Raw genomic sequence first — 40549 nt, forward strand, 5'->3', positions numbered from 1 at the left:
ATGAAAAGAACACGAGGTTTTCTGTACTGCCTCATGCTGATCGCATTTGTCCTGGTCATCCCAGCGTATGCTGCCGAGGATAAGCATTACATCCAGGCCGATGACTATTTCATTACCGATGAGGAGTTTACCTCGCAGGAGTGGATTTATGTCCATCTTGCAAAGATGAAGACGCCCGCCACGGCCGAAACCAAGAACGAAGCCGAGTTCATGAAGGTAAAGGACGGTAACGATGTATGGACTAAAAACTTCTGGCAGACGCGAATCGCGACCGCGGACGACTTGAAGCTCGGAACAGTCGTGATCATCCTCGACCTTCAGGGCGACAAGGGCACTTACAGCGCTCCCCGGACAAAGGATGACGCGCGCCAGGGAACGTGGTTCATGGCCAAGATCACCGACGTCTCGGACCTCTACAAGAAGTATGTCACCGTTTCGGGCGGGTACAAGGTAAACCTCGACGGTATGAGGGTGCGTGTGAGCGCCGAAGCGCCCAAGGTGAAGGCAAGTATGGACGCACCGAAGCCGAAGGTTAAGAAGTAGAAACCACGAAAACACCGTAAAAAGACCCGCGTTTGAAGGCGCGGGTCTTCTATCTGGTACCCTAATATCCCCCCCGCGCCTGGTTTGAGAAATGTAAGAAACGCGGCACTGCATGGTAATAACTTGACGAAAAAGGGCCCTTTTTGTATCTTATTCCGGCAGGGGACGAAATGGTTTCGACTGCAATGGCGCGTCTGCAACTGCATACCGAGTGTGCCGTCAACTCGTTAATAATGGCGGGACTAAACGTAAAAGCAAACAACGACTACGCACTCGCAGCTTAAGCTGCGACGTCCCTGACAAGTTTGATCCTCTGGGGCTGTCAAGGGGCGTAAAATACAGCGGATAGCGACCGGCCCAGTTCCCGGAACCGGCGCGAAACACTAGGGAAACAGGTCCCAAGGACGGTGCCCTTTCCTGGCTGAGGGACTTAAATTTAAAAGAAAGGGACAAGTATGTAGAGGTTGTAGTGGCGTGTTGTAGGACGCGGGTTCGAATCCCGCCGTCTCCAATGGTTATTTTGTTACAAATTTCAGCCCGACCAGCGTTTCAACCAGTCGTTCACTGATTTTGTCCAGCAGCCTGTTCTTGATGGTTTCGGAATTCATTTCGTCGATCTCGAATTTATCGGCCTGACGGTCCGTGTAGGCTACCTGGAGATTTTTGTCGAGCACGCACACGGTGGAATCGAAGTCGATGAATTGCATTTCCATCGAAGAAATGCTGTAGATTTCATAAAAAACCATGCCATCGAGCTTTTTCTCCTCCATTATTTTCTTAAGTTCGGCCTCGTTTCCGCGAACATACATATTGATCACGCCGGACGATTTGAATTTCTGAAATTCCCCGTTTCCGGAAATCTGGTAAAATCTCTCCGCCTCGGAGGTGTAGGTGGAAACGGCGTCACTCGCCTGTGTAAGCAATATCAGACCCCTCACCGTAGTAAGGGCGCCGAGCCACTGGGATGCGCTTCTTATATAATCCTCTTTTTCGATTTTGCTGTTTTTGGAAATCCTCAGGATGAGGCCCGCGTTTGTGATCGATTTGAGGAGGTCTCCCTTCCGCGTGATTGATTCCGTGGTATACGTGGAACAGGAGAGAATGAACAGTGCGACAATGAGTGTAACCGGCAGTAAGCGTTTCATGGAGGCCTCCGGACTATTTCTTATAGAGCGCTTTGCCCAGCTGGAAGGCCTGCAGGTTCATATCGACGAACTTTTCTTTCACCTGCGCACGAATGGCGGTCTCCCACTGCTGCGGCGTGAATTCGAGAAAATTGGACAGCACGCCCAGCATGACGATATTGAGCGCTTTCTTGCTTCCGGCCGTCTTAAGAGCGCCGGCGGTGTCGATGATGACCGTATCGCCGGCGTTCGTGGATAACCAGGTTTCGAGATCTTCGGGATATTTTTCGAGGCCCGCCTTGACCGGCGCCGGATCGACCCGGTCGTTGTTGACGATGAGCACGCCGCCCTTTTTCAGGTATTCAAGTTTACGCATCGATTCAAGCATTTCAAAGGAAACGACGTAATCGGCCGTACCTTTCTCGATGAGCGGCGAGTAAACCTTGGAGCCGTAGCGCACATTGCAGTCGACGCTTCCCCCCCTTTGGGCCATACCGTGTACCTCGGATTCCTTGACATCGTACCCGGCGTTCATCGCGACTTCCATGAGTATTTTGCTGGCGAGAATAACGCCCTGGCCGCCAACCCCTGCGAAGATTACGTTCTGCATAATTCCCTCACTTGGTAAGAATACACTTTCTGGTGGAGATGATCACCGACGGCTCGGGGGCGGCGACTTCTTCGCGCACGGCAGCCTCGAACTCGGCCGTGTTCTTGGGATCGATCTTGCGCACGCGCTTCACCCCCACGGCGCGGCAGAGCAGTTCGAGGTCAAGCTCATGCGTCACCTCCCCCATGAGGGTTCTTCCCGTCGCGGGGTTGTCCTGGTGGCCGGTCATCGCGGTCACGCGATTGTCGAGGATAAGCACGGTCCCGGTGCCCCTGTTGTATACGAGATCGATGAGCGGGGTAATGCCCGAATGGATGAAGGTTGAATCGCCGATCACCGCAACGGAATTGCGTGCCATCTTGTCTCCCTGGGCCTTTTCGAAGCCCAGGTGCATGCCGATAGATGCGCCCATGCACCCCTGGCTGTGCATCGCCGAGTAGGGCGGCAGCGCCGCGAGTGTGTAACAGCCGATATCGCCGTTTACCACGAGGTCGAGCTTTTTCAAGACCTCGAACACGAATCCGTGGGGACACCCGGCGCACAGTGCGGGTGGTCTTCCCGGAATCTTGGAGGAGTAGACCGGAATATCGTTCAGGGGGCGTTTTTTGTTGAGCGCCATGTCGACGATCTCGGGGGTGAGCTCTCCCAGGATGGGAATGATCTCCTTGCCGATGGGCTTGTATCCCAGCGCACGAACATGGTCTTCAATGAAGGGATCAAGCTCCTCCACCACGTAAAGCTCTTCGACCTGGTTTGCGAACTCGCGGATCTTCGCGTCCGGGAACGGCCAGGTGAAACCGAGCTTAAGAACGGAGTCATCGGAACAGACTTCCTTGACGTACTGGTAGGCGACGCCGTTGGTGATGATGCCGCGCTTTTTGTTTTTCCATTCGATGGTGTTCAGGTCCGATTCCTCGGCATATTTCGTCAAGAGGGGCATCTGTTCTTCAATGAACCTGTGACGGGGACGCGCGTGAGCGGGAAGCATTACGTATTTCTGAAAATTGCGTACGAACGGCTTGAGGGTGTCCGATTTTCTTTCGCCCAGTTCAACGATGCCCTGGGAATGAGCGATGCGTGTCGTGATGCGCACGATCACCGGCCGGTCGAATTGTTCGGAAATATCGAAGGCGCGTCGCGTGAATTCCTTGGCTTCGGCGGGGCTGGTGGGCTCAATCATGGGAACCTTTGCGGCGCGGGCGTAGTGCCTGTTGTCCTGCTCGTTCTGCGAGCTCCAGGCGCCCGGATCGTCGGCATTGATGATCACGAGCGCGCCGTTCACCCCGGTATAGGAAAAGGTGAACAGCGGGTCGGCGGCGACGTTCAAGCCCACATGCTTCATTGCCGCCATCGCGCGCGCCCCGGCGACCGAGGCGCCGGCGACGACCTCGAGCGCGACCTTTTCATTGGGGGACCACTGCGCCTTGATTTCCGGAAAATCGCGCGCAATGGCCTCGAGAATTTCGGTGCTTGGGGTACCGGGATATGCCGCGGCAACGGTGCATCCCGCCTCGTACGCGCCCCGCGCGACCGCTTCATTCCCAAGAAGTACCTTTTTCATCTTATTCTCCAATAATATCGATCTTCTTCACGATCTGGTAACCCTCGTCGGCGAGCGCCTTTTTCGCCGCCTCGATGTCATCAAATCTAAAAATCATGACCGCCTTGTCATTTCTTTTTTCCGTGAAAGCGTACATATATTCGATGTTGAGCTTGTGCGTGCCAAAAATATCGAGCGCCCGCGCGAGCGCCCCCGGTACGTCCTCGATTTCGATCGCGAGCACCTCGGTGGTGCTGCATGTGAAGCTTTGCGCGCGCAGCGCCTTTACCGCCTCGTCGGGCTTATTGACCACGAGGCGGACTATGCCGAAGTCGGAGACCTCGGCTATGGTGAGCGTCATGATATTGATCTTGTTGTCGGACAGCACCTTGAGGGCGCTTTGCAGGCGCCCGGGCTTGTTCTCAAGAAAGAGCGACAGCTGGGTTACGTTCATGGCCTTCTCCTCGGTTATTTGAGATTGCGTCTGTCTACGACGCGCTGCGCCTTGCCCTCGCTGCGGGCGATGGACCTGGGCTCGACAAGCGTGATCTTCGCCGATACGCCGAGCACGCCCTGCATGCGCTGCCTGATTTTAGTGGACAGGTTGTTCAGGACCTTCACCTCGTCCGAGAATATTTTTTCGTTTACCTCGACCATTATCTCGATGTCGTCCAGTGCCCCCTTGCGGTCGACGATGATCTGGTAATGCGGCTCGGTGCCTTCGATTTCCATGAGCAGCGCCTCGATCTGCGAGGGGAACACGTTGACACCCCTGATTATGAGCATGTCGTCGGAGCGGCCGGAGACCTTGTCCATCTTCACGAGCGTGCGCCCGCACGAACATGAATCATAATATATCTTCGTAATATCGCGGGAGCGGTACCGGATGACCGGGCATGCCTCCTTGGTGAGCGACGTGTATACGATTTCCCCGGCCGATCCTTCCGGTAGTATCTCTCCCGTCTGGGGGTCGATAATCTCGACGAAGAAATGGTCCTCGAACACGTGAAGACCGTTCTTTGCGCTGCACTCGCAGGAGACCCCCGGGCCTATGACCTCGGACAACCCGTAGATATCGAACGCGTCGATACCGATACGCGTTTCGATTTCCTTGCGCATCTGCTCGGTCCAGGGCTCCGCACCGAATATTCCCGCGCGAAGCTTGGTCGACTTCCATTTATAATCGGGCCTGTTCTTTTCCACGTAATCCGCCACGTTGATCGCGTATGACGGGGTGCACGCGAGCATCGTGGTGCCGAAGTCCTTTATGAGCATGAGCTGCCGCTCGGTATTTCCCCCGGAAATGGGAACGACCGTCGCGCCGATTTTTTCCGCGCCATAGTGGACCCCGAGGCCGCCGGTAAAAAGCCCGTACCCGTAGGCAACCTGGACCATATCCTTTTCGCTGCCGCCGGCACAGGCGATGGTTCGGGCCATCACCTCCGCCCAGACCTCGATGTCATTTTTCGTGTAGCCCACGACGGTCGCGTTTCCCGTGGTCCCCGAGGACGAGTGTATGCGGATCACCTTGTCCATGGGAACCGCGAAAAGCCCGAAGGGGTAATTGTTCCTCATTTCCTGCTTCATGAGGAAAGGGACCCGCTTCATGTCGTCAAGCGAGTTGAACTGATCGGGGTGGAAGCCGGCCTTGTCGAACGCCTGGCGGTAGTGGGCGACGTTCTTGTAGGCGTGTCCCAGTGACCATTTGAGCCGTTCGACCTGGAGTTCCCGAAGCTTTTTGATAGGCATGGATTCGAATTCTTTATTGAACATCGCGATCTTCTCCAACAATAAAATTGCGGTGCGATCTTCCGGGATCAGGCAAGTGGATTATCACCATATGAAGGAAATGTTTTTTGTCAATCCAAAGACCCTCGCGTATACAATTTTTGAGATGCAGGGGAGGCGGACGGAGAGGATGGGCCGGGGCGGCCTTGGCATTCCAGGAAGCGTTGAAAAACGGATTCGTCCTGCGAATGGTAACTATTATTGCGAAAAAGTATGGCATATTACATTTTGACTTATTCTATTCAGTTGGCGAGGTTCTCCATGGACAAGTTCTTCTCTCCTCGATCTATCGTCGTGGTCGGCGCGTCTAACGGTCCCTTCAACCTGGGATCGACAATATCGAAATTTCTCGAGTACCTCCACTATACCGGCGAAAGCTACGTGGTCAATTCAAAGGGCGAGGACGTCCAGGGGGCCAGGGGATTTGGCTCGGTCCTGGACCTGCCGTACGCGGTGGACCTGGCGGTCATTCTTACCCCTGCGCGGGCGGTCCCGGGGATCGTGCGGGATTGCGGGATCAAGGGGATACGGAACGTGGTGATCGAGACCGCCGAGTTTTCAGAAACCGGCGAGGAAGGCCGGCGGCTCCAGGCCGATATCAGCCGTTTCGCGGATGAATACGGCATCCGCTTCCTGGGGCCCAACTGCCTGGGCACGCTGAACGCTCACGAAAGGTTTTGCTGTTTTTTCGGGTTCGTTCCGGGCATGTACGACGAGGTGTTCGACCGGCCGGGTTCGCTTTCATACGTAATCCAGAGCGGCGGGGTGGGGGTGCTCATCATGGATTCCCTCCGCAGGGACGTGAATAACGTCAACAAGATGGTGAGCATAGGGAACAAGGAAGACCTGGACGAGTCCGATATGATCGAGTACTTCAACGGCGATTCGACCGAGGTGATCGGCCTGTACCTGGAGAATATCAAGAACGGCAGGAAACTCATAGAGATCGCGAAGAAGGTGGAGAAGCCGATTCTCTTATACAAGGTGGGACGAACGGCCGAGGGCTCGCGCGCCGCGATGTCGCACACCGCGGGCATGGCGAACAATGACGTCATCCTGGATCACGCGTGCCGCCAGGCGGGAATCGTGCGGCTGAAGGCGATTAGCGAACTGCACGCCCTTCCCAAGATTTTCACCCATATGCCGCTTATACGCGGGAACAGGGTGGCGGTGTTTACCAATTCGGGCGCGTTCGGTGGCATCACGGCAGATATCGTCGTGGAATCGGGTATGCAGATGGCGACGCTCTCGGAGGCAACGCGCGAAAGAATCGGGAAAACCGGCAAACTTTTCAACGCGAGCAATCCCATCGACCTGGGGCCCACGCTCTCGAAGCAGGTATTCATCGATATCTTCGAGATCATTCTGTCATCGGACGAGGTTGATGCGCTTCTGGCGGTGCCGAACGTATGGCAGCAGGTGGTTATCGACGCGATCGCGGAGCTGGGCGGGATATGCAGGAAGTTCGATAAACCGGCGGCCATCTATATCCCCAACGCGGTGGAGCGTATCATCGCCGTGAGGAACGACTACCAGATTCCCGTATTTGAATCGCCGGAGGAAGCGGTGCGGGCGCTCAGGGTTTCATACGAGCATTTCCTGGGATTGAGAAAAAAGGAGCGCACGCCGCAGTTGGTCTGATAATTGTTCTTGCTCATTTCGTATAAGTCCTGGTAATATCGGTACATAAAGGCCTTTTGTACCTGATATGCCACGGGACGTGATGAAAATCAGCATTAGCGCCGCGACCTACCGGTCTGTTGTCGTAATCACCTGTTCCAGCTTTCTCGCGGCCGTCCTGTGGGGCGCTGTCTTCCGCGAGAATATGAGCGGGTATTCCATCGCCGCCGCCCTGGGATTCTGGGCCCTCCTGGCGTCCTCCTTCCTCATTCATAACTCATACCAGAATGGAAAAATCAATTCACTCAGGAATTTCGCGGAAAAACAGGAATTCGAAATCCGCTGGAAGAACCTGATGCTGGATAACACGGATGAGATGTTTATCGTGCTCAATATGTACGGCCAGATCGTGACCTTCAACCAGACGTTCGAAAATCTCATGGGCTTGCCCAGGTCCGACCTCCAGGGCAAGCCGCTTCGCGCGGTGTTCATGAACGAGGTCTACGAGGAAAACAGCAACCTGAGTTACGTGCTGCTCGACCGCCTGCGGGACGTTTTCCTGGGGAAAGAGACCCTGTTCACCTATTCGATCCGGTTCAAAGGAACCGACCGGGTCGTATCGATAAACCTGTCGATGCGGCCGGTTTGCAATAAGGGGGAGCTACAGAACATTCTGGTATCGGGACGCGCCGTACACAGCGACCGCATCGTCATGAAAAATCTGGTCGGGGAGGCCGGCCGCTACTGCATGGATAACAATATTTCCGACCTGTACCAGCTTTCCCACCGCCTGACCCGAAACCTGGAACGATGGCTCCCGCGCGCGCAGATATACCTCCTCCAGATGGCCCTCCAGGAAGTCCTGACAAACGCGGTCGAACACGGAAATCTGGAAGTCGACTACGACATGAAAACCGAGCTGCAGCAACGAAAGGGAAATTACTGGGACATTCTTATTAAGGAATGCAACAAGGATTACCTGGCGGCCCGCAAGGTGCATATTTCCTACAGCCTGGACGAGGAAAAAGTGGTGTACGTGGTGAAGGACGAGGGATGCGGTTTCGAATGGCGGAAGTACCTTGAACAGGAAGAGGAAGCCGGCGAGGGCGCGTTCGTCAGAACCTTTCATGGAATCGGGCTGCAGCTCGTGAAGAACGTATTCGAGCTCTCGTTCGGCCAGAACGGGAGCGAGATCACCATGGTGAAATATTTCCAGGAACACAGGCATTCGGCGTGAAAGAATACAGGAATCCGGTTCCCACTGTTGATATAATTATCGAGCTGGAGGACGATGCGGCGCACGGGCCGGGGGCGGATACACGGATAGTTCTGATTTACAGGAAAAACCCGCCCCACGGGTGGGCGCTCCCGGGAGGATTCGTGGATTACGGGGAGTCCCTGGAAGCGGCGGCGATACGCGAGGCCCTGGAGGAAACCTCGCTGCAGGTAACCCTCCGGAGACAGTTTCACACCTATTCCGACCCGCAGAGGGACCCGCGCCTGCACACCATCAGCACGGTGTTCATCGCCCGGGCCACGGGAATCCCGGTCGGTGCGGACGATGCGAGCCGCGCGGAGGCATTCGGTCTGTCGGCGCTGCCGGCGGACATGGCCTTCGATCACGCGTCGATCCTGGAGGATTACAGGAATTCCCGGTACTGACACGCATCCTCACCATTGACGGAGGAACCATGGAGCCTTCCAATCTTTTGCTCAAGCTCACCAAGCTGGCGCTGGATGCGATAATCAAGTTTTCCAAGGCGGACATCCGCGTCCACGATGCCGAGAGAATTCCAGAGCAGCCGTGCATTTTCGTGATAAACCATTTCACCCGCCTTGAAACCTTCGTGATGCCCTACATGCTGCATAAGCTTACCGGCAAGAACACGCTCTCGATGGCGCACCACAGCTTTTTTTCCGGCGCATTCGGAACCTATATGACCAAACTGGGCGCCATCTCCACCAAGGACCCGGAACGCGACCGGAAAATCATAGGCGCGCTGCTGCGGGGCGATTACTCGGTCATGGTCTTTCCCGAGGGCCAGATGGTAAAGGACAAGAAGCTCGTCGAGAAGGGAAAATACATGATTTACAACACGGGCATCCGGCGCCCGCCCCATACGGGTTCCGGTATTCTCGCGCTCAGGGCGGAATTTTACCGGGCGAAAATGGCCCATCTTTTGAAAAACGGCAATCAGCGGGAGCTGCAGGAGTATATCGGACACTTTGAACTCGGTTCCGCGGGGGAGGTGGAGCGAATCACGGGATTGGAGACGTGCATCGTCCCCGTCAATATTACCTATTTTCCCATACGCGCGAGGAACAACGCGATCAACCGCCTTGCGAACTATTTCGTGCACACGCTCCCGGAGAGGATCGAGGAGGAATTGGAAGTCGAGGGCACCATGATTACCGAGGGCGTCGATATCGACATCAATTTTGGCGCGCCCATTTACATGAAGGAATACCTCTCCTCGGGGGCTACCCGGCGGGCGATCGGGAACGAAAAGCTCTATCTCTCCGCGATCGAAATCAAGGGCGACCTCCACTTCAGCAGGGAGGCACTGGACCTGATGTACCGATATATGTACGCAATCTACGGTATGACCACGGTGAACCACGATCATATCTTCGCCTACATCCTTGAGCGATATCGGCGCCGGAAGATCCGCGTGGACGATTTCAAGAACAGGGCGTACCTTGCGATCGATCGCATACAGTCCGTCACGATGCAATCACACCACACCACCCTGAAAATGAGGCAGAACTACCTTCTCACTGACGACCTGCACGCGCGCTTCGTGAGCTTCATGGACGCCGCAAAGTCCGACGGCCTGATCTCTGAGGAACAGGGCTTTATCTATAAAAACCGGGATCGGTTTTCGAAGCTCTACGAATTCCACGATATCCGCAAGGATAACATCGTCGAGGTGCTGCGCAATGAGATAGAGCCCCTCGATCAAGTCGTCCGCAACCTGAACGCGGTAATGCGCGCCCCGGCGTGCATCCTCAGGAGGAGGATACGGAAGATGTACCGCGCGCTCGATCTGGAATATTTCGAACAGGATTACCAGAAATACTTCATTGAAGGGGAAAGCAAACCGCGGAATATAGGAAGGCCCTTCTTCCTGAAGCGTTTTTTTTCCAGTAAGGGCGTCCTCCTGGTACACGGGTACATGGCGGCGCCCGAGGAGATGCGCGCGCTGGGTGAATTTCTGTATCGCAGGGGTTTCACGGTGTACGGGGTGCGCATGCGCGGTCATGGCACCGCGCCGGAGGATCTGCAGGAGCGTACATGGGAGGAATGGTACGAATCGGTCAATCGGGGATATGTCGTGCTCAAGAACACCGTAAAAAGGATGGCCGTCGTCGGTTTTTCCACCGGTGCGGGGCTTGCCCTCCTCCAGGCCGTGAATAAGAGTGACCGATTCGCGGGGATGGTTTCGATCAATGCCCCCCTGAGGATCAATAATATCGGATCGCGGATGGCGTCCACGATCGTCCACTGGAACAATTTCATGGACAGGCTCAGCGTGAAGAAGGGGAAACTGGAATTCGTCGCCAATACGCCTGAAAACCAGCATATCAACTATTTCAGGAATCCGGTGCGCGGGGTGGCCCAGCTTGAAAAATTTATGCGGGTGGTCGACCAGAACCTGCCGGAGCTTTGCGTCCCCGCGCTCATCATCCAGGGATCGAACGACCCGGTCGTCAATCCCGTAAGCGGACCGGAAATATTCGACCGGATCGGGTGCAGGAACAAGGAACTATGCAGGCTATTCGCGGATCGTCACGGCATCGTGAACGGCGAGGGATCGCACCGGGTATTCATGAGGGTACTTCGGTTTCTGGACGACGTGATGTAAACGATCAGAATTTCGACGTAACGCCCAGGCCCGTATCGATGAAGCGTGTGGGCGCCTTGACATCCAGCGAAAAATTATTCTCCTGGACGCGGAACGATCCCTCAACGTCGGCATAAAAGACCGTCATGGTCAGGCAGGTTTTTTCATCAAGGGCATAATGGGCGCCAAAGGTAGCGTAAAGTATATCGACCTTGCTCTGGGATCGGGAACTGTTTGAATTTTCGCTCCCGGTCCTCGATGACATTTCCGATGTCGAATAACCCACTCCAAGCGTGAACGCGAGCTGCTGCATGACATTGAGCTCGACACCACCTTTGACATCGATTTTCGACTGCATTTTTGTATAAGTCTTTTTAAGCTGTATTTCGACGATGTCGGTATCGCTGGTGCTTTCCTGGTCATCAAGGGCCTTCGAGGGATACGCATTTTCGAGGGTATAGACGCTTTCGAACGCGCAGGCGAACAGCGGGGTGAAGCGCTTGTAGCCCCCCACCGCGATGCTGGCCGGGTCGCTGTAGCGCATGCGCTTTTTCGAGGTGACGGATTTGGAATATTTCAATAGTCCCGCCTGTCCCATACCGCTGATCGTATCGTCCAGGTCTTCGAACGTTAGGTCCATCGTTTCATAATAAAGCTCTGCATTTCCCGTCCGGATAAGTATCCCCGCCTGGCTGTCAGGGGTGGAAAAGAGGTATCCGAATCCCGCACCGACCGAAATTGCTGTGGCCGATTTCTCTTTCGTCAGTGTTTGTGTATGCGTTATGGGAGGGCCGTTGAAAAAGAATTTTTCCACGGTATCCGTTGTTTTAATATTGTATGCGGTTCCAACTTGAAAACCGATAGAGCTCGAGTCGCCAACTGGAAAGGCAAGCGAAAAGACAAGAGAGGGATTAAGTTCGACCTCATCCTCGGTGGATCGAAGTTCCCCGGACGGGGTGAAAATTTTTTGTTCCACTTTCGATGCATTATACAGATCGCCGCCCGCCTCCCCAATGGCGAAACCCATGATCGTGGAACCGGAGGAATAGGAATAGGCAGTGATCGCGCCAAAGGTCAAGGTTTCGGGGTCCGAGCGTTCAATCGATTGCGTATTTTCGCCAAGGGAAAAATCGGAGTAGAAATAGGGTCGATATTTTGCATAAGCCCCGAACGAGTGGGGAGATTTCTGGGTGACCAGGAGCGCGGGATTGCGCGCGGCGTCGAACGCGCCGTCCGAGACCACCGTGGTAATTCCTCCCATCGAGGTGCCCTTTATCTGCGCCGGAAGCGCGCCGGCAAAGGCCAGGAAAATAAATGTTGCGAGGAGGGGAGCGATAATCGTTCGCATGCCGGTCACTCGTAGAGGAAAGAAATATCGGAACCATCCTTTATCTGTAAAAGGGCGATCGGGATGATCCGGGATTCGTAGAGATTGATGGAGTCCATCACGCGGACCGAGAACTCCACCTCCTTTGGGTTGAATTTCGGGTGTTTGAATACCGTTTTCAACGCAAGCTCCTTTTTGTTTTCGAGCTCCTCCTCGGGAAGAACGGGCCAGAAATGATAATAACCTTTCGTTGATTTTTTAGTGGTGAACGGGTTTTTCCACCCGTCGTCGATCATGGCGACGGGCTTGTTGTCGTAGATGAGCGTGATCTCGACTTCCGGAATAATCGAAAAAGTGGTTTCCTCGAGCACCTCGCCCATCAGATGGGGGAGAAACCGGTTTTTCCTGATAATCTCGTCATAATTGGAATGGGCGATGGTGCTCCGCCTGTTTTTTATATTTTCAATCGCCTCGTGGATGAGGAAAAGGATGTCGGTGCGCTGCTGGAAATGGAACCGGCTGTCCATTTTTCCGTGTATGATGCCGCGCTCGCTCGTGATATAGCGCGGGGGCACGCGGTTCAGGGCATAGGCGATGATGTCCTGCTCGTAGATCTCCGACCGGGGTATGCTCGAATCCTTTTTTAATACTTCCTTGACCATGTTGGTGACGATGTCTTCCATCAGATTTTTGATTATCATGATCCCAGGCTCCTTTTTGTATTTTTCCCGAACGCGAGCGCTATTACATCACTGATATCCCCTACCAAGTGAAATTTCAAGCCTTTCTTGACGTAGCCCGGTATTTCGGCAAGATCCTTTGCGTTCTGTGAGGGGACAATGATTTCTTTCAACCCCGCCCTCCGGGCGGCGATGACCTTTTCTTTTACCCCGCCCACGGGAAAGACCTTACCGCTCAGCGTCAGCTCGCCCGTCATCGCGAGCCTTGGCTTGATGACCCGGCCGGAAATGAGGGAGTACAATGCGCATGCCATCGTGATTCCCGCCGAGGGGCCGTCCTTGGGGGTTGCCCCCGCCGGGATATGAAGGTGAAGCGTGTGTGACTGGAAGATCTTTTTCGCATTCTCATCGCCCTTCAATAAATGCTGCACATAAGTATAGGCGATATTCGCCGATTCGCTCATCACCTCTCCCAGTTGCCCGGTGAGTTTGAGCGCGCCCCCCTTCGTGTTTTCGGTTGCAAGCGCCTCGATGAGGAGCGTTGCGCCCCCGTAGCTCGTCCAGGCGAGCCCCACCACGATGCCCGGCTTCACTACATGGGTCAATTCGTCGTCGATAAACGTTTCCGGACCCAGGTATTCCCGGATCGTATCGTTGTTCATCGCCTTGTGCTTGAATGAGGGATCACGGGCGACCAGGGACGCGAGCTTGCGGCAGATGCGTTCGATGTTCCTCTCGAGGGTGCGCACCCCGGCCTCCCGCGACCACCCGTTGATGATGTAGATGAGCCCCCTCTTGTCGATCTGAAGCGCGGGACGGGGAAGGCCGTGCCGCTGGGCCTGCTTGGGGATGAGATAGCGCCGTGCGATTTCGTATTTCTCCTCGGTGATATACCCGGAAAGACGGATGATCTCCATACGGTCCGCGAGCACCGGCGGAATGGTGTCGAGCGTATTCGCGGTGGTGATGAAGAATACGTCGGACAGGTCGAAGGGAACGTCTAAATAGTGGTCGCGAAATTCCGCGTTCTGTTCGGGATCAAGAACCTCGAGCAGCGCGGACGCGGGATCCCCCTGGAAGCTCACACCGAGCTTGTCGATTTCATCCAGCATGAATACGGGGTTCCGCGACTTGCAGATTTTGATCCCCTGTATAATCTTGCCCGGCATCGCGCCAATATAGGTGCGTCTGTGGCCTTTGATCTCCGCCTCGTCGCGCATCCCGCCCAGAGACATCCGGAAAAATTTCTTGTTGAGCGCCTTGGCGATCGATTGGCCCATCGAGGTTTTCCCCACGCCGGGCGGCCCGATAAGGCAAATGATGGAGCCGCGCGCATCCGGCTTGAGCTTGCGGACCGCGAGAAATTCGAGGATGCGCTTCTTGACGTCGTCGAGCGCGTAATGATCCTTATTGAGTATCTTTTCGGCGCGGAGGATATCCAGGCTGTCATCGGTCTTGTGGCGCCACGGAAGCGCGAGCAGCGTATCGAGGTAATTCCTGGTGATCGAGTACTCGGACGTATTCACATCCATGAGGGTTAGTTTCTCGATCTCTTCCTCCGCTTTTTCCTTCGCCTCTCCCGTAAGTACGAGGTCGGCGAGCTTCTTGCGCATGTCCCTGATTTCCCGGGTGCGCTCGTCCTCCTCCATGCCCAGCTCGCTCTTGATCGCCTTGAGCTGCTCGCGCAGGTAGTACTCGCGCTGCTGCTTGTCGATCTTGTCGTTGATCTGTGTCTGGATTTTTTTCTGGATCGAGAGCACCTCGAGTTCCTTCTGTAACAGGCGAAGTACCTTCTCGAGCCGCTTCTTCACGTTCACGGTTTCCAGGATGTCCTGGTATTCGCTCTTCTCGAGGTTGAGGATGGAGGTCACGAAATCCGCGATCTTTCCGGGTTCGTCCACGTTCACCATCGTGAGCTTCATCTCCTCGGTAAAAAGGGGATTGTTTTCCGAAAGCATCTTGAGCTGGGAAAGGACCGCGCGGGTGAGCGCCTTGAGCTCCATGTTCTTCTTGACCTGTTCATCGTCCAGGTATTCGACCTCGGCGATGATGTGCGGTTTTTCCGAGATTATCTTCTTGATGGTGAAGCGCTTGATGCTGTTGATAAGCACGTTGATCCCGCCGTCGGGGAGGTTGATCTTCTTGAGTATTTTCGCCGCCGTTCCATATGTATAGAGCTCCCGGGGAACGATATCCTCAACATTGTCGTCTTTAAGAAGGACGAGTCCAATCGTGCGGGTCGTGTTGAGCACTTTTTCGATCGCGTCGGTAAACCTCCCCTCCGAAATTATCAGGGGGGTGACGATCCCGGGGAAAATGGGGCGGTAGCGGATGGGAATGATATATATTTGTGCGGGCAGAATCTGGTCGATCGCGATCAGGTCGCTCTCGAAAAGCTGGGTGTCAATCTGGATGTCCTTGTCATCCATGTACATTTCGTCAGTAGCCATTTATACTCCGGTATGTCGATGATGACTCAAAAGACCGGCTAGCCCCGACGGAGTCAAAACATTTTTTCCGCGGGGGCGCTTCCCGGGGGTGGGAAACCGCTTTAACCGATTATCCGGAAGAGCCGCTTGAGCAGCGCTACTTTGTTGCGATACGGAGGATACCGCAGGGGCATGTCTATCTTATTGGATCGGACCAGTATGCTTCGCCGGTGCGTAAAGGTATCGAAGCTCGCTTTTCCGTGATAGCTTCCCATCCCGCTTTCGCCGATTCCCCCGAAGGGAAGGGTTTCACTGCCGAACTGCGATACCGTATCGTTGATGCATCCCCCGCCCGAGGAGGTTTCCGCGAGCACGCGTTTCTGGGATTTTCTGTCCCCGGAGAAATAGTAAAGCGCCAGTGGCCTTGGGCGCGCATTCACGAACGAGATAACCTCGTCGATCTTTTCGAACGTCATGACCGGCAGCACCGGGCCGAAAATCTCCTCGGTCATGATCGAGTTGCCGGGCTTGACGTTATCGATGATAGTGGGCGCGATGAAGAGGTCCTTGGGATCGCGCTGCCCGCCGTATACGATCGCCCCATCCTTCATGAGCGCATCGAGACGGGAGAAGTGGCGGGCGTTGATAATGCGGGCATAGTCGGGACTTGCCTTCGGGTTTTTGGCGTAAAAATCGTCGATAGTCTTTGCCAGAGCTGCCAGGAATTTTTCTTTGACTTCCTTGTGAACCAGCAGGTAGTCGGGTGCAAGGCAGGTCTGGCCGGCGTTGAAAAATTTTCCCCATGCAATTCGCTTTGCGGCCAGAGAAAGGTCGGCATCCTTATCGACGATCGTGGGGCTTTTACCCCCCAGCTCAAGCGTCACCGGCGTGAGGTGCTTTGCCGCGGCCTCCATGACGGTACGGCCGATAGAAGTCCCCCCGGTGAAAAAGATGTAGTCAAAATGCTCCGCAAGCAGCGCCTTGGAAACATCCACCCCGCCCTCTACGGCCGTGACGTAGTTTTCGGGGAAGATCTTTTTAATGATGCGCGCGATAAGCGAGGACGTGTTCGGGGAAAGCTCCGACGGCTTGACTATGGCCGTGTTGCCTGCGGCGATCGCTCCCACAAGGGGCGTAATGACGAGCTGAAAGGGATAATTCCACGGGCCGATAATAAGCACCGTGCCGTATGGCTGGGAATACACGACGCTTTTCGAGAGAAAATGCACGATGGAGGTGGATACCCTGCGTGGCTTCATCCACGAGCGAAGGTGCTTTATCGCGAAATCGATGTCCGGGTAAATGATCCCGATCTCGCTCGCATACGATTCGAACTTCGATTTGCGGAAATCCTTGAAGAGCGCGTCCATAATCTCTTCCTCATGGTCGCGCAGGGCCTTTTTGAGGATTTTGAGCTGGCGAATCCTGAATGCGTACTCCCGGGTGGCCCCGCTCGCGAAAAAATTATTGTGCTCCCTGATAACCTGCTGTATCTGTTTGGGTTTCACCATGGGCCTCCGCCGGTCATTGTGGAATTTGTCCGGAATTATATTATAATACGGCGGGGATTCTCCCGGGTCAAGACGCCCCGCAGCCAGGCGGGAGATTAATCGGGGATTCGCGGCGATAATGGATCATTTTTCACGCGGATGCCGGATTGTCGCAGGAAATTCTTCACGAGGATGCATCCGTCCTGCCGGGACCTGCCCGCGAATTCGGGATGAAACTGAATGCCGTAGATGCGCCTTTCGGCGTGCCGAACCGCCTGGATGCAGCATGTATTCCTGCCCAGCAGGACGAATCCTTCCGGTACGCGATCCACCATGAGGGAGTGCCAATTGTAGACAATCGGTGTATCGGCGCCCCCGGCGAATATCGGATCCTCCGCTTCCCGCTCAAAATGCACGTAGCCCCTCTCCTCGAAACCCATTTCCACGATGCGCGTCCCGAAGGCAAGCCCTATAAACTGGTGCCCCCCGCAGATTCCCAGCACAGACACCCGCGTTGTGCGCAGGAAGGCGAACAATGCGGTCATGTCGTCGTGATTATAAGCAGAAAGGGCCTGATGGTATCCCGTGAGTATGACTGCCCGGGGATTCAGGTTATTAATGAGTGTGGGGTCGATATCCCGGTATGAAACAATGGCGATACCTGCCATCGCGATCGAATCGACGAACGATCCCATGCTGCGCCAGAGCTGGGGAAACGATTCGTCGGATCCCATCTCGACGACGAGGACAAGGGGAAGCGACGAGGCATGATGCGGAGGCTCCCAGAGGGCTGTTTTTATAATAATTGAGGGGAACCTGCGTATAAAAATGATCCAGATGAAGAAGCCGACCAGCATGACGACAATAGCCATGACGCCTGTACCTTTCGAGTGATTGTGCCATACTGCGTGTGTAAATTTAATAACCGGTAATAGTATACCTGTCAGGCACAGGGAATGCAAGGGAATAAGACCCTTGAGTGCGCGGCGACGAGGGCAGCAGGCTGCCTGTCTCAGCGCGCATCCCCGGAGAAGAGCTTCAGGATGTCCCCCGGGTGCGCCGCAAGGTACCGGGCTCCGTGATCTACAAGTTCCTGCCGTTTCCGGAAACCCCACAGCACGCCCACCGCGTACATGCCCGCGTATGCCGCGGTGTCCATATCCGTGCCGGAGTCTCCCGCGAAGGCGAGCGCCGCGGCATCGATTCCCATCACCTTCGCGATATGGAGCGCGGCGGCGGGGTCCGGTTTCCTGGGGAAATCGGGCGACGAGCCCATGACAATGGAAAAGCTCGATTCATCCAGGAACCTGCGGACGCACATTTCTGTGAATTCTTGGGGCTTGTTGGAGAGCACCGCCATGGGGACGCCTGCCTCCCTGAGCGCACGAAGCAGGGGCTGAGCGCCCTCGTACGGACGGGTAGTATCGGCCCACCTCTTTCCGTATTCCTCGCGCATTACGGAAATAGTTTTCTGAATAATCGCCGGGTCCGATACGCCCTCCGGGAGCGATCGGCGCGCAAGGTCGTCCACGCCGGTACCGATCATGAGCCGGTAATCGTCGACGGGATGGGAAGGGTATCCCAGGGCGCGCAGGGCCGTATTCATGGAATCGGCGATATCGCGCAGGGTGTCGAGAAGCGTTCCGTCGAGATCGAAGATGATTCCGCAGAGAGTGCTCATGTGAGCGCGGTTATGAGGTCGCGGAATTCGGGATAGCGCGCGGTGAGTGCGCCCCTCTCGCCCAGCTCGAAATCGGAGAAATCGAATCCGGGGGAGACCGTGGCCCCCATGAGGGCGAATGCGCCCCCGGGCACAAGGCGCGCGCCCTGCCACGAGTCGTGCGGTATCAGGACCTGCGGCGCCATTCCTCCCGGGAGGTCCGGGCCCAGGATCACGATCCTCCCGCTGCCGTCCGGGAAAAGATGCAGCATTTCCACAGGGTCGCCCAGGTAGTGATGGAAGATTTCATCGCTGCGCACCCGGTGCATCGCCGAGCGGTTTTCCCCGGCGAGCAGGTAGTAGATCGCGGTTGAATGCGCCCGCTCACCGGAATACCTTGAGGGGAGGGAGGCCCCGGGAATGGACTCCCCGGACCGATAGGTCTCGGAAAAAAAACCGCCCTCGGGATGAGGTTTGAGCTTGAGTAGCGAGATTATCTGCTCGACAGTTATCATCGGCCGGCCCCATGCTGAGGATGCGATTCGACTGGAACGCATCATGGAACGCACGCCGCAATAAATCAACCATAATGAGGGAGGGTGCATGAGACCGTACAGGGAATTTATTTATGCACACGCCGCGTCGGCCTCCTGCACGGTGATTGGTCACCGGGGGGCCTGCGCCTATTTCCCGGAGAATACCCTTGCGTCCTTCAAGGGGGCACTTGAGATGGGCGCCGACATGGTCGAGCTCGACGTGCAGCGCACCAGGGACGGGGAGGTCGTCGTGATGCACGATGAACGGGTGAACCGATGCACCGACGGCCGCGGGCGTGTGGCGGATTTTAGCTTCGCCGGGATCCGCGCCCTGGACGCGGGTTCATGGTTCGCCGGACGATTCGCGGGCGAAAAAGTGCCCGCGCTCGAGGAGGTGCTGGAGCTGTGCAGGGGAAGGCTCGCGATAAACGTGGAGATCAAGACGGAAGCGGTGGGGGACGCGGCCCGCGGCGGGATCGAAGAGGCGGTGCTCGGCCTGGTCGCGCGAAGCGGCATGAACGGTCACGTGGTGTATTCCAGCTTCGATCCCCGGGCGCTCGCGCACCTCAGGCAGGTGGATGAATCGGCCCCCATTGCCGTGCTTTATAAAAAGAAACATTTCAGGAATATGGGCCCCAGGGAAATCGTCGCAGGCATGAATGCGGATTGTTTCAATTGTTCTAGGGAGGAACTGGGCAATGAATGGATGGAGGAGATACTGAACAACCACATCCCCGTGAACGTGTACACGGTAAATTCGAAGAGGGATATCGCCCGATTAGTCAGGGCGGGAGTGAGCGGAATTTTTACCAACAAGCCCGATCTGATGCGCGCCGTGCTCGATACGCAGTGAAGCGGTAAAAATAGCTTGAATTAAACATATTTGACCGTATATATGCCATTTTTCCGGAATCGCTCCCGCGCCGCCGCGAGGCGCGGATAAAAAACCAGAGTATGGAAGATAAAAAAATAATAATCTACGATACGACCCTGCGGGACGGCGCCCAGACGTTCGGGATATCGTTTTCCACGCAGGATAAGATCCGTATCGCCCGGGAGCTCGACAAGCTGCACGTCGATTATATCGAGGGCGGATGGCCGGGATCCAACCCCAAGGACGACGTCTTTTTCTCCGAGATGCGCACGGCGGAACCGGGCTTTGCGAGAATCGCCGCCTTCGGCTCCACGAAACGGCCGAATGTCGCCATTAAAGACGACGAGCTTCTTCAAAGTCTCGTCACCTGCGGGGCGAAGACCCTCACGATCGTCGCGAAGACGTGGGATTTCCACGTGGAAAAGGCGCTGGGGATCGGCCTGGACGAGAACCTCGCACTCATCTACGATACGATCGCGTTCCTCAAGGACAAGGGCTTCGAGGTTTTCCTCGACGCCGAGCATTTTTACGACGGCTACCTGAACAACAGGGACTACTCCCTGCGCGTGCTCGAGAAGGCCGCGGCGGGGGGGGCCGATATGCTGGTCCTGTGCGACACGAACGGCGGCACCCTCCCGCATGTCGCCGCCGATATCACCAGGGCCGTGGTCGGGACCACCGGCCTTCCCGTGGGCGTGCATTTTCACAACGATGCGGGCGTCGCGGTCGCGAATTCCCTGGCCTCGGTCATGGCCGGCGCGCGCTCGGTACAGGGAACGATAAACGGGTACGGGGAGCGGTGCGGGAACTGCGATCTCACCGCGCTCATCCCCAACCTCGTCCTTAAAACCGGCCACGAGTGCAGCGCGCGGGAGCGGCTCTCTCTCCTCACCGAGGTGAGCCGGTATATCAGCGAAATCGCGAATCTCGCCCATAACGAGCGCGCGCCCTACGTGGGGGACAAGGCGTTCGGTCATAAGGGCGGTATCCACGTCTCCGCGCTGAAGCGCGATACGCGCACCTACGAGCATGTCGATCCGGAGCTCCTGGGCAACCGGAGGATCGTGCTAATATCCGAGCTTGCGGGCAAAAGCACCATCGAGGTGAAAGCGAAGGAGATGGGCATTACGCTCGATCGCGCGGTGAAGCTTCCCGCCCGGATCATCCAGCAGATCAAGGACCTGGAGGAACAGGGTTTCCAGTTCGAGGCGGCCGAGGGCTCCTTCGAGCTCCTCATCCGGAGGGCGACGGGAGAATATACGCCGTTTTTCAGCCTCAAGGGCTTTCGCGTCATCACGGAAAAGGATGAAAACAGCACCATCACCTGCGAGGCGACCATCAAGGTGGAGGTGGACGGGCGGGAGGAGCATACCGCGGCGAACGGTAACGGCCCGGTAGCGGCCCTGGATAACGCGCTACGCAAAGCGCTTGACAAATTTTATCCGGAAATACAGGAACTTCAACTCACCGACTACAAGGTGCGGGTACTCAACGAGAAAGAGGGCACCGGCTCATCGGTGCGGGTGCTGGTGGAACAGAAAACCAGGGGAAACCACTGGGGTACGGTAGGCGTATCGGCGAATATCATAGAGGCGTCATGGCAGGCGCTCGTGGACGGTATCGAATACATGCTTTTTAAAAGATCGACGCGCAAGGACGGAACGCACTCCAATGGATGACAGGCCCATAGGAATTTTCGATTCGGGGGTGGGGGGGCTCACCGTGTGCAAGGCTATCAGTGACCTCCTGCCGTCGGAAAACATCATTTATTTCGGCGATACCGCACGGTTCCCCTACGGGACGCGCTCAATCGATACGGTGGTGCGGTATTCCCGGGAGATCACGGAATACCTGCTTTCGCGGGATGTGAAAATGCTCGTGATCGCGTGCAACACCTCATCGGCTGTGGCGCTGGACGTATTGAGAAAGGAATATGCCCTTCCCATCATAGGCGTGATCGACGCGGGCGCACGCGCCTCCTGCGCGCGCCTGAAGGGGGACAAGATCGGGGTGATCGCGACCCGGGCGACCGTAAACAGCGGCTCGTATGTGAAGGCGATCAACCTGCTCAGAAGCGGCATCCAGGTCATGCAGCGCCATGCGACCCTGTTCGTATCCCTTACCGAGGAGGGGTGGCTTGACGACGAGATAACCAGGCTGACCGCGAAGCGGTACATGCAGGGGCTTTACGACGAAGGCGTAAGGACAGTCATTCTCGGGTGCACGCATTTCCCCCTGCTGAAAACGGCTATAAACGGCGTGTACCCGGAAATAGACCTCGTCGACACGGGGATCGAGATCGCGCGCGAGGTGCGCGCCATATTAAAAGAAAAAAACCTTGAAAATGGGGGCGGCGCCGGCCATATTGAGCTGTACGCCTCGGACATAACCGATACCATTCAACGCCTGAAGGAAATGTTCTTCGGAAACAATGGATCGGAGATAAAAAAGCTCGAGATAAACGGGTAACCCATGAAAAAATACGCGCTCCTGATGATTCTCTGCATGACCATAATCGTGGGTCCGGCCGCGGCCGTGCAATCCTGGGAGGTGCTGGACCGGGTCATCGCGGTCGTGAACGAGCGACCGATAGTCGAAAGCGAGGTGATCGACCGGTATACGCGGCTCCAGCAGAGGAACGCCCTCCAGGCGATCGGGCAGGCCCAGGGGATGAGCCGCATCCTGGATAAATTCATCGAGGAGGCGCTCGTCGCGGAAGAGGCCGACAACCAGGCCATACTGATCAGCGACGAGAAGATCGAAAACCATATCAAGAAGATCATGGCGCGGAACAATATCGCCACTATGGACGATTTCAAGCAGAGAATCGAAAAGACCGAAAACATCCCCTTCGCCGATTACAGGGAGGAGTTGCGTAAATCCATGATGACCGAGCAGGTGATGTCGATCGCGATCGGTGTATCGCCCCCCACCCGCAAGGAGATGCTCGCGTGGTACAATGCCAATCTCGAAAAGCTTGGTTTCGAGGTGAACGTGAAGCACATCCTCATGCGGCCGCGCGACAATTCGCCCGCCGAGGAGCGCCGGGTGAGCGAGGCGCTCAGGGAGCTCACGCAGCGGGTGTACCAGGGGGAAGCGTTCGAGGCGCTCGCGGCGCAATACTCGGAAGACGCCCCCACGGCGAAAAACGGCGGCGACATGGGCTGGATGGAACTGGGGGAGATGGACCCCTATTTCGCAAACCAGGTATTTACGATGAACCAGCCGGGGCAGCTATCGAACGTCATCAAATCGTCGTATGGATACCACATCGTCAAGTTCCTGGGGAAAAGGCAGACCTCGTTCGAGTCCGTCGAGGACAAGGTGCTCAACATGCTGTTCCAGCAGAAGATGGTGGAACAGTTCGGCAAATGGATCAACCAGCGCAGGAGGGAATCTGATATCAAGATTTACCTGCAGGATTACATGAAGGGTTAACTCCTTGAAAATCGCCGTCGTCCTCTACGTCGATGAAGGCATGACCGATTCTCAGTTGGCTTTCAAGGGCGATTATCTTCCCGAGGTGCTGAAGCACAGGTTGTCCGCGGTCCCGGATTCATCCGTGTATTACTCCGTTCCGGCAGCCTACAAGGGAACGCTTTCGGGCGCGCCGGGGGCATGCGTGCGCGACGACCGGGACGATATTTCCTTCTGGAAAAGATTTTTCACCGAGGCGGATTGCGAACACGCACTCAAGGTATATGCCGATTCGCCCTTCCTCGACGCAGGTATCGTGATTGAAATGCTCGACCTGCACCGCCGGTACCTTGCCGAATTCACCTACTCCGAAAACCTGCCCGCGGGATACGCGTGTGAGATCATGTCGAGGGAGCTCGTTCAGTCGGTTCCGGATTCGAAGGAAGCGCTCATGCCGCTCGGGGACGCGGTGCGCAAAAATATCAACCAGTTCGACGTGGAGCTTTTCTACAAGGATCCGGATATCAGGGACAAGCGCCTGAATTTCCGTTCGGGCGACCCCAGGGAACACAAGATTCTCGAGAATCTGGCCGAAGTCGGCGGAGGCGTCCCCCCCTATGTATCCGTTCGCGACCTTATACACGCCCATCCGGAAACCCTCTACGCGGGGCCTTCATACCTGGAGGTGGAGCTTACCGGACGGTGCGATCTCGAATGCATTTTCTGCTACCGCTCCGCGGTTACGAGGGCGCGCCCGGACATTGATCCCGGCGTGTACCGGAAAATTCTTTCCGACATGCGCGGATTCGGCCTGCCGTACTCGATCAGCCTGGGCGGGTCGGGGGAACCGCTCATGCACGGCAGCTTCTATGAGTTATGCGATGCCGCACTTCGCGAAGAGGTCGTGCAAAACCTGGTCATTGAAACGAACGCCATTTATGCGGATGATAATTTCAGGAGTTTCATCGCGGAGAAGCGCGATCCCCGGATCAAGGTCATCGCGAACATGAACGGGTATAACGGGGAAACGTACAGGACCATCCACGGGAAGGATTACTTTTCCCCGGCGAGCAACCACCTGATAGCGTTAAGGGAATTTCTTCCCGGTAAGGAATCTCTTTACGTGCAGATAATGAAGATCAACGAGACAGAGGCATTCCTGGACGATTTTTACGATTTCTGGGAGAAAGCAGGGGTAACGGTACTCCTCCAGAAACAGAATACGTATATGGGAAGGCTGAAGGATCGCCGTTATTCGGACCTCTCGCCCCTCGACCGGACCCCGTGCTGGCACCTGCAGCGGGACTTGTTTATCCTGTCGGACGGGCGTGTGGCGTTCTGCAAGCAGGACATAGAGGGCGTGTGCGCAAAGGGCGATGTAAGCGGTGAAAGCCTTGGGGATATCTGGCAGCGTGCGCTTCCGTTTTTTTTGAGTGATTACCGCGGGGAATTCCCCGGCGCCCCTGACTGCGCCTCCTGCGACGAGTGGTACACCTTCAATCTCTAGAAACCAATGGTAAACTGATATGGTCGTGAACGGAGTTTTTAACGGAAACAAGATAAAACCGCGCGTAATCGCGATTATCCAGGCGAGGATGCAATCCACGCGTCTCCCCGGAAAAGCGATGGAAGACCTGGCCGGCAGACCGCTTCTGGCGCACGTCATAGAAAGGGCGCAGCGTATCGAACACGTGGACGAGGTCGTGGTCGCCACGTGTATCGGGGAGGAAAACCGCGCTATTATAGATCTCGCCGCCTCGATGGGCGCGAAGATTTTTGTGGGCTCCATGGAAAACGTGCTGGAACGATACTGGCTCGCATTGTGCGAGTTCGGCGGGGAGTTCATCGTAAGGGTGACGGGAGACAACCCGTTCACCGATCCGGAGTACGCGTCCATGGCCGTCGATATCTCGCTTGAATCGAAGCCGGACCTGTGTTCCGTGACAAATCTTCCCCTGGGAACGGGTGTGGAAATCATCAAGGCCGGCGCCCTCGAGGAAGCCTATAGAAACGGGGACAAGACCTACCACCGGGAACATGTGACCCCTTATATCAAGGAACACCCCGAATTGTTCAACATCGAGCGCATTCCCGCGAATTTCAAGAATCCCTTTCCCGGGATGCGACTCACGGTGGATACCCCTGAGGACATGGTCTTCGCGCGCGCGGTGTACGAACGCGTGTATGCGGGGCAGGTTTTCCCGCTGTCGGAGGTCATCTCGGTAATCGAAACGGATCCGGACCTCCTCAAGATCAACTCCGGGGTCGAGCAGAGGCCCATGGTCCACTCCGAGCGGAAGGATGCATGATCCGCTGATATTAATTCGAACCGCATGGGGCCCTGGAATCGGCATGGGGCATGTCCAGCGGATGGCTTCCCTCGCGTGGCACCTTCGAAAAAATTACGGCATCCCCGCCACGCTTTGGATCGAAGAAGCCCCCTCCTTCCTTCCGCCAGGGCTGCCAATTCACACGGGGGCAAGCCCACCGGACGGAACGATGCTGCTGGTCAGGGACATGCGCGAGTCGACCCCCCATGAAATCGAAACATTAAAAAGAATCGCCCCGGTGCTGGTCCTGGACGATATGGGCGCGGGCGGAAGGTTGGCCGACTTTACCATTGACCTGCTGCCGGTCCCCACCGAATACCGGGAGCATCGCGCCCCCGTGCGCGACGATTTATTCCTCTACGGGTACAGCTTTCTGCATGACCTGGAAGAAATGGGGGCCGGAGAAATCGAAAAATCGACGGATATCCTTTTTTACGCCGGGGCGGATTCAAATGCGAAATATCTCGAACAAGGTCTCGCGCTCATTCCGGCGGGAAAAAGCTGTGCGGTATTTTCCGGTGTCTCCTCGTTTCTCGCGAAAGACGGCACGCAAACCGTTCTGGGACAATCGGACTACGTCCGGATGCTTCTTTCAGCGAGGCTCTTGATCTCGCATTTCGGAATCACGATGTACGAGGCCTGCGCCGCGGGGTGCGCCGTGGTCGCGATCAACCCCACGGAATACCATGCGCGCCTGTGCGATCTGGCGCCTGAGAGATTCGCCCTGAAAAACCTGGGAGTCCGTGATAGACTGGATTCCCGGGATGCGCGCGCTGTCATTGCGGAGGCGCTCGAAGGGACGAAGGGAACACCTGTCCGGCCGGCGGATGTTTACAGGGGAGCGCGCGAAAACCTCGACCGCTTCGCGCAGATATTAATTAAGATGATCGGGAAATAGCAGTTTTATAGGAGCGTAGATATGGGTGAGAGCGTAACGCATAAAATTTTAAGGGAGCATCTTGCCGACGGGGAGATGAAACCGGGTACCGAGATCGGGATCACAATCGACCAGACCCTCACCCAGGATGCGACCGGGACCATGGCCTACCTCCAGTTCGAGGCGATGGGGATCCCCCTGGTGCAGACCGAGCTCTCAATATCGTACGTGGACCATAACACGCTGCAAACCGGCTTCGAAAACGCCGACGATCACCGCTACCTGCAGACCATGAACGGAAATTTCGGGATATACTTTTCCAGGGCCGGGAACGGGATCTGCCACCAGGTGCACCTGGAGCGTTTCGGTCGTCCGGGCGCGACGCTCCTGGGTTCCGATTCGCATACCCCCACGGGGGGCGGGCTCGGCATGGTCGCAATCGGGGCGGGCGGGCTGGACGTGGCGGTAGCGATGGGCGGCGGCCCGTTTTATCTGACCTGCCCGGCTGTGGTCAATGTGCGCCTTTCCGGCGCATTGCGCCCCTGGGTTTCGGCGAAGGACGTCATCCTCCGGGTACTCCAGATACTCACGACGAAGGGAAACGTGGGCACGGTGGTGGAATACACGGGGCCGGGGGTCGAAACGCTTTCGGTGCCGGAGCGGGCGACGATCACCAACATGGGGGCGGAGCTCGGGGTCACCACCTCGATCTTCCCGAGCGACGCGGTGACGAGGGCCTTCCTCAAGGCGCAGCAGCGGGAGTCCGTCTGGAGGGAGGTCCTCCCGGACGAGGATGTGCGGTATGACCGCGTGATCGAGCTCGACCTGTCCGAAATCGTGCCCATGGTCGCCTGCCCGCATTCCCCCGACAATGTGAAAAAGATCTCCGACATTAAGGGCCTCAAGGTCGACCAGGTCGCGGTGGGAAGCTGCACGAACTCATCGTTCAAGGATCTCAAGACGGTGGCGCAGATACTCAAGGGGAAGAAGGTGCACCCGGACGTGAGTCTCGTCGTTTCGCCCGGTTCCCGCCAGGTGTTTGAGATGATCGCCCGCGACGGTGCGGCCGCGGAGCTCGTCGCCAGCGGCGCGCGCATCATGGAATCGACCTGCGGTTTCTGCATCGGCGCCGGGCAGGCGCCTTCCACGAACGGGATATCGCTGCGCACCAATAATCGCAATTTCGAGGGCCGATCCGGAACGAAGTCCGGTCAGGTCTACCTGGTAAGCCCCGAGGCGGCGGCGCTGTCCGCCCTTCAAGGCACGCTGGCCGACCCGATGGATATGCCTCCCGGTTCGTTCCCCGGGGTGGCCATGCCCTCCTCGTTCATCGTCGATGATTCGATGGTGATCGCGCCTTCGAAGGAAAACCGGGAAATATTCCGCGGACCGAATATCGGCGAACCGCCCTTTACCGAGGCACTCAGGGACGCATTACGCGGGGTTATCGGATTAAAGGTCGGGGATAAAATCACGACAGATCATATCATGCCGGCCGGCGCAAGGCTCATCTACCGGTCGAATATCCCCAAATACAGCGAGTATGTATTCGAAGGGGTGGACCCGGCGTTCGCAAAGCGTTCGCTGGACGCGAAGAAGAACGGTCTCTTCACCGCGATCGTCGGGGGGGCGAGTTACGGGCAGGGCTCCAGCCGTGAGCATGCCGCGATCTGCCCGATGTACCTTGGGGTTCGCATCGTGATCGCGAAATCGTTCGAGCGTATACACTCGGCGAATCTTATCAATTTCGGCATTCTTCCGCTCGTGTTCGCGAACGAGGCCGATTTTGACGCGATCGCGCAGGGGGATGAGTTTTCGATAAGCGGCCTTGCCGTATCGGTCATGGAAAAAGAGCGTCTCGCGGTGACGGCGGGATCGCGGGATATAGAGCTTGTGCTCATGGCGACGCGGCGCCAGCGGGAAATTCTGCGTGAGGGCGGTCTTCTGAATTATACCCGGAAGAGGCTTTAGGTCAGTTCTGTACGCACCATTTCGATAAGCTTTACATTGAAGCCGCAGAAGGGAATCCATCCCTTTTTCTGGGCCTTGTCGACGGATATGACCAGGTGCGGCATATATTCGGGCTCGAATGGCTCCCTTAAAAGCTGCCAGCCGATTTCATGCATGAGCCTGTTGCCCTTCCGGCCGTTGCACCAGCGGCATGCGCACACAAGGTTTTTCCATGTTGAAAATCCGTCCCTGAGCGACCTTCCCGTCACCTGTTCCCAGCGGCTGCGCGGAACCACATGGTCAACGGTAAGATCCCTCATGGTGAACCGATGCCCGCAGAATTGACACCTCATATCGTCGCGATAAATGACATTGAGCTTCGAAAACGCGACGCGTTTCCTCGGGAAGCTGGAATAGCCGACCAGCGAGATTACAGAAGGTATGCGTATGCTGATGGAAGGCGAGCGCGCATACCGGTCCTCCTCGATCACGGGAACCGCTTTCTCGGACGTGAGCAGGCAAATTGCCTCCTTGAGCGAGGTAATCCGGATGGGAACGAATCCCGAGTTGAGAACAAGTACTTCGGAATTGAGCATTGTAGATCCCTGCCTGAAAAAATTAAAAGCCCATAGCTTGGGCTATGGGCTCTGTGTGCTCTTGATAAGTATGCGCTTGTATCTGCGCTGTTGTTGTTGTTCGTCGCGCCATTCCATCTTGTGCGCTCGCAGCATGACCGCCTTCCGGACGCGTCCATGTTCGGCCTGATAATGGCTACCTGCGATTATTTGTCAAGTTCTTTTTCATGCGCATTCGGCTACGCAGGCGCGCCCCTCCCGCGAAATGGGGCATAATCCTCTTCGGCAAAACCTTTTGGGAGGCTAAAAATTTCTTGAAAGAAATGGGGTTCGGGAATACTCTCCGGAAGACTGCATAAACTCGCGCTTCGAGGGGAATTCCTATGAAAAGCGGAACCAGGTATTCACGTATACGAATTGCATCCATGGCGGCACTCGTCACTTCTGTGGTGTTCATCCTTGCGTGCGATGTGGACGTCCCGATCCGGGAAATGTCGGAAGCAAAGAGCACCATTACCAGGGCGACCGAGGTGAAAGCCGAGAAATACGCCCCCGAGGACCTGAAAACAGCAAAGGACAAGCTCATGGGGAGCCATGCGCTGGTTATGGACAAGGAAGCGAAGAAGGCCAAGGCCGAGGCCGAGCTTTCATTGAAAGCGGGCCGGGACGCCGTCGAAAAGTCCCTTCCGCCGCTCGCGAAAGACGAGCTTGACGGCGTCAAGAAGGTCTACGCCGAGGCCGAACAGCTCGACGCCGAGCGTAGCGCTCCGGAAGAATTCTCCAGGGCAAGCGCGATGATCAAGGAGTCGGATAGCCTTGCGGGCGAAAAGAAGTTCTGGGAATCATACCAAAAAGCGAAGGAGGCGGCCGTCCCGGCCGGCGAGGCCAGGGACAAGGCGCTCGCGAGCGTTCCCGTGCTCGAAAAAGCGATAGAGAGCCTTGCGGCAGAAGCGGACAAACTCAAGAAAAACAGGGGTGACGAATTCGCCGCGGAGGATATCGCCGCCACCCTGTCCCACCTGAACGACGCCAAAACCAATATCCAGAGCAAGTCCTTAAAGGAAGCTCATGCGAAGGTGAAGGATTCGGAATCCCTGCTGGCGAGCGCGAAGGATAAAACAAACCAGGGCGTCGCCGTGGAAAAGCTCGATGCCGCCGATAAAAGCCTGAAAAAACTGGGCGAATCGGATTTAAAGGAACCCTTCAGTGCCGATATCGATAAGGCCGCGGGCCTGGTGGCCAGGGGGCGCGAGGATTTAACGACGAAACAGTACGAAGCGTCGCTCCAGAAGGCCGACGAGGCGGCAGCGCTCATTGCGTCCATAGGCGCGTCCGTGGACAAGAAGCGGGAAGAAACGAAGGCCGCCGACGAGAAAGGCGTCCAGGCGGAGCTTGACAAGAAGAAGGTCGAGCCGGAGAAGAAACCGGGAGAGGCGGACAAGACACCCGATAAAAAAATCGACGTCCAGACCGGCGTCCAGGCGACGGAGTACGTCGTCGTGTATAATCCGGCGAGCCGCGATTGTCTTTGGAAGATCGCACAAAACGCGTATCAGGACCCCATGCTGTGGCCCCTCATTTACCAGGCGAACAAGGACCAGATTAAGGACCCCGACCTGATATTCCCGGGCCAGAAATTTATAATCCCGTCCATTCCCAAGAAGGTTGAACCGGGGAAGGAGGAGCCGAAAAAGGAAGAAGCGAAGAAGGAAGAACCGAAGGCGGACGCGAGCAAGACTGCGGAACCCGCGAAAGAAGAAACCAAGAAGGCGACAGACAAGCCGAATGAGGAAAAAACTGAGATCAAAGATAAAAAGGTGGAGTAGGCTGGTCGGCGGGCTTTGCGCAATTTCGCTTATCCTTGCATTTCCTTCGATCGGGATCGGTCGTGACATCAATCTCGATGCCCTCTATATAAAGAAATCGTCGGTCGATCTGGCGCGTATAATCCAGCTCAAGCTGGATATGTATGCCGCCATAGGGGCGACCGAGGTCGATACGGGGGTGATCTTTGCCGGCTGGATATCCGGCGACGCCCTGGGTTATGTTAAGGAAATTCCCGATTCTTCTCAAAACCTGATAGTGGTGCATACTTTGAGTACGGGCAAAAAAACCGAGGTCGCCCGTATAAAGGGAACGGTTGCTGCCGCCCGGTGCGCGACAGGCGGTTTCATGGTGGTCAAACGCCTTGATACGGGTACACGCGGAATTCCGGCAAGCGAGATGCTCGTCGTCGATCTTAAGACCGGGAAAACGACGTCGTTCCCGTCGGAATTTCCTTTCATGGATTTTGACATACCGCGTGAAGAAAATTCAGTGGTATTTGAAACAAGCCGCGGCATGGAGGAGTTCTTCCCTGCGACGGGGGTGAGAAAGGTCCTCCTTGAAAAAAAACGGTATAGTGAAATATCATCCCCTGCCGGTCCCATCATTCCGCTGACATCTCCCGGACGGGGAGCGATGCTTTTAATGAGCGGGGGCGGCGGGGGGTACGATGCCCTGCTTGTCCAAAATGGAACGCGTACCGCCATTAAGGGAATAACATCAGCAGCGGAAATCGCATGGCTTGGGCCGCAATCCCTGGTGTTCAGAACGGGAGCCGCCGGGAGATACGGCGTGATCATGCTCTCGCTTGACGGCATGAAATCGACCTCGATCCTCGAAAGCTCTCTAAACGCCAACGTAATGTATTCCCACTACGCGGGAATAATCTCGATGCAGATGGACGGCATGGCCTGTATGTACGTGACCGGCGAACGGAAATTCAGCACCCTCGGGATTGAAGCCGAAGATATCCTGTTCGATCCCGTGGGAGCCCAATTCGTGGGTCTGTTCAACAAAAAGCTCTACGTCGTTCCCCTGCAAAATGCACAGAAGCGGCAGATAGAGCTCGCCCGAACCTGGGAAAATATCAGACAGGCGTATGAAAAATGCCGCGAAAACAGATCGGTTCATGCGAATGATTATTCGCTTGATTACCTGACGAGAAAAATCAATCTTTACTCCCTGCTCCTGAAAGGGAGCAGGTAATGGGGTATACTTCTGCGGAGGATATGAGGGAAATCTTGGACCGGAACCTTGCACTGGAAATAGTGAGAGTCACCGAGGCGGCGGCCCTGTATGCAGGACGGCAGATGGGGCGGGGCGACGCGGAACGCGCCAACCGTTCGGCTATCGACGCCATGGCGCAGGCATTTTCGTCGATTTCGGTCCAGGGGACGATAATCCTGGGCGGCCTTGACAGGGAGGGCAGCCCGCTGCCCGGCGGGAGCAGGGTGGGAAACGCAACCGGCGCGGAGATCGATATTGCGCTGGACGCGCTCGACGGGAAAACCACCTGCGCGAACGGCGGGAACAACGCGGTAGCGTGCATCGCCATGGGGGAGAAGGGAAGCATCTATAAGGCGCCGGCCCTCTACATGGAAAAAATCGCCGTCGGGGCGGACGCGAAGGGGGTCGTCGATATTACCCAGTCGCCCGAGGTCAATATCAAGCGGGTGGCGAGGGCAAAAAACAGGTATATCGAAGACCTCACCGTGTGCGTACTCGATCGTGAAAGACATTCGGAACTTATTGAAAGGATAAGGAGCACGGGAGCCCGCATTAAGCTTATTAACGACGGTGATATCTCGGGCGCGATCGCCGCGGCCATGATCGACAAGCCTATCGATATCCTGATGGGGGTCGGGGGCGCGACGCAGGGTGTCATCGCCGCCGCCGCGATCAAGTGCCTTGGCGGCGACATGCAGGCGAGATTTATCTACAGGAACGAGGAGGACCGCGAGGCGATTCGCGCCGCGGGCGAAACCGACCTCAACCGCATATTCTCGCTGGGCGACCTGACCAGGGGCGACATCGTGTTCGCGGCGACGGGTGTCACGAACGGCGAGCTGCTTTCCGGGGTGAACTTTTTCTCGGGGGGCGCCCAGACGCATTCGATTATCATGCGCTCAAAGACCCGCACCATTCGCTTTATCGCCGCGCAGCACCATTTCGATTACAAGCCCATGTACTGAAAATTTACCACCGGAGTTACAGGAGGATTACCATGAAGTTTTTTATCGACACGGCGGATATTAATGAAATCCGCAAGGCGAAGGAATACGGGGTCCTGGACGGGGTCACCACCAATCCCTCCCTGGTTGCGAAGGTCAAACGGCCCTACGTGGAAGTGCTGACCGAGATCGTCAAGGAGGTTCCCGGTCCCGTCTCCGCCGAGGTTATTTCGGTTGAGTGCGAGGGCATGCTCACGGAGGCGAGGCAACTCGCGAAGCTGGGAGACAACGTCGTTATTAAGATTCCGCTCATCAAGGAGGGTCTCAAGGCGGTCAAGATACTTACCGCGGAGAATATAAAGACCAACGTAACCCTCTGTTTTTCGGCGCTCCAGGCGCTCATGGCGGCGAAGGCCGGGGCTACCTACGTCTCCCCGTTCGTGGGCAGGCTGGACGACATCGCCGCGGAGGGGATGGACGTCATCGAGGAGATCATCACCATTTTCGACAACTACGCGTTCGATACCGAGGTGATCGTCGCTTCAATCCGCAATCCGCTGCATATTAAGTACGCCGCCCTTATGGGCGCTCACATCGCAACGATTCCTTTTTCCGTATTTGAAAGCATCGTCAAGCATCCCCTCACGGACGCGGGCGTGGCGCGGTTTCTTGAAGATTACAAGAAAATCCCCAAGTGAGGCCGCATGGATGCACTGAGAGACCTTGTTCACCACTATTCGGGATTGTCGACGGGGATCGCCGTAGCGGCGATCCTCGCGGCGGCGTTGATACTGAGACAATTAAAGATGCTCGCCCTCTTCCTGGTCGTGCTCGCCTCGTTCATCATCTTCATCCTCCTGTATGGTGCACTCCGGTAAAAATAATGATTGAATTATTAGGCCGATCCCTGTAGTACCCGGTTCGAGCGAAATCAACCGGATGAACAGGAAAGGAAAACGCGCGTGAAACTCTCATTGGTACACAAGAACAGCCCCGAATCACAGCTCGCGGAAGCGGCGAAGGCGATCCCCCCGTCGGGGATTCGCAAATTTTTCGACATTGTATATTCCATGCCCGATTGCATTTCCCTGGGCGTGGGCGAGCCGGATTTCGTCACGCCCTGGCGCATTTCCGATACGGGAATCCTGGCAATACGGGATGGAAACACGCATTATACCTCCAACCGGGGCCTCCTGGAATTGCGCACCCTGATCGCCGAAACCCTTGAAACCGGGCTTGGCGCCGGGTACGATCCCGAGACGGAAATCGTCGTCACCATGGGCGTTTCGCAGGGGCTGGACATCGCGCTACGCACCCTGGTGAACCCGGGGGACGAGGTTATCATTTTCGAGCCCTGCTACGTCTCGTATGCGTCCACGATTTCGCTGTCGCACGGGGTCGCGGTCAAGGTGCCCGCGTTGTTTGAAGAGGAGTTTCGCGTAAACACGGAGCGCCTGAAAAAAGCCATCACCCCGAAAACGAAAGCGATACTGCTCAATTATCCCGCGAATCCCACCGGGGCGAGCATGGGGCTGGAAACGCTCCAGGAGATCGCGGCGCTGGCGATTCGGCACAACCTTATCGTGCTTTCCGATGAAATCTACTCTTCCATAATTTACGCGAAAAAACACCTTTCGATCGCGTCCCTGCCCGGCATGAAAGAGCGTACCGTGTACCTGAACGGCTTCTCGAAATCGTACGCGATGACGGGGTGGCGCCTGGGGTACGTGGCTGCGCCGAAATACTTCATCGACGTAATGCTCAAGATCCACCAGTACACGGCCCTCTGCGCGCCGTCGCTCTCACAGTACGCGGGTATCGAGGCGCTGGAAAAGGCGTCAAAGGACGTGGCGCGCATGGGCGCAGAGTATACCCGCCGGCGGAATTTCATCGCGCACCGCTTCAACGAAATCGGGCTGCCGTGCCTTTTCCCGGAGGGGGCGTTTTACGTTTTCCCGAAGATCTCGTCCACGGGGCTCGATTCGGAGGAATTCGCGATGAGACTCCTGAAGGCCGAAAAAGTGGCCGTGGTGCCGGGATCGGTGTTTGGGGCCCCCGGGGAGGGGCACATACGGTGTTCCTTCGCGACTTCGATGGAGAACATCGCCGAGGCGATGAAGCGCATCGAAAAATTCGTTAAATCGCCGTCGTGAAACAATGGCCTACCTTGTCGACGGTTTCAACCTGATCTACAAGTTCCCGGACCTGGAAAGCCTTATGTACGAGCATATGCTCTACGAAGCCAGGCTGGGCCTGCTCCGGAAATTAAAGGAATACATGAAGATCACGAGCGCGAAGGTGATCGTGGTGTTCGACGGGAAAAAGGAGAAGGCGCTGGAGATCAAAAGCGAGCGGTTCGGCTCGATCGACGTCTATTACTCGCTGGAATACTCGGCGGATTTCCTGATCAAGCAATTCGTGAAGAAGGACCCGAATCCGCGGATGATCACCGTGGTGACCTCGGACAAGGATATTATCGGGTACGTGACGCGGTACCGCGCCAAGGTGCAGTCGAGCGAGGAGTTCGCGGAGCACATGAACAAGACCGTCCGGAAATGGATCGAAGAGCGGACACCGGAAAAGGATGAAAATCCCGTGCTCAGCGACGAGGAGCTTGGCTTCTGGGAGCGCCTTTTCAAGGGCAGGAAACAGCCGCCGTCTTAACCGGCGGCGATCACCGCGGCGCCGATCGCGCCGTTCTCCTGGGCGAACCGGGATATCACGATCGGGAAGCCCAGCTTTTTTTCCAGGGCTCGTGCCACGCCCAGGTTCTTCGCCACACCCCCCGTCATCATCAGGGGCTCCGTAACGCCCACCCGGCGCGCCATGGAAACGACGCGCGCGGCGATCGACTCATGAATTCCCGCGATGATATCGTTTCGGGCCTCGCCGCGGGAGATTAACGAAATCACTTCAGATTCCGCGAATACCGTGCACAGATTGCTTATTTTAGAAGGCTCCCTGGATTCCAGGGACAGGGCCCCGAACTCGTCAAGATCTACCTCCAGGGCGCGCGCCATCACCTCGAGAAAGCGCCCCGTGCCCGCGGCGCATTTATCGTTCATGGTGAAATCCCTCACCTTCCCGCGCTCGTCGAGCGCGATCGCCTTGCTGTCCTGTCCGCCGATATCGATGATGGACCTGATGTTCGGGTCCAGGTAGTGGGCGCCGGCCGCATGGCAGGTGATCTCGGTCACCGAGGTATCCGCGATCTTGAGGGCGTTGCGCCCGTAGCCGGTCGAGATCAGGCGCGCAACGGCACCCCGTTCCAGCCCGAGATCGCGCAGAAGCTCGTCATACACCTTTGCTCCCGCCGATTCCGCGTGGTAGCCTGTGAAGCCCACCCTGGTCCCGAGCAGCTTCCCGTCGTCGAGAAGAGCCGCCTTGGTGGTGATGGATCCGATATCGACACCCGCGGTAATCATCGGGCGAGTGTTTTGTCGAAGAAGGAAAGCACGTCGCCGGTCATAAGGCGCCAGTACACCCATCCGTGCGACATTTGGGGGAGCTCCTGGAATTCCAGCGGGAATTTCCCGGGGCTCTGCTTTCGAAGCTGCCTGATTTTCATGCCCAGGAGTTGGGACTGCTCAATGGGTATATCCCTGTCCTTGAATCCATGCGCCAGGTACACCGGCGTATCGGCGAGATTCGCGGCAAGCTCCATGATGTTGTCGTCCTTTTCCCATCGTTCCTTGAAACCGGCGTAGGGTCCATACACGGTCGGGAGCAGCGGGTTGCCCGTCATCACCGAGGTGTCATAGTAGCCGGAGATGCCCGCGGCAGACTGGAACAGGTCAGGGTGCAGGCTTGCCATAAGAAGCGCCCCGCGCCCGCCCGTCGACACGCCCATGATGCCGGTGTGCGACCTCGAGCGCGCGAGTCCGTAGTTTTCCCTGAGAAAGGGGAGGAGCACGGCCGTTATCCAGCTTCCCCCGGGCTGCGGGTTCCATTTTACCTGGGTCTCGGGATAATACCTGGTTTCGTAAAGGGTCGCACCCATGTCGGGACATACGATGGCGATGCCGAACTCCTCGGCGAATTTCTGTATTTCGGTGTTGGCGCCCCACTCGGTGAAATTGCCGCGATAGCCGTGGAGCGCGATAAGCGTACGGCGTTCGCCGGTTTCGCTCAGGGTGCGGGGAATGTAGATGCGCAGGGGCACCCCCTGCCCCGGCGCGTCCGCTGGACCCACGACTTTTATGGTATCGATCCAGAGGCCCCGTGCTTCAATGCGCGGCAGTGAAGAGCGGGAAGCGCCGCACCGGAAAAGCATGAAAATGAGCAGCAGGCATGCTGATGCTCTGGAAGCGAATCGGACACCCATCTTGAACCCCTCCGGAACCCGTTGCAGAATGTGGCAATCGAATACATTTATTGTATATTTTAACCACAATAATCAACGATTTTTTAACCTGCGCGCGGGCCGGGGAACGGGCAATTTTTTATTTACGGGATTCATGCGCGTGCTAGCGTGTGGCCCGAATCGGGTAAACGGAGACAGGGTATGCGACGTATAGTGGTGGTATTGATTCTCTTCATGGCGCTGGGCGCGCAGGCGGACACGCTCAAGCTCGATTCGGTGTTCGGATCGTGGCAGCTCATGTACAGGGGCAACTACGGGTATGCGTTTCATTTTTTTCCGGATTACCGGACGGTGATAATGGTCTACCTGGGAAATCACGCGGTGGTGTTCAAGGGGGTGTACACGAGCGAGGAGGATTCAAGGGTCAGGGTGAACGTCTACGAGATGAAGGACGACATGAACCCATCCTCCCCGGATCTCGCGGGCGGCTTTCAGAAGGTGGCCTCGACATACTTCCTGTTTGGCGCGAGCGTGAACGGGAGCGGCAGGGGAGCCGAGATGTCCCTTTACCCCGTGCGCGTGATTATCGATGGAAATAATTCCGAGGGCTATTTCGAGCCCGAGATAAGGCTCCAGCGGAACTGATCGATGGGGGTTCCGCCGGCGGAGGAGATATCATTTTCGAATAACAAGGGCCAGGTCCTCCCGGGACGGATATATCTGCCCCCGACGCCTTCCACGAGCGCGCTCATTTTTTCACACGGGTTTTATTCCTCGAAGGACGCGACGAAGATCGTGTCCATGGCCCCTTCGTTCGCCGCCGCCGGCTTCAACGTTCTCGCCTTCGATTTTTCCTTCATTTGCACGCCGGGGATATTCCCCGATTTTTCGATTTTACAGGAGGTCGAGGACCTGCGCGCGGCCGCCGGCTTCATGCGGGATCGGGGCATCGAGGAACTGCACCTCATGGGATCGAGCATGGGCGGCGTCGTTGCGCTGCTCTGCGCGTCCGAAACCGGCGCGGGGATCAGGAGCCTGGTCTGCATCGCCACGCCCGTGAGGCTCGGGGAGCTTCTTCAAAAAGACACAGGCCTCGCGATCCGCGACCTCCCCGCGGAGGGGATGACGGCAATCGACGGGGTTCCGATAAAAAATTCATTTTTCAGGGAGGCCGCGGGTATCGACGTGCAGGCAAAGGCCGGCCGGATAAACGCGCCCACGCTCGTGATCCACGGCACGGATGACGCCGTGGTGGATTTCGGGGACGCCGCCCTGCTCATGCGCGCCCTTGCGGGAGAAAAAAAGCTCATCGAGATCAAGGGCGGCGACCACAACCTCACACGCGCGGACCACCTTGAGCGCCTGCGCGCCGAATCGCTGGAATGGCTCCGGCTCCATTCCGGACGCTGAATATCAGACCACGTCCGTTTCTTCCTCTATCTTCGCGAAATCCTCGAAACGAATATCGAGCCCCAGGATGCCGATGATCTCGTCTTCATCGTCGGTGATGGGTCCCGATACCGTGATCGAGAGCATGTTGATGATCTTTGAAACATAGATTTCGGACACGTAGATCTTGCCGGACTTCATGACCTGGATGAACCAGTCGCGGTCGGCGTAGTTGGTGTCGATCAGGTTCTTGTCGTACTTGGACTTGTCCGCGATCTGCGTGATGTGACGGGTGATCTTCTCGCCCTGCGTATCGACCACATAGGCGAAGCAGATGAACGGGTCCTTGTTCACGAGCTCGGCGAGCACCTCCTCCTGCGTTTCCGCCTTCATGGACTTGATGTCCGGGTGATCGAGATACTTTTGCAGCAGCGCCTCGGCGAATTTCTGCTCGCGCATCTTGATACGGTCGAACTCGGAAATGAAATAGAGCGGGAGGTGCTTGCGCGCGAGTTTTTCGAGCTCTTCGTTCGACATCGAGGTCTCCCGTCCCGCCTCGTACTGCTTCAAAATCTCCTTGTGGATGCGCATGATGCCGGGATCTTTCTTGCCGACGGCCTTTTCCCCCATGAGTCCCAGGTGGCTGTTGATCCACTTGGAAATGCCGGCGGCCCCGCTCTTGTCGGTGATGGCGATCGCGATGGGGCGCCGCAGAAGCTTCTCGGTATTGAATATGTTGTAGATTTCCTCGTTCTTCACGAGCCCGTCCACGTGGATGCCGGCGCGTGTCACGTTGAAATCGGCTCCCACGAACGGATAATTTTCGGGGATGCGGAAGCCGATGGATTCGAAATAATGGGCCATGTCGGTGATGGCGGTCAGGTCGATGCCGTCGTCGTCGCCGGTGAGCGAGATGTACTCGACGACCATGGCCTCGAGCGGCGTGTTCCCGGTCCGCTCACCGAAACCCAGGAGGGTGGAATTCACCGTTTCACAGCCGTACATCCAGGCATAGGTCGCGTTCGTGAAGCCTCGGTGGAAATCGTTGTGTCCGTGCCATTCAAGGTACTCGCCCGGAAACCCGCCCTCGTCGATGATCGCGCGAATGAGCCTGGGCACAGAACGCGGCAGTCCCGCCATGGGATAGGTCACGCCGTAGCCCATGGTGTCGCAGAGACGGACCTTTACGGGCAGCTTGCCCTGTTCCATGATCTGGACGAGTTTCTGAATGAAGGGAACGACGAAGCCGTAAATGTCCCCGCGCGTGATGTCCTCGAAGTGGAGCCGCGGAATTATGTTGTTCTCGAGGGCCGCGTACACGATTTCGAGATAGTCGTTCATCGCCTCTTTGCGCGTCTTGTTCAGCTTGAGAAATATGTGATAGTCCGATACGGAGGTGAGAATTCCCGTCTCCTCGATCTGCATCTGTTTCACGAGATCGAAATCCTTTTTGCTCGCCCGTATCCACGAGGTGATCCTGGGATACTTGTGGTCCAGCGAGCGGCACGCCTCGACCGCTTCCCGGTCCTTCGCGGTGTACAGGAAGAACTCCGAATGGGAGATGAGGCCGCTCGGCCCGGAGAGACGGTGAAGGAACTGGAATATTTTTTGTATCTGGTCCACGGAATACGGCGGGCGTGCCAGATT

Annotated in this window: 36 protein-coding genes, 1 other RNA gene and 1 pseudogene; 22 read left to right on the top strand and 16 right to left on the bottom strand. The window is 56.6% G+C overall.

Features of this window, described 5'->3' with window-relative positions:
* A pseudogene (locus EPN93_15855) lies at window positions 1-480 on the top strand (hypothetical protein).
* A gap of 224 nt (window positions 481-704) precedes the next feature.
* Window positions 705-1055: a transfer-messenger RNA gene (gene ssrA, locus EPN93_15860) on the top strand.
* Window positions 1056-1058: 3 nt separating this feature from the next.
* Here ssrA and EPN93_15865 read toward each other — a convergent pair.
* Genes EPN93_15865 through EPN93_15885 form a run of 5 tightly spaced genes read right to left on the bottom strand, consistent with a single transcriptional unit; the run spans window position 1059 to window position 5590 of the window.
* Window positions 1059-1688, bottom strand: a complete 630-nt coding sequence (locus tag EPN93_15865) for a hypothetical protein (GenBank protein TAL32433.1) — start codon at window positions 1686-1688, stop codon at window positions 1059-1061.
* A gap of 13 nt (window positions 1689-1701) precedes the next feature.
* A complete protein-coding gene (locus tag EPN93_15870; protein TAL32434.1) occupies window positions 1702-2277 on the bottom strand; it encodes an indolepyruvate oxidoreductase subunit beta in 576 nt (191 codons plus the stop codon).
* A gap of 7 nt (window positions 2278-2284) precedes the next feature.
* Window positions 2285-3838 (bottom strand): indolepyruvate ferredoxin oxidoreductase subunit alpha, encoded by a 1554-nt coding sequence (locus EPN93_15875; GenBank protein TAL32435.1) that lies wholly within the window; start codon window positions 3836-3838, stop codon window positions 2285-2287.
* A gap of 1 nt (window position 3839) precedes the next feature.
* The gene (locus EPN93_15880; GenBank protein TAL32436.1) at window positions 3840-4271 is read right to left on the bottom strand and encodes an amino acid-binding protein; all 432 of its coding nucleotides are present in this window, start codon (window positions 4269-4271) and stop codon (window positions 3840-3842) included.
* A 14-nt stretch (window positions 4272-4285) separates the two neighbouring features.
* Window positions 4286-5590: a phenylacetate--CoA ligase gene (locus EPN93_15885; GenBank protein ID TAL32437.1), complete on the bottom strand. Its 1305-nt coding sequence runs from the start codon at window positions 5588-5590 to the stop codon at window positions 4286-4288.
* Between the two features lie 228 nt (window positions 5591-5818).
* Here EPN93_15885 and EPN93_15890 point away from each other — a divergent pair, with 228 nt between their 5' ends.
* The 4 genes from EPN93_15890 (at window position 5819) to EPN93_15905 (ending at window position 11091) form a co-directional block, all read left to right on the top strand.
* Complete coding sequence (locus EPN93_15890) at window positions 5819-7246, top strand: hypothetical protein (protein ID TAL32438.1); 1428 nt, start codon at window positions 5819-5821, stop codon at window positions 7244-7246.
* A gap of 67 nt (window positions 7247-7313) precedes the next feature.
* The gene (locus EPN93_15895) at window positions 7314-8462 is read left to right on the top strand and encodes a PAS domain-containing protein (protein ID TAL32439.1); all 1149 of its coding nucleotides are present in this window, start codon (window positions 7314-7316) and stop codon (window positions 8460-8462) included.
* Window positions 8459-8887: an NUDIX hydrolase gene (locus EPN93_15900; GenBank protein ID TAL32440.1), complete on the top strand. Its 429-nt coding sequence runs from the start codon at window positions 8459-8461 to the stop codon at window positions 8885-8887. The genes EPN93_15895 and EPN93_15900 overlap by 4 nt, the downstream gene beginning before the upstream one ends.
* Before the next feature lie 29 nt (window positions 8888-8916).
* Window positions 8917-11091, top strand: coding sequence for an alpha/beta fold hydrolase (locus EPN93_15905; GenBank protein TAL32441.1), 2175 nt, complete (start codon window positions 8917-8919; stop codon window positions 11089-11091).
* Between the two features lie 4 nt (window positions 11092-11095).
* Here EPN93_15905 and EPN93_15910 read toward each other — a convergent pair whose 3' ends face one another.
* The 7 genes from EPN93_15910 to EPN93_15940 all read right to left on the bottom strand — a co-directional run bounded on the left by EPN93_15910 (window position 11096) and on the right by EPN93_15940 (window position 19171).
* Window positions 11096-12418, bottom strand: coding sequence for a hypothetical protein (locus EPN93_15910; GenBank protein TAL32442.1), 1323 nt, complete (start codon window positions 12416-12418; stop codon window positions 11096-11098).
* A 5-nt stretch (window positions 12419-12423) separates the two neighbouring features.
* Window positions 12424-13098, bottom strand: a complete 675-nt coding sequence (locus EPN93_15915; protein TAL32443.1) for a hypothetical protein — start codon at window positions 13096-13098, stop codon at window positions 12424-12426.
* Window positions 13095-15506, bottom strand: a complete 2412-nt coding sequence (gene lon, locus EPN93_15920) for an endopeptidase La (GenBank protein ID TAL32466.1) — start codon at window positions 15504-15506, stop codon at window positions 13095-13097. The genes EPN93_15915 and lon overlap by 4 nt, the downstream gene beginning before the upstream one ends.
* Before the next feature lie 122 nt (window positions 15507-15628).
* A complete protein-coding gene (locus EPN93_15925; GenBank protein ID TAL32444.1) occupies window positions 15629-17017 on the bottom strand; it encodes an aldehyde dehydrogenase in 1389 nt (462 codons plus the stop codon).
* Between the two features lie 95 nt (window positions 17018-17112).
* Window positions 17113-17868, bottom strand: coding sequence for a hypothetical protein (locus EPN93_15930; GenBank protein TAL32445.1), 756 nt, complete (start codon window positions 17866-17868; stop codon window positions 17113-17115).
* 140 nt (window positions 17869-18008) lie between these two features.
* On the bottom strand, window positions 18009-18677 hold the full coding sequence (locus EPN93_15935) for an HAD family hydrolase (protein ID TAL32446.1): 669 nt from the start codon (window positions 18675-18677) through the stop codon (window positions 18009-18011).
* Complete coding sequence (locus tag EPN93_15940; GenBank protein TAL32447.1) at window positions 18674-19171, bottom strand: cupin domain-containing protein; 498 nt, start codon at window positions 19169-19171, stop codon at window positions 18674-18676. Before EPN93_15940 ends, EPN93_15935 begins: the two co-directional genes overlap by 4 nt.
* Before the next feature lie 88 nt (window positions 19172-19259).
* Here EPN93_15940 and EPN93_15945 point away from each other — a divergent pair, with 88 nt between their 5' ends.
* The 8 genes from EPN93_15945 (at window position 19260) to EPN93_15980 (ending at window position 28661) form a co-directional block, all read left to right on the top strand.
* Entirely contained in the window at window positions 19260-20045 is a 786-nt protein-coding gene (locus EPN93_15945) for a hypothetical protein (GenBank protein ID TAL32448.1), read from the top strand.
* 101 nt (window positions 20046-20146) lie between these two features.
* Entirely contained in the window at window positions 20147-21745 is a 1599-nt protein-coding gene (locus EPN93_15950; protein TAL32449.1) for a citramalate synthase, read from the top strand.
* Entirely contained in the window at window positions 21738-22535 is a 798-nt protein-coding gene (locus tag EPN93_15955) for a glutamate racemase (GenBank protein ID TAL32450.1), read from the top strand. Before EPN93_15950 ends, EPN93_15955 begins: the two co-directional genes overlap by 8 nt.
* A 3-nt stretch (window positions 22536-22538) precedes the next feature.
* On the top strand, window positions 22539-23504 hold the full coding sequence (locus EPN93_15960; GenBank protein TAL32451.1) for a hypothetical protein: 966 nt from the start codon (window positions 22539-22541) through the stop codon (window positions 23502-23504).
* A 4-nt stretch (window positions 23505-23508) separates the two neighbouring features.
* A complete protein-coding gene (locus EPN93_15965) occupies window positions 23509-24990 on the top strand; it encodes a spiro-SPASM protein (GenBank protein ID TAL32452.1) in 1482 nt (493 codons plus the stop codon).
* Between the two features lie 19 nt (window positions 24991-25009).
* Window positions 25010-25792, top strand: a complete 783-nt coding sequence (locus EPN93_15970; GenBank protein ID TAL32453.1) for an acylneuraminate cytidylyltransferase — start codon at window positions 25010-25012, stop codon at window positions 25790-25792.
* A 190-nt stretch (window positions 25793-25982) separates the two neighbouring features.
* Window positions 25983-26711: a hypothetical protein gene (locus EPN93_15975; protein TAL32454.1), complete on the top strand. Its 729-nt coding sequence runs from the start codon at window positions 25983-25985 to the stop codon at window positions 26709-26711.
* Between the two features lie 21 nt (window positions 26712-26732).
* Complete coding sequence (locus tag EPN93_15980) at window positions 26733-28661, top strand: aconitate hydratase (protein TAL32455.1); 1929 nt, start codon at window positions 26733-26735, stop codon at window positions 28659-28661.
* On the opposite strand, the gene EPN93_15985 is transcribed toward EPN93_15980, so the two are convergent.
* Complete coding sequence (locus EPN93_15985) at window positions 28658-29236, bottom strand: HNH endonuclease (protein TAL32456.1); 579 nt, start codon at window positions 29234-29236, stop codon at window positions 28658-28660. The genes EPN93_15980 and EPN93_15985 overlap by 4 nt on opposite strands.
* A gap of 362 nt (window positions 29237-29598) precedes the next feature.
* Here EPN93_15985 and EPN93_15990 point away from each other — a divergent pair, with 362 nt between their 5' ends.
* From EPN93_15990 to EPN93_16015, 6 genes are all read left to right on the top strand, one after another.
* Window positions 29599-31041 (top strand): DUF4398 domain-containing protein, encoded by a 1443-nt coding sequence (locus tag EPN93_15990; GenBank protein TAL32457.1) that lies wholly within the window; start codon window positions 29599-29601, stop codon window positions 31039-31041.
* The gene (locus EPN93_15995; protein ID TAL32458.1) at window positions 31001-32245 is read left to right on the top strand and encodes a hypothetical protein; all 1245 of its coding nucleotides are present in this window, start codon (window positions 31001-31003) and stop codon (window positions 32243-32245) included. Before EPN93_15990 ends, EPN93_15995 begins: the two co-directional genes overlap by 41 nt.
* A 35-nt stretch (window positions 32246-32280) precedes the next feature.
* Window positions 32281-33231 (top strand): class II fructose-bisphosphatase, encoded by a 951-nt coding sequence (gene glpX / locus EPN93_16000; protein TAL32467.1) that lies wholly within the window; start codon window positions 32281-32283, stop codon window positions 33229-33231.
* A 32-nt stretch (window positions 33232-33263) separates the two neighbouring features.
* Window positions 33264-33908 (top strand): fructose-6-phosphate aldolase, encoded by a 645-nt coding sequence (fsa, locus tag EPN93_16005; protein TAL32459.1) that lies wholly within the window; start codon window positions 33264-33266, stop codon window positions 33906-33908.
* 372 nt (window positions 33909-34280) lie between these two features.
* Window positions 34281-35363, top strand: coding sequence for an aminotransferase class I/II-fold pyridoxal phosphate-dependent enzyme (locus tag EPN93_16010; protein ID TAL32468.1), 1083 nt, complete (start codon window positions 34281-34283; stop codon window positions 35361-35363).
* 4 nt (window positions 35364-35367) lie between these two features.
* A complete protein-coding gene (locus EPN93_16015) occupies window positions 35368-35874 on the top strand; it encodes an RNA-binding protein (GenBank protein ID TAL32460.1) in 507 nt (168 codons plus the stop codon).
* Here the strand turns inward: EPN93_16015 and EPN93_16020 are convergent.
* Both EPN93_16020 and EPN93_16025 read right to left on the bottom strand, forming a co-directional pair.
* Complete coding sequence (locus tag EPN93_16020; GenBank protein TAL32461.1) at window positions 35871-36635, bottom strand: 2-hydroxyglutaryl-CoA dehydratase; 765 nt, start codon at window positions 36633-36635, stop codon at window positions 35871-35873. The two genes, EPN93_16015 and EPN93_16020, sit on opposite strands and share 4 nt — an antisense overlap.
* The gene (locus EPN93_16025) at window positions 36632-37534 is read right to left on the bottom strand and encodes a hypothetical protein (protein ID TAL32462.1); all 903 of its coding nucleotides are present in this window, start codon (window positions 37532-37534) and stop codon (window positions 36632-36634) included. Before EPN93_16025 ends, EPN93_16020 begins: the two co-directional genes overlap by 4 nt.
* Before the next feature lie 180 nt (window positions 37535-37714).
* Here EPN93_16025 and EPN93_16030 point away from each other — a divergent pair, with 180 nt between their 5' ends.
* Window positions 37715-38158 (top strand): hypothetical protein, encoded by a 444-nt coding sequence (locus EPN93_16030; protein TAL32463.1) that lies wholly within the window; start codon window positions 37715-37717, stop codon window positions 38156-38158.
* A 3-nt stretch (window positions 38159-38161) separates the two neighbouring features.
* Entirely contained in the window at window positions 38162-38923 is a 762-nt protein-coding gene (locus tag EPN93_16035; GenBank protein TAL32464.1) for an alpha/beta fold hydrolase, read from the top strand.
* Between the two features lie 3 nt (window positions 38924-38926).
* On the opposite strand, the gene EPN93_16040 is transcribed toward EPN93_16035, so the two are convergent.
* Window positions 38927-40549 (bottom strand): histone-lysine N-methyltransferase (locus tag EPN93_16040; protein TAL32465.1); only part of this gene is annotated, 1623 nt, incomplete at its 5' end.

Source organism: Spirochaetota bacterium (assembly GCA_004297825.1).
GTDB lineage: Bacteria > Spirochaetota > UBA4802 > UBA4802 > UBA5368 > FW300-bin19.

What these genes read in the sequence shown, in the direction of transcription:
- EPN93_15970 (TAL32453.1), top strand. Translation starts at nt 25,010, where the DNA reads ATGGTCGTGAACGGAGTTTTTAACGGAAACAAGATAAAACCGCGCGTA.
- EPN93_15950 (TAL32449.1), top strand. Translation starts at nt 20,147, where the DNA reads ATGGAAGATAAAAAAATAATAATCTACGATACGACCCTGCGGGACGGC.
- EPN93_15995 (TAL32458.1), top strand. Translation starts at nt 31,001, where the DNA reads ATGAGGAAAAAACTGAGATCAAAGATAAAAAGGTGGAGTAGGCTGGTC.
- EPN93_15930 (TAL32445.1), bottom strand. Translation starts at nt 17,868, where the DNA reads ATGGCTATTGTCGTCATGCTGGTCGGCTTCTTCATCTGGATCATTTTT.
- EPN93_15960 (TAL32451.1), top strand. Translation starts at nt 22,539, where the DNA reads ATGAAAAAATACGCGCTCCTGATGATTCTCTGCATGACCATAATCGTG.
- lon (TAL32466.1), bottom strand. Translation starts at nt 15,506, where the DNA reads ATGGATGACAAGGACATCCAGATTGACACCCAGCTTTTCGAGAGCGAC.
- EPN93_15885 (TAL32437.1), bottom strand. Translation starts at nt 5,590, where the DNA reads ATGTTCAATAAAGAATTCGAATCCATGCCTATCAAAAAGCTTCGGGAA.
- EPN93_15945 (TAL32448.1), top strand. Translation starts at nt 19,260, where the DNA reads ATGAGACCGTACAGGGAATTTATTTATGCACACGCCGCGTCGGCCTCC.
- EPN93_16015 (TAL32460.1), top strand. Translation starts at nt 35,368, where the DNA reads ATGGCCTACCTTGTCGACGGTTTCAACCTGATCTACAAGTTCCCGGAC.
- EPN93_15905 (TAL32441.1), top strand. Translation starts at nt 8,917, where the DNA reads ATGGAGCCTTCCAATCTTTTGCTCAAGCTCACCAAGCTGGCGCTGGAT.
- EPN93_16035 (TAL32464.1), top strand. Translation starts at nt 38,162, where the DNA reads ATGGGGGTTCCGCCGGCGGAGGAGATATCATTTTCGAATAACAAGGGC.
- EPN93_15935 (TAL32446.1), bottom strand. Translation starts at nt 18,677, where the DNA reads ATGAGCACTCTCTGCGGAATCATCTTCGATCTCGACGGAACGCTTCTC.
- EPN93_16020 (TAL32461.1), bottom strand. Translation starts at nt 36,635, where the DNA reads ATGATTACCGCGGGTGTCGATATCGGATCCATCACCACCAAGGCGGCT.
- EPN93_15980 (TAL32455.1), top strand. Translation starts at nt 26,733, where the DNA reads ATGGGTGAGAGCGTAACGCATAAAATTTTAAGGGAGCATCTTGCCGAC.
- EPN93_15880 (TAL32436.1), bottom strand. Translation starts at nt 4,271, where the DNA reads ATGAACGTAACCCAGCTGTCGCTCTTTCTTGAGAACAAGCCCGGGCGC.
- EPN93_16030 (TAL32463.1), top strand. Translation starts at nt 37,715, where the DNA reads ATGCGACGTATAGTGGTGGTATTGATTCTCTTCATGGCGCTGGGCGCG.
- EPN93_15985 (TAL32456.1), bottom strand. Translation starts at nt 29,236, where the DNA reads ATGCTCAATTCCGAAGTACTTGTTCTCAACTCGGGATTCGTTCCCATC.
- EPN93_15990 (TAL32457.1), top strand. Translation starts at nt 29,599, where the DNA reads ATGAAAAGCGGAACCAGGTATTCACGTATACGAATTGCATCCATGGCG.
- EPN93_16010 (TAL32468.1), top strand. Translation starts at nt 34,281, where the DNA reads ATGCCCGATTGCATTTCCCTGGGCGTGGGCGAGCCGGATTTCGTCACG.
- EPN93_15940 (TAL32447.1), bottom strand. Translation starts at nt 19,171, where the DNA reads ATGATAACTGTCGAGCAGATAATCTCGCTACTCAAGCTCAAACCTCAT.
- EPN93_15955 (TAL32450.1), top strand. Translation starts at nt 21,738, where the DNA reads ATGGATGACAGGCCCATAGGAATTTTCGATTCGGGGGTGGGGGGGCTC.
- EPN93_15910 (TAL32442.1), bottom strand. Translation starts at nt 12,418, where the DNA reads ATGCGAACGATTATCGCTCCCCTCCTCGCAACATTTATTTTCCTGGCC.
- EPN93_15890 (TAL32438.1), top strand. Translation starts at nt 5,819, where the DNA reads ATGGCATATTACATTTTGACTTATTCTATTCAGTTGGCGAGGTTCTCC.
- EPN93_15925 (TAL32444.1), bottom strand. Translation starts at nt 17,017, where the DNA reads ATGGTGAAACCCAAACAGATACAGCAGGTTATCAGGGAGCACAATAAT.
- EPN93_15895 (TAL32439.1), top strand. Translation starts at nt 7,314, where the DNA reads ATGCCACGGGACGTGATGAAAATCAGCATTAGCGCCGCGACCTACCGG.
- EPN93_15915 (TAL32443.1), bottom strand. Translation starts at nt 13,098, where the DNA reads ATGATAATCAAAAATCTGATGGAAGACATCGTCACCAACATGGTCAAG.
- EPN93_15875 (TAL32435.1), bottom strand. Translation starts at nt 3,838, where the DNA reads ATGAAAAAGGTACTTCTTGGGAATGAAGCGGTCGCGCGGGGCGCGTAC.
- EPN93_15865 (TAL32433.1), bottom strand. Translation starts at nt 1,688, where the DNA reads ATGAAACGCTTACTGCCGGTTACACTCATTGTCGCACTGTTCATTCTC.
- EPN93_15975 (TAL32454.1), top strand. Translation starts at nt 25,983, where the DNA reads ATGCTGCTGGTCAGGGACATGCGCGAGTCGACCCCCCATGAAATCGAA.
- EPN93_15870 (TAL32434.1), bottom strand. Translation starts at nt 2,277, where the DNA reads ATGCAGAACGTAATCTTCGCAGGGGTTGGCGGCCAGGGCGTTATTCTC.
- EPN93_16025 (TAL32462.1), bottom strand. Translation starts at nt 37,534, where the DNA reads ATGGGTGTCCGATTCGCTTCCAGAGCATCAGCATGCCTGCTGCTCATT.
- fsa (TAL32459.1), top strand. Translation starts at nt 33,264, where the DNA reads ATGAAGTTTTTTATCGACACGGCGGATATTAATGAAATCCGCAAGGCG.